Below are 54,010 nucleotides of genomic sequence, written 5' to 3' on the forward strand. Positions count from 1 at the left end.
TTAATAGCATTTTACTATCAACTAAAGACGCCTGCGAATTGTTAATTGCAGGCGTTTTATGTATTTAAGATATTTCTGGATAAATGCATAGGTATTATTCAACGTTGTTTCCTATGATTGCTAATAAAAGTAAATAATAACCTTTTTCTAGTCCTAATTCTGCTGCTTTTTGTTCAATTGTTTTCATAATCTGATGTATTTATGTTTATAGTTCGATTATGTTTATTCAATTGATGTGCCAAAAAAATATTTGAATTGGGATAAATCTGAAAAATTATTAATCTTACGTATTAAATCCGATGATTAAGGTTTTTGAGACGAGATGAATGTAATAAATACTTATATCTTGAGTATTTTTCCTTCTGTTATTCCCCAAATAATAGATAACCATCTCTCGCACCTTGAATGACTTTTTGAAGTTCGAATTCTTCTAATCCATTAATCAGTGCCTGAAATTCTTTCCATATTGCAGAAAGCTCTTCTTGATGTTGGGATAGGTATGCAAAAGGAAAACCCTCAAATGTATCATATTCATGTAGCTTTTTTAGTATCATCTTATTTCCTAACATAGCACCCAATACAATATAGATCAAACCCAACTTGTAGTGGCGATTCGTATTATTAATAACTACAGGTGATAAATTGTTTTTGATAGTTGATAAATGCTTTACATCAGAATACAGCGCAGATAGTTTCTGTTCCAAAATGATTTCAAATTCTGGCCAATCTAAACTAACTTTTGGAAGAATTCCAGCTATATAATTGTATGATTTAAGAATAAAGTTATGGTAATGTGCTGTGGTAAACTGATTTGAAAATAACAGCTTTGAATGCATCACATCCTCTATTTTATCGTGTAAATCTTGAGTCTCCGTTTTTAGAAGCGTATTATTCATTTGGAAAAATTAATTTAAATGCAGTTCCTTCTCCGACAATACTTTCAAAGCTAATAGTCGCATGTAGTCTGTCTACAATTCGTTTTACAATAGCCATTCCAACCCCAGTTCCTTCAAACTGGCTTGCATTAGCTAAACGTTTAAAGATGCTATAGACATGTTGTTTTTCGGATTCATCGATGCCGATCCCATTATCTTTTATTATATATATCAGCTTATTATTTTCAATAACACTATATACTTCAATTGTAGTTATATTTTTTTTACTACTGAATTTTACAGCATTGTTAATTAAATTCATAAATAGCTGATACAACAATGTTTTTTCTCCATATATGGGGTTAAGATCACCTAATATGATTTCAAAATTTTGAACTTTATGCGTTTGGATAGCCTGGTGAATTATCTGATTAATGAAAGTCTCAGTTGAAACTGTCTCGAAAGGTAAGATGTGTATTGAAGTTTTTGTAGATTCAATAGTCTTATCAATAATTTCGTTTATCAAATGCGCTGCTGCGTGTATATTCTTCGCAAATTTATTGATGATTTCCTTGGACAACTGATCACGTGAATACATGAATTGTGCAGCTGTCATAATTGTTGACAGCGGATTTTTCAGATCGTGAGACAATTCATGTGTATAAGTTTCTAGCTTATTATTCGCTTCTATCAACTGCTCATTAAGGCGTTTGACCTCATTCATTTTGCGCAACATTGATTCTTGAATCAACTTTTGAATGCGCATCAGAAAATCGTGATCAAATTTTGACCATTTCTCAGATTGACCTTTGACATCTTTTTTCCAAAGCTGGAAAGAAGTTCTAGGAGAATAGAGATAAGCATTTTTTTCTTCTGAAAATATTTGATGTTTTTCAGGAACTCCAGCCCATTTTTCTTCAATAAGAATTTCTTTTCTGAACCAATAAATAACAAATTCGTGGTCTTTATCACAACTAAATCGTGCAATACCAGTCCATGAGCTATTATCAATTTTTTTATCATTAGATAAGGTGAAGTTATGCGCAGTATAAATGTTGTCGGCATTTATTTCCTCATTAATGTGCGTGTGAATATCTTCCAGAATATATTCATTTGGTGTTTCTCCAAACCTCAAAATATGGTCAGGAGATTTTATTATTAATCCTGTCGCCGAAAGCGTGCGCATAAATTGAAGCGCAAACTCACCTAAAGTCTTTTCGAAAGATTGATTATAAAACAGTTTTTCTTTTAATTCTAATTCGATTTCACTGATAATTTGATCTTGTTTTATTTGGATACGCTGTCTTTCTACCAAATATTTATTAGCTGCATAATGCGTTACAAAAAGTCCTAAACTCCGTTTATCGTAAGGAATGTATTTATGTGCAATGTTCTGGCAAGCGACTAATCCCCATAATTTATTATCAATAATAATGGAAAAACTTGCGCTCGCGCGTACTCCAAAATTATTTAAATACTGTAAATGTACGGGCGACAGTGCGCGGACTTGAGATTTTGATAGGTCTATATTATGAGCAGAGAGGCCGTAAAGTGGTATTGTCTCCGCCTGTACATCGGAAGTTTGTCTTGATAAATTTTTAAGGTATAGTTGCCTAGCTTGTTGCGGTATGTCAAATTCAGGATAGCGGTAGCCGAGAATAGAATCTTCTTTTAATTTTTTCTTCTCTGCCACTACAATTCCACTATTATCCTCTAAAAACTGATAGACCATTACACGATCAAAATCAATTATCTTTGAAATATTCTCGCACAGCGCCTGCCATACATTATCACTTCTTTCAAAATTCAGTTGAAAATCATTCAGCTGATTTAAAGCAATAACTATACTTTCATTTTTTTCCAGCTCCACGAATATATGTTCTTGAAAGACATATACTGTGAGATTGTAGCATTGGTCGTTTACAATTACTTGTTTTGTGTGAGGATTATCTTCTAAATATGGAATTTGCGTGCTATCAATTTTCGTATCGCTATCTATGTGTTTTAATAATTCATTAATATGAATATTTATTGCGCTAGTTATCCCAATTGGTAACCATTCGTTGCAATTTTCACTTATAGCAATGCACTCACCTAATAAATTAAAAACTACGAGGTAGCCAAAATTTTGGATTCTTCCACATAAATGAATCTGTTCCTCTTCACAGTCTAGTGTTTTTAAGTCTTTAATCATCAAGGTGTGAATAGATGGATTAAATATACTTAATTGTAGGTGATCTAGTCTGTCATATTGTTGATATGTAACTAAGGTGATATAATATTTTTATTGAGGTATAATTATTAATACTGTTGAAACTTACAAAATAATTGTTTATTGATATTTAATAAAAGTCAAACTTGGAAAATCATTTTCCAATAAAAGTAAGTTAATTATTTTAAGAGTATGTATGCTATATGATATCCGCTAATAGATTATTATTCCTTGTGCATATCAAATGAAAATCTTCTCGCAATGCTAAATCCCCATCTGAATTGACCTTTTGTCCAACTACTAGTCGTTTCAGTAATGTATTGCGATTCTTGTACAGCATTTGCATTGGTGAAATTTAGATGAAAAACGTGACCTCCTGTTTCTATCTCTAAGCCTACACCCAATGCATTGTAGAATTTATTTCCGCTGATATTTTCGATATAATCTTTCTTTTCTTTATTCCGAAAAGGAGCAATGTAGTCTGCTATGAGGGCCATAATTTTCGTGAATTTTAATCGTCCTCCGACAACGAGAGCAAAGGTTGTATTTTGTTCACCAAAAGCGGTGTAGTTTTGATGGATGTAGCTCGGAACCACCACTAATGAAAATGCTGAACTAAATTTCCGGGCTATGATCAATTGATTCGCATACGTCAATCTATCTCCAAATTTGGTGAAACTGCTCGCAGCAGTTGGGTGATCTGATTTGTCCATAGCGGAAGTGGTCGCACTTCCAAAAAAAGCTATACTTACAGGTATTTTATTATCGTTTGTTTGTTCTAAAAATTTGTATTTCACATTCGTTTCGAACAATTGTGTTAATTCTGAAGCTCCTTTTGCACGTGCAATTCCAATATTTGAATTATCACTAATTCCATAATCAAAACCAATACGGATATCTGAAGCATGATCCAAACCAAAAAATTGACTAGCACCTGCACCTTTGCCCGCTATATCACCAAATCGGTGATCAACCCAAAATCTAATTCTTTTTTGTGTATGGTTTCGATAGTTTGAATATTTATCAGCTTTCCGGATTTGAATGTTGCGGACACTTTCTCTGTCTCATCCGCTACTGTTACTAAATTTTCTAATGATTCCTGAGCAAAACTTGCTAGTGGTAAAACAAATAGTAAAAGAAGTATATAATTGGTTATTTTATTCATTTCTATTATTTTATAATGTTAATACACTTCTACTTTGTTAAATTGAGCTGCAATCTTAACTTGGATTACTTCGGCTATATTTTTACCAACAATGGATGGAACTTTGATATTATGGTCTACTAACTTTATATCAAAGTTTAAAATAGTAGAGAGCTGATTGTTATTAAGGACAATAGTAGCTTTGGTCGTATAGTCTTTGGTTATACCATGAATAAGTAATTTTCCTGAAATATCTACATTATACGTACCATTTCCTTTAATCTGTTGGGGATTTAAAATCTTTCCTTTGAATTCCGCAAACGGATATTTATCACTTTCCATATAATTCTCATTAAAATGCTCTTGCATAAGTTTCTTGGTAAATTCAAAAGTGTTAATCTTTACTTTGAAAATGATATCACCGTTGTCTAAATTAAAAGCTGCCGCCAGTTTTTGAGTTTTAGCTTGATTATTTTCTATGGGTGTACTACTAAAAAAGGTGATTTGTCCATTTTTAACATTAAAAATATTGGACTGAGCATGCGATGAAAAACTCCATCCCCCTACGATAAATAGGAGACAGCTTTAGATTTGACAGAGGTGAAAGGTGCTGGACAACAGAAATTGAGTGAAATATAGGATTATTGTATACTCAGCCGATTACTAACAGATTAAGTATGAGTACAGGTGCATTGTATTCACGAAAAAAATATGAATCGCCATATAGTTTTTATAAACCTAAAAATCCTTATAAAGGAAGCCATACTCCGAAGGATGTATCGGCGGTCTGTGATGTGTTATCAGTGCCTATTTTGGTTAATCATAAAATTTTTCAAGCTAAATCATATACGATAACAGCGAGTAGAGGTTTGTCAAGTTACATTATGCTGAAAGAAAAATACGATTTCACTTATACTGGTGAAGGGTATAAGTCTTACAATACCAGTTACACTTTGAATGGGAAGAATCAACATTATTTTGGTGTAGCAGATTTCTCCGTTTCTTTTGATTGAAAAATAAATAACAAATTTAGTATAGGAATACGACCGTTTATGCAAATACCATTGACCGGGATTGGATATGGTCGTACAAATTTACAGTCTAGAGGTGTGGCTGTAAGTTTTGGAATTGACCTTAGTAAATTGGATAGCTTTCTTTAACAGAAAGAGAGGTTTTATGACCTCTCTTTTATGTTATTAATTTCCAATTTCATTATCTGTTAAGACAATTTTTGTGATCATATTGTCAGGAGGAATAGGAGATCCTGCGCCTCGATATTCGGCATATATTCTCACTTTACCAATTGAATAATTTGCTGTAAATATATAATTGCCAATAGTGGCAGGTAATAGCTCATATGTTGTTTGATTGTTGTCGTATGAAATCGCCACGCTTACATGACCATCCTCAAAATATCTTTGGTCTAAATCTGCAACATTTTGTTCAAACCTATATGCCTTAGGCTCTGTCTGAACCCATTGATTAGATTTGATAGTGTACACATAACTTACTCCTGGTAGAGCATTAGTTATATATTCTTTTGTGCAGGAACTTAGTGTGGCTAGGGATGCGCTAGCAATAGCTAATGCAATTAGTATGCGTTTCATGTGTATTGAAGTTAAAATAATTAATACTAGTTTTTAAGTGTGACCTCGAATTTCAATAATAGTTTAATGTAGAACGTTATTATTTTAATCTTACATTATTTTATGAAATTACTTTTTCTCTCAATAGTAACATTATCCCCAGTCAAAGCCGACCCATCTTTATCTACTAATGTCAGTTGGATTGTTGTTTCACCATTAGGCAAATTTGTAATTTCGTAAGGAATCCATCTATCCAACATAAATTCTTGACCATTTATTACAGCCTTAACTTTGTTTCCTTCAGGCGAAATATCTGTGTTGACTACAAAAAAATCTAACAAAACAGAATTCGTATCGTCACCTTTGTAATCTCCTTTAGGTCGGCTGTAGAATAAAGATGGTTCTGTCGGTACATTTTGTTCTTCAACCTTGCCGTCCGAATTAACTTTAAATTTGATCAATTTAGATGCGTCAGTGGTCTTTATTGACTCGTGAAAGGAACGAGATAAAAATGATTGCAAATAATGCTCAGAGTTAATCGGCACATTAAACGTATGTTCAGGTTTATACAAAGCCACATATGGTGCATTGTTCAGAATGAAATGGATATGTTGTCCTTCAGCCGAATTTGCCATATGGTGGACATGGTCTGTTTGATCTGTTAAATTAAAGTTATTTACTGCATATTTGATCGTAACTTTAGCGGAATCATTTCCTAATTTTTCTGACGATAATGAAGAAACCGTTAATGTCGCACCTGGAAATTCTTTCGCATGTGGTAATGGTGTGACTTCAATCGCTATTGCGGTATCTGCATATGTTAAAGAGTCTTGTGTTGAATTCGTGTTTGAATTATTGGGTGAATTACACGAAAAAGTAAGGAATAATCCACAAGTAGCGGTTAAAATAAGATTTTTTGATATAATATTTTTCATGAGAAAATGGTTTATTGTAATCAATACTAATTACAACAAACCATCACCTCAAAAGTTTTATGCGAAAGCGACTAAAAGAGCTTCCTTAATAGCTGAAATTGCTGTTGACAAATCTTCTTGCGTATGAGCAGAAGAAATAAAACCTACTTCATAACCCGATGGACCAAAGTAAATTCCTCTATTCAACAATCCACGGTGCATGATTTTATATTTAATCATTGAATTAGGATCAATTTGATCAGCCGATTTAATAGCTTCTTGCGAAGTGAATGCAAACCAAAAAATAGAGCCAATTGTGAAAATCTTCACCTCAAGTTTCTTCTCTTCTATGAAAGCACGGATTTCTTCGACGAAAGCTGATGTTGTTTGCTCTTGTTTTTCGTAGAATCCAGGTTGTGCTAGGATACTTAATGCTGCAATACCTGCAGCCATTGCTACTGGATTACCAGACAAAGTCCCCGCTTGATAAACCCCACCATCTGGTGAAATATGCCCCATGATTTCTGCCGACGCACCATAAGCTCCAACAGGCATACCGCCACCTATGATTTTACCATACGTCAAAATATCAGGCTGAATATCGTAATATGCTGCAGCTCCTTCAAATCCTAAACGGAAACCTGTGATAACTTCATCAAAAATCAATAGAGACCCGTTAGCTTTTGTAATTTTTCGTAAGAACTGTACGTAATCTTTATCTTGAATCAACAAGCCATTATTCGCAGGTACACCTTCAATAATAACAGCTGCGATTTGATCTTTGAAATCCACGAAAACTTGTTCTAGAGCTGCTTTGTCATTTAAGCCGATTACGATAGTTTCATCTGCAAACGCTTTAGGAACACCTGCCGAAGATGTTTCTCCAAAAGTTACTAATCCCGAACCAGCTTTTACCAGTAAAGAATCCGAGTGTCCATGATAACAGCCTTCGAATTTGACGATCTTATCACGTCTTGTATAGCCTCTAGCTAAACGAATTGCTGACATAACCGCTTCTGTACCCGAACTTACAAAACGGATTTTCTCCACATATTTGTTGTTGGAAATAATCAATTCGGCTAACTCATTTTCTAATGCAGTAGGCGCACCAAAACTCAAACCTTTACCCAATTGCGCTTGTACAGCTTCACGGATTTCAGGATTGTTGTGACCCAATATAAGCGGCCCCCAAGAACAACAAAAATCTATAAACTCATTTCCATCGGCATCCCAAAGATGTGCTTTGTCGCCTCTTTCGATAAATAATGGCGTGCCATATACCGATTTGAATGCGCGAACGGGTGAATTTACCCCCCCCGGAAAATAGTTTTTTGCTTTTTCGAAAAGTTCAGCTGACTTTTCTCTAGATATATCTTGTGCTTTCATGTGCTTATTTCAATAGTCTTGCGAAGTTAGAGATTTATATGTAAATTATGTTCATGACCAAGTCAGGAAATGTTAATTATGAGTCGTAAACTGAGAACAGATGAAATTGCTCTTATATCCTTCCTGTTGGAAGGTGCTGAATTAAAAAACATTTTACTTCATATTTAGATAGCTTTTTTGTAGAAGATATGAATGATGGAGGAATGGGAAGTTTAAAATTTTTATATGATTGTGAACAGTCATATGGAGGAGTAATTGTTGAGGCTGAATATATTGATTTGGATGGGGTACTGGTATTAATATCCTTAATAATGACTAAAGAAAATCAATTGTATGAATTAAATGTATTTAAAGGAGACTTCTTATCGTTAAAAAAATTTCCTAAAGTTAGTCAAATTTTAAATAAAAGGATTTTTAATTAATAAAGACTCAAAAATTTCTTGAGCCTTTGTCTTATATTGTCATCTAGACCTCAGGAAGATATCATAAGATTCTTGAGGTCTAGATGAAGTGTTATATAAATTTTACTTTAACCAACCTTTTTCCAATACTTCTTTTGCGTGGTAGGTTAAGATAGAGGTAGCCCCTGCACGGCGGAAACTTAATAAAGTTTCCATAATTACTGCTTCAGACAACCAGCCATTTGCAATAGCCGCTTTTAGCATAGCGTATTCACCTGAAACGTTGTATGCTGCGATAGGTAAATCAAAATTATCGTGTAATAATTTAATCACATCCAAATAAGGAAGACCTGGTTTTACCATTAAGAAGTCAGCACCTTCTTCCATATCCAATTGTGCCTCGATTAATGCTTCTCTGCTGTTGGCAGGATTCATTTGGTAGGATTTTTTGTCACCTTTTTTAGGTGCTGAACCTAGAGCATCACGGAAAGGACCGTAATAAGCAGAAGCGTATTTAGCGGTATACGACATCAACGATACATTGGTAAAGCCATTATCATCCAGAACACTGCGTAAATAACCAATACGACCGTCCATCATATCCGATGGTGCAATAATATCCGCACCTGCTTTTGCATGAGCCAAAGCCATTTTTCCTAAAACCTCAAGCGTTTCATCGTTTAAAATTTCCTCATTCTCCACTATACCATCGTGACCATCTGAACTGTAAGGATCCATCGCTACGTCTGTGATAACGCAAGCTTCTGGGAAGTTTTTCTTTACAGCATCAATTGCACGCAAATACAACGTTCCTTCGCGGTAACTTTCTGTTGCGTATTTATCTTTTAATGACTCTTCGACAGCAGGGAACAAGTCAAACGCTTTCAGCCCTAAATTCATGCAACTTTCTACTTCACGTAGCAAGTTGTCGATTGAATAACGAAAAATGCCTGGCATGGATTTAACTTCCTCTTTTTGATTTTCGCCATCCACGATAAATAAAGGGAATATAAGATTGGCAGCGGACAAGTGTGTCTCTTGAATCATGTCACGAATGACTGCTGATTTTCTGTTTCTTCTAGGACGTTGTAACATGGTATATGTTTTATATGAAAGCCATTTCTAAGAAATGGCTTGTTATACTATTTTATTTGTATTCCAATCCAAAAATTGCTTCAGTTAAGCCCATTTCATCAGGAGAAAAAGGAAGTGAATATTTCAATCCCATTTCTTCGATTGCTTTAGCAGTAGAGTAGCCAATGCAGATGATTTGTTGATCTGGTTCAGCTAAATTTTCTGCAAAGTATGCTTGCACATTACTTGGGCTTGTGAAAATCAACACATCAGCATTTGATTTGTCCACATTTTCTTCCAAAACCGTTTCATAAATAGGCATATCAATGACTGTCGTGTTTTCTGTTAATGCTTTTTGAATACTCATTAACGAATCTTTCGCACGAGGAATAAACACCGTTTGTCCATCCACAACTTTAGCAAACTCTTTTGCAATTTCTTCGGTACTAATGCCCAAATCATCACCTGAGAAATCTGCTACACGACCAAATTTGCGTAATGTCGACTCTGAGCCTCTTCCCAAAACACCAATTTTTGTTTTCTTCAAAATAACTGGATTCAATTTGAAGAAATGCTCAATTGCATTTTTACTGTTAAAGAAAATCCAATCTGCCTTTTTTAGAATAAACGAATCTAGAGTATTGATCGTTGGAAATATTTTAATCAAAGATCTCGCGTCTACAGAAATATTGTGTTTCGCTAACCATTTTGCCAAATAGGAGTTTTCATCCAAATCTCTTGAGATAAAAACAGAAGAAGGCATTTTGCGATCTTTATTGAATTTTTCGAAAATTCGTTGTGCCATACCTTCAGTCGTATCTGACTCTAAGTACAATCTATCTGGAAAATCTTCATTATCCTCTGCGATAGAAGTCCACGATTCGAATTTGCCACTGCGCTCGCGACAGTAAGAGCCAAGAGGAGCGTGGCAACCCGCATCAAACATGTTTAAAACTTTACGCTCAACGGCAATAGTTTTGGCAACAGCTTCGCAGTTTATTTTTTGTAATAAATTAAATAAATCTTGATCTGTTTCACGAATTTGAATAGCTAATACACCTTGTGCTGGCGCAGGAATAATCTCAACTGGTGAAATTTCTTCAATATGAAAATCAGATAAATCCATTTCAATGCGCGTAACACCAGCTTTAGCTAATACAATCGCATCATATTGTTCGTCACGAAGTTTTTGAATACGTGTTTGTAAATTTCCACGTAAATCTGTGAATTCTAAATCTGGACGTACCGATAGCAGCTGCGCTTTACGTCTATTGGATGAAGTGCCTACACTTGCATTGTGTTTTAATGACAAGCGTTTGGTTACATCCACACAATCTTTGTGAATAATAATCACTTCAGAAGGGTCTTCACGCTCCGATACGGCAGCGATGATAAGTCCTGGAGGATTAACCGTAGGTAAGTCTTTGTGGGAGTGAACGGCAAGATCAATTTTAGCAGAAAGTAATTCTTCTTCCAATTCTTTGGTGAAAAATCCTTTGCCTTCTAATTTATCCAAACGAAGATGTTGGATAATATCGCCTTGCGTTTTAATGATTTTTAATTCGGCTTCTACACCGATTTCTGCTAATCTATCTTGTACGAAGTGGGCTTGCCAAAGCGCAAGTTTACTACCTCTAGTTCCGATAATTAATTTTCTATTCACTGACACAAATTTACGTTAACAATTAACGTTGCAAATTTAGCCAAATAGAACCACTTTATGACCCTTTTAGTGTCAGAATAAAGTATCTTTTGCTTGGAATAAGATAAGGAATTAGTTCTTTTCGAATTCGGTGTTTTTTACCAAAATTTCTTTTGCCATCACCATTGGAACTTTGATGTATTTCTTTTCCATATAGTTGATAACTTTTTCCAAAACCTCACGCGCTTGGGGATCAAGATTGTTTAAGTCTTGCGCAAAAACCTCATTCATTGCGATAGCACGAATCTCTTTAATTTTATCGGGAACCTGACGCATAGCGACTTCTACGCGACGTTGTTTAATAATAGGAAGAAATTCTTTAATATTCGCTTCAATGATCGTTTCAGCACTTTCTAATTCATTATAACGCTCTTGGATATTCTTCTCGGCAATAGCTTGCAATCCACGTACTTCGATGTAGTGAATAGAATTTTTAGCTAAAACATCAGCATCAATATCATTTGGAATTGCTAAATCAACAATGACTTTTTTGTCTGTGTCACCATTTAATAAGCTTTGGTACAAATCATTGTCAATTATTGAACCTGCAGCACCTGTACAGGTAATCATTACGTCGAAACCTTGTTTGTAATTCGCTAATTCAGTCAAAGGATAAGCTTCACAGTTTAACTCCTGAGCTAATTTTTTAGCATTTTCCAACGTGCGATTGAAAACGACGAAATTAGAAAGTTTATGTTTTTTAAGGTATTTAGCAAAGTTTTGGTTTGTTTCGCCAGAACCGATTACTAAAATTCTAGGATTTTCTGCTAATTTGATTTCTTTCAACTTGCGGTAAGCCAACGAAACTACAGAGATGGGATTGCGTGAAATGTTTGTATAAGTGTACACTTCTTTTGCTGTTTTTACCAGTCTATCCATCATTAATCGAAGGAAATCACCAGTAAAACCCGCTTCACGACATTTTTCGTATGCACGACGAACCTGTGCTAAAATTTCTTTTTCCCCAACAACCAAACTCTCTAAAGAGCAAGACATGCGGAACAGATGATTTAAAGCTTCTAGTCCAGTGTAACGTGTTACTTGACCTAAATAACAATGAAGACGATCTGCAGGAACACAGAAATTCATTTTTTGCATAAATTCTGCAATGAACTCATCTGTCAATTCATGGGCACCATAAAAGACAAACTCCACACGATTACACGTTGCTATGTAGAATACTTCTGGAATATCTAAGGTATTTTTAAGATTGATTAATCTAGCATCTAACTCTTCGTTACAGATAACTAAATTGCCCAAATCTTTCAGGTCAACGTGTTTGTGTGTGAATGCTATAACTTTTAAATTCTTCAACGCTTTAACTTTCTAGCTCAAATAACTGTTGCAAATGTAGACTAAAACCTTGGTTCTTCTGTCAAAAATCTGTCAAACCAATTAATTTAGAAAGACTCTAAATAATCGGTTTTTTATTTTCAAATAATTGATTATCAGTTTGTTTTAGATTAAACTTAATGTCATTATGACCTATGTCATATAATTAAAATCTATTTTGTAATATCAATCATAATTTGGGGTGAGGTAAGTACATTAATTTGCTTTCAAATACCTTGTTCAAATATAGGAATTAAAATATTTGGGCATATAAAATTGTAAATTTACCTTTACCATTATGTACATACTAAGAAAACCTATCGCACTATTGGGTATCGCCGTGAGCGCTTTATCAACTGTATTCTGTCCATTCCTAAAAGTGCCTCTCAAAGGTAACTGGAATCTTTATGAAACAGATACCAGCTTATTTTTAATCACATTAGGGATACTCGGATTGAATGTTTTATTTTTCGTGTCACGAAAAATAGCATTGTTTCGTTTCACATCTATAGTTTATTTGATTTGGAGTATTCTAGGTTTGATTGCTGTTTATTTCAAGATCAACAATTATTTCGGAATGAAACTCGTTGATGGTTTACTAGCAAAAACATTACATATACAATGGGGATGGGCTGTACTTATATTAAGTGCATTGGTGATGGTATGGAGTGTGAAAAAAGTAAAAGAGATTAATTAATGAGACATAAACAAATCAATAATACGCCTATTAATCAAATCATGCTGATTTTGATTATTCTGCTTATATGTATACTGATATTTAAAAATCTGCTGTATTATTTACCTGGTTTTCTAGGCGCAATTACTTTGTACATATTATATCGAAATTCGTATTTCAAACTCACCGAACAGCGGAAGTGGAATAAATCATTAGCGAGTGTGGTATACATATTAATATCTATTGTCTTCATTGTATTACCGATATGGGCTATTGTAGATTATTTAATTCCTCAGGTCAGAAGCTTTTTGAATAATACGGATCAGATCGTATTACAGTTTAATCAGGTTAAATCTTTTATGGCTGATAAACCTTTACTGCAAGATATAGATTTGTCCGATGAAGCACTTCTAAATTTTCTACAAAGATTGACACGGTATATCCCGAGTATCTTGAATTCTGTAATGGAAGTTGGAGTAAATTTATTAGTCGCTCTCTTCGTATTGTACTTTATGTTGGTGCATGGTCGTATAATGGAACAATATATTGATCGTGCTATACCATTTTCGAATACCAGTAAAAATGAAATATGGGCTGAAGTAGATTTGATGGTACGCTCAAATGCTATTGGCATTCCGATTTTAGGACTATGTCAAGGACTTGTTGCTATGCTTGGGTATTGGATTTTCGGTGTAGAGACTTTTATCCTCTTAGGTATATTGACCGGGGTATCATCCATTATTCCTGTCTTAGGTACAATGACAATTTACATTCCGGTATGCATCACCGTATTTGCTACTAGTTCTTTAGGTAATGGCATTGGGTTGACTTTATATTGCTTTTTGTTGGTAGGAGGAATAGATAATATTTTGCGTTTCACCATTTTAAAAACTTTAGGAAACGTACCTCCGTTGATTACTGTATTTGGGGTTTTGTTGGGGTTGAATATGTTTGGCATGTTGGGTTTAATTTTTGGACCGCTGATATTGTCGTCTGTAGGCGTTTTAATCAAGGTTTATTCGAATGAATATGGAAAAGGTAACGCAATCGATATACTAGATTTAAAATTTAAATAAGTAAGCACTTACTTTTTTTTAAATTTTTCTTTTGTAATCCATTTGAACTCATTATGTTTGTAAGACTAAGGGAGATGAAAGAATGAAACTTTGTGAGTATTTACTCACGAGTGAATAACCAAAAAACAAGATTAATGATAGACCAGGATGTCTTAAAACTTCAAAGATATTTTCTATCCAATTATAAAACTATTTTAGACTAATTGTAGACTTGTCCGTTCCTGTGACAAGTCTTTTTTTATGTGGATAAGCGAGGGTAAATTCTTATATTTGTAGACATGTGTGTAAACACTTTAAACCATTAGGAGAAACATATGGGAACGGAAAGTAAGAGACAACAAAGATTTGCAGGAGTTTTACAACAAGATTTAGCTGAATTATTTCAACGTGAAGGTGGGGCATGGGCGCCAGGAGCATTTATTACCGTCACGAAAGTACGTGTAACTCCCGATCTTGCTATTGCACGTGTTTTTTTAAGTTTCTTGAATACCAATACTGCTAAAGAATCAATTGCGTCTATTAAAACAAAAACGAACGAAATTCGCTATAAATTGGGTGCACGTATAAAAAATCAAGCGAGAATTGTTCCGCATCTGGAATTTTTCTTGGATGATACGAATGAATACGTCGAGCATATGGATAAGATATTCGAAGAAATTAGCAAAGAAACTAGACAGCCAGATTAAACAATCTGGCTTTTTTGATTATGATATTTCGATTAGACGATCAACAAATTTTATTTCCAGATCCCAATTTGGCTGAAGTGGATGGACTTTTGGCTGTAGGGGGAGATTTGCGCACGGAGCGTTTACTTCTTGGCTATGCAAATGGTATATTTCCGTGGTATTCGGAAGATACGCCTATATTGTGGTATGCGCCGCATGAGCGTTTTGTACTATACCCAGAAGAAATCAAGATTAGCAAATCTATGGCTAAAGTCATGGAAAGGGGAAATTTTAAAATAACCTTTAATCAATCATTTGCACAAGTTATTCACAATTGTGCATCCATAGATCGAAAGGATCAAGACGGGACGTGGATAGTCGATGATATGCAGGAGGCTTATATTAATTTGCATCATCAAGGGTTTGTACATAGTATTGAAGTTTGGCAAAATAATGAGTTGGTGGGGGGATTGTATGGTGTATTAGTAGGAAAAATCTTTTGTGGAGAAAGTATGTTTTCAAAAGTTTCGAATGCATCTAAAGCAGCTTTAATATTTTTATGTCAACAATTCGATTTGGAGCTTGTAGATTGTCAGATTCATTCCGAACATTTAGAATATATGGGTGCGAAGCTTATCGATTCCAAAATATTTTATAATTTGCTACGTAAACAAGAATATTCTGCGCATGGATTACAAAAGCTTCTTCGACATTTCGAGTGAAATCACTTATCTCAATACACCTGGTAATGGGCTGATGCCGCGTTCGCATTATGCTTGGCGCGGTCGAAGAGAACAAGAATTTTTTGCTGTCGGGGGAGATTTGCGAGACCAGCAAGGGGCATTTATCACAAACATAAAATCAGAATTTGCTGCGTTATTTAATTGTTCTGTTTCGAATGTTTTTGCTTTACCGAACTTTTCATTTGGATTACATACATTGATTAATGGGTTGCCCAAAGGTTTGAAATATGCCATCCTCGATGAGGATTATCCATCATTGAATTATCCGGTGATAAGTCGTCAATTGGATTATTTCAAGATCACTGTAAAAGCTCAACTGGAAGTAAATATTGAAGATTGTATTCAAAAACATAAGGCGGATGTGTTGCTCTTAAGTGTTGTGCAATATATCAATGGATTAAAAATTGATTTGAGCTTCATTCAATATTTGAAATCAAAATACCCAAATCTAATTATCATCGGTGATGCTACACAATACTTAGGCACAGAGCCCTTTGATTTTGAAAATTCAGGATTTGACGCAATTGGAGGTTCGGGCTACAAATGGATGATGGCGGGCTTTGGAAATGGTTATTTGATACTTTCAAATCAATTGAAAGAGCTTCTTTATGCTGACGCACAGCAAGGGGAAAGACCAAAAGAAGCGATGTGGTTGAGTAAAAGCATATTGGATACGTTTTTAGAGCCAGGGCATCAAGATACCTTGAGTCATGGTACATTAGGACAGTCGATACAGTTTTTGAAGCTTTTAGGTTTAGATAATATTCAACAACATTTGCAAGAAATCAGTGCGTATGCGTATGAAAAACTAGGTGAAAGAGATTTACTTTTGCCTGAGATAAAAAACAGAAAGATAAAATCTTCGTTGATAAATATACAACTTGATCCAAAATATTATGATTTGTTGATGGCGAGTGGCATTAAATGTTTTCCACGTGGCAAAGGCATTCGAATAGGATTACATTTATACAATACATTAGAAGATGTAGATAAGTTAATGGAAGTGATTGATAAAATAGAGAAATAAGATGAATTTGAAAATAGGAGATTTAGTACGTTTTATAGATGAACCCATTGAAGGACATATAACGTCTATACAAGCGAAAGATATAATTGGTGTAACGGACGATACGGGTTTCGAAATCCCCGTATTGCGTACAAAGGTAACTTTAGTGCATGGCAATATGCGCACAATCGAAGATGAATTGGATGATTTGCCAGCACAAACGAATTTACCTTTTGTGTCGAAAGGTATTTTTATTGGTGTAGCAGGAGAGCAAAAGGATGGTTTGGCTAAGTTTTATATTATCAATGAGACTTCATTCGAATTGTTAGTTTCTGTATCTGAAGTTACAGGATCAAAAACTACGGGCGTTTTTGCTAATTCTGTACCCAAACATGATTATGCACAAATCTATACTGGAAACTTTTCATCAGTGGGAAAATGGCCAACTTTTCAGTTGCAAATTATCCGTCACTCCCGTTTGTCACAAACTCAAACGCAACCAATAAGCAAAGAGTTTCGTGTGAAACCGTTGGATTTGATTAACTCCAAGGAACGCGTGGAAATGTTGAATGAGAAAGTTTGGCTGTATGAAATTGATAAGCCTGAAGAAGATATTGGCTTGGATAAACTGAAATCTCATTTTATCTCGCACAGACCGAAGGGAAGATAAAATTAAGTCTTAGCAATTTGCTAGGACTTTTTATGGCAATTTGGCTTTATATCTTCTATTATATTCAACAATTTATTTTTCAAAGTTCTTTTTTCGGTTTTTATCGGCAGTAAATTTTATTACTAAATCGGGAGCTTCGGCACGTGACTTTTCATCTGTATTGCTGATAACAGTTCTATCTAGTTTGTTTTAAGATTAACGATAAATCAGAGCTTTTATCAGAAACAGATATTGAGGGAGTTAGTACCGGCACCTTAATATGAGTGATAATGACCTTTATCATTTGTTTATCAAAGGGGATTCGTATGCTTTTGATGAGATATACATATGATATAATTCGTTGCTGTAAATTTTTGTTCTAAAAAAAGTGGATAATCATGAAGATGCTTAAAATATAGTACATGATGTATTTTCGTGGTTCTGGGAGCAAGGGAGAAGGCATATCATTTCGGTTTCTCTAAAAAGTTTTCTCTATAAGGCTTCACTGAATAAAGTCTTGGATTATTTTAGAAAGAAAAAAGTATTCGATCGATATATCAATTCGAAAGATGAATTTTTCAACATCGTTTCTAATGGAACTGATTTTCTTATTCGTGAAAAGATATTCAGCAGTTAATCGCTAGTGAGTTTGAAAAGATGCCGCCTAAGATGAAGGAAGTGTTCAAACTTAGGTCAGAATTTTATCTCGATAATACAGAAATAGGTCAAAATCTAGGTATGAGTATCCAGAAAATGGAGTTCAAGTCGCTATTGTATGGGAGATTGGAAAGGAGTACGTGTGAATGTGCGTAAAGATATAAACAGTCCATGGCTGCTCTTCAAACTTAAAGACGATAGATCCGAAACGAAAGATTTGGCAAACTTGCATCCTGATATAATCGAAAAGTTTAAAGAAATTCAATTAAAAGAACATCATAATTCTCAAATCCATGAATGGGAATTCTTGAACAGCAAGAAGCCTAAAAATTAACTGTAATCATGAGTGATTAATAGTGTGTGTGGAAGGTAGCTAGAAGGCTACCTTCTTTTTTTATGCTTCTGGAATTTTTTCAGAAGTTTGAAGAACGTATTAAATGAAAATTAATAACTATCGTCTGAAAACCTTATCTTTCTGATAATTTAGCTATTGAGACGTGTAACGCTCAATTATTGGATTTACAATATCTACCTTTTTATGAAAACATTCTTTGCTATTATATTTGCATTGATCTATCAACAAAGTTTACTTGCAAGTAATCGAATTCCAAACGGTAAGCCAATTGACCTTAAATGCGAACATTTGATAAATCCTGTAGGTATTGATAATACTCATCCTCGATTTTCATGGAAGATAAATGATAATAGAATAGGGGCGATACAGAAGGCTTATCAAGTTCTTGTTAGTACTGATTCGATTTCTTTAACTCAAAATGAAAAGCTGTATTGGGATTCGGAGAAAGTGTATCAATCTGACATTTTGGTAAAGTATAATGGTAAAAGCTTAGCACCACAATCGCGATACTTTTGGAAAGTAGTTTCTTGGGATAAGGATGGAAAGCAGCATTCTTCCTCAATTGCATCTTTCGAAATGGGAATGCTGTCGACAAAAAGTTGGAAGGGAGCTTGGATTAGTGATCATCATGACATTCATTTCAAACCAGCACCTTATTTCCGCAAGCAATTCACAGTTAATAAAAAGATTAAATCTGCGCGAGCTTATATTGCGGTTGCAGGATTGTATGAACTATCGGTTAATGGTCAGCGAGTTGGTGATCATTTTTTAGACCCCATGTATACCAGATTCGATAAAAGAACATTATATGTCACGCATGATGTGACATCGGATTTACAAAAGGGTAATAATGCTATTGGTGTAATTTTGGGAAATGGTTGGTATAATCATCAATCTTTGGCTGTGTGGGATTTTCATAATGCACCATGGCGTGGAAGACCTACTTTTTGTTTGGATCTACGAATCGTATACGAAGACGATTCTGAAGAAATAATTAAAACAGAGCGCGATTGGAAAACTTCTTTTGGTCCAATTATAGCTAATAGTATTTATACGGGTGAACATTATGATGCACGATTAGAACAATCTGGGTGGGATAAGCCGGGTTTTGATGATTCGAAATGGCAAGGTGTCCGTTACCGCAGTGTTCCTTCTGGTAATATTGTAGCACAACAGATTGCTCCAATTCGATTAATACGAGAATATAAACCAATTTCTGTGAAGAAATTTGACGAGAAAACTTACCTTTTTGACCTTGGACAAAATATGGCGGGAATTTCTAAAATTAAGATTAAAGGAAAAGAAGGAGTCATTTTGAAAATTGCGCATGGAGAACGCCTACATGAAAATGGTAGATTGGATCTTTCGAATATTGATGTGTATTATTTGGGCGATAAAGACAAAGATCCTTTTCAAACTGATATTTTAATTCTAAGCGGTAAGAAAGTAGATACATTTATGCCTAAGTTTAATTACAAGGGATTTCGCTATGTGGAAGTTATAAGTTCTGAACCTATTGAAATGAATGAATCAAATCTTGTAGCTTATTTTGTCCATAGCGACGTGAATAAAAAGGGAATTGTTCATACATCATCTCAACTTGTTAATGATCTTTGGAGGATTACCAATAATGCGTACTTATCGAATCTTATGGGCTATCCGACGGATTGTCCACAGCGTGAAAAGAATGGCTGGACTGGAGATGGACATTTGGCTATTGAGACGGCATTGTACAATTACGATGGTATTACAGTGTACGAGAAGTGGTTGGCGGACCACCGTGATGAGCAACAACCAAATGGTGTATTGCCTGATATTATTCCGACAGGTGGATGGGGGTATGGTACAGCAAACGGTTTGGATTGGACGAGTACTATCGCGATTATTCCTTGGGAAATTTACCAGTTTTATGGGGACAGTGAGTTGTTGAAAGATTGCTATGAAAATATAAAACGCTATGTAGATTATGTGAATGGAATTAGTGTAAATGGATTGACGACTTTTGGTCGTGGAGATTGGGTGCCTGTGAAATCTACTTCTGATTTGGAGTTGACTTCTTCAGTTTATTTTTACTTGGATGCAAAGATTTTAGCCGATGCAGCTAAACTTTTTGGAAAGGAAGATGACTTCCAAAAATATAAATCACTCAGCGAGAAAATAAAGAATGCAATCAATGCTAAATTCTTAAATATTGAGACTGGTATTTACGCTTCTGGTACGCAAACAGAATTAAGCGTGCCTTTGCATTGGGGTGTTGTGCCCGAGGAAATGATTGCTAAAGTGGCTGCCAATCTCAATCAAAAAGTTAAAGAGACGAACTACCATTTGGATGTCGGAGTTCTTGGTGCAAAAGCGTTGTTAAATGCGTTAAACAATAATGGCTATGCGGAATCTGCTTACAAAGTTGCGGTGCAAGACACATATCCTTCTTGGGGTTGGTGGGCTGCGAATGGTGCGACCACTTTATTGGAAAATTGGGATTTAGAAGCTGAAAGAGATATTTCGGATAACCACATGATGTTTGGGGAAATAGGAGGTTGGTTTTTTAAATCCTTAGGTGGGATAATTCCGGATCCAACAAAACCAGGATTTAAACATATAATATTGAAGCCAATTTTTCCAGAAGGTTTAGAACATTCGGAAGTTTCGCATGAATCACCATACGGGAAAATTGTTTCTAAATGGAAGAAAGGTAATAAATCAATTGTTTATGATATTGTTATTCCTCCGAATTCATCTGCAACTTTCTTTGCGCCAGCAAATATTTCAGGCGAAAGAGAGATCAAGTTAGATGCGGGAATACATCAGTTGAAGCTTAAATTCAGATAGTTTGAATACCATTAAGATGGAATCTGAAGAATAATAAAATCATATGTTCTTTCAGTTTCATTTCGTGAAAAATTAATTCTAAAAAAACAACGCCATGCTTAAATCTAAGCATGGCGTTGTTATATCTAAATTTAGTTCTTAATACTAAACTTATGCTCCTAATTGTACGCGTTTGAAAGCAGTTACAGTTAATCCTTTAGATACTGAATCTAAGAATTGAGCGATGTTTTTAGAAGAATCTTTAACGAACTCTTGGTTCAATAAAGTAGTTTCTTTGAAGAATTTGTTCAATTTACCTTGAGCAATTTTCTCAGCCATTTCAGCTGGTTTGCCTTCAGCGATGATTTGTTCTTTCGCGATAGCGATTTCACGCTCGATAGTATTAGCATCTACACCATCTTTATCGATAGCGATAGGGTTCATTGCAGCGATTTGCATAGCTACATCTTTACCAGCTTCGTCAGCACCTTCTGCGTCAGCAGAAAGACCAACTAATACACCTAAACGGTAGTTACCGTGGATGTAAGCTACTACTTTGTCTCCTGTTACGATTTCGAATTTAGAAACGTCGATTTTCTCACCGATAACACCAGTTTGCTCGATTAAAGCTTCTGAAATTACTTTACCATCAACAGTTAAAGCTTTCAATTCCTCTAAAGAAGCAGGAGTGTTAGCTAAAGCTGCTTCAGCGATTTTGTCAGCGAAAGCTACGAAATCAGAGTTTTTCGCTACGAAGTCAGTCTCACAGTTTACTTCAACTACGATACCAGTTTTACCATCAGCTGATGATTTAGCGATTACAACACCTTCGTTAGAATCACGGTCTTGACGGCTAGCAGCTACTTTAGCGCCTTTTTTGCGTAAGTAGTCTACAGCAGCTTCGAAGTCACCGTTAGCTTCTACTAAAGCTTTTTTACAATCCATCATACCTGCGCCTGTTTGTTGACGCAATTTGTTTACATCTGATGCAGAAATTTGTACTGACATGATATTTTCTTTTTTAATAAAATTACAATGTTGTCATTAACAAAGCGATGAGCTCTTGTTAAGTTTTTGGTTCTTTTAACAAAAAAACCGGAAAGACGTGCGTGGGTAAGGAAGTGAAACTCCCAGAAACCTACACTTGTCTATCCGGCTTTAAATATAGAATATTATTCTACGTCTTTTGCTTTACGAGTGCGTTTTCCTGAAGCATCAGCGTCACCATTGTCTACAGCAGCTTTAGCAGCAGCAGCTTCTTTTTCAGCATCTTCTTCTTTGTCGCGTTTACGCTCGTCCAAACCTTCTACGATCGCTTGACCAATGATACTAGCGATAAGGCTAATAGATTTAGTAGCGTCATCGTTAGCTGGGATAGGGAAGTCGATGTTTGTAGGATCAGAGTTTGTATCTACCATTGCAAAAGTAGGGATGTTCAACTTGATAGCTTCAGCTACAGCGATGTGTTCTTTTTTCACATCGATGATGAATAAAGCTGCAGGTAAACGGTTTAAGTCAGCGATACCACCCAAAAGTGCTTCTAACTTAATACGCTCACGTTGAATCATCAACTTCTCTTTTTTAGACAATACATCGTATGTACCATCTTTTTGCATTTTGTCAATAGTAGTCATTTTCTTGATAGACTTACGAACTGTTGCGAAGTTTGTAAGCATACCACCTAACCAACGTTCAGTAACATAAGGCATGTTTACAGCCTTAGCTTGTTGAGCGATGATTTCTTTTGCTTGTTTTTTCGTTGCTACGAATAAAACTTTACGACCTGATTTTACGATTTGTTTGATAGCTGAAGCAGCTTCCTCTAATTTCGTAAGAGTTTTGTTCAAGTCAATGATGTGGATACCGTTGCGTTCCATGAAAATGTACTTAGCCATTTTCGGGTCCCATTTACGAGTAAGGTGACCAAAGTGAACACCTGCATCCAATAAATCCTGATAAGTAGTTCTTGCCATTTTTTGATCCTCCTTTGATTAACGTTTACTGAATTGGAATCTTCTACGAGCTTTCTTGCGTCCTGGTTTTTTACGCTCAACCATACGGTCATCACGTGTTACTAAACCTTTAGCACGTAAAGCTGGTTTTACTTCTGGATCAAGTTCTACTAATGCTTTAGCGATTGCTAAACGCACAGCTTCTGCTTGACCTTTAACTCCACCACCTTGAACGTTAACTTTCACATCAAAATTTGCTAATGACTCCGCTACCAATAAAGATTGAGTAACGATGTATTGCAATGGCAATGTTGGGAAATATTCTTTGTAGTCTTTACCGTTTACGGTAATGTTTCCGCTACCTGCTCCTAAGTAGATACGAGCAACAGCAGTTTTTCTTCTTCCTGAAGTGTTAGTTGTTGACATGTTTGTTCTCCTTAAAATTTAACTGGTTTTGGATTTTGCGCTTCATGCTTGTGCTCTGTTCCAGCATAAACAAAAAGGTTTTTGAATAACTGACGACCTAAACGATTTTTAGGTAACATACCACGTACCGCTTTCTCGATGATGCGCTCAGGGTGTTTAGCCAATAATTCTTTCGGAGAAACAAAACGTTGACCACCTGGGTAGCCAGTGTAGCGAACATATACTTTGTCGCCTAATTTGTTTCCAGTCAATTTGATTTTGTCTGCATTAATAACGATCACGTTATCACCGCAGTCTACGTGTGGGGTGAAAGATGGTTTGTGCTTACCACGAATTACTTTCGCAATTTCACTAGCCAATCGTCCCAAGATCTCTCCTTCAGCGTCAACAACAATCCATTCTTTGTTAACGGTGTTCTTGTTGGCAGAGACAGTTTTGTAACTTAACGTATTCACTTGCTTCTATTTAATTAATTAATACTTTTTTAAACCGCTTGTAATCGCTACAATCGGATTGCAAAGGTAATGATTTTATTTTCAATAATAAAGCATATCCCCACTAAAATTTTATTTAACTTTTTTAAGTTTTTAAATATTAAACTTCTAGTTTAGAATTTACTCTTTTGTAAGTCTATATTACTACCTTAGTGAGTCTGAAAGAGAGAAAGTGAAAATATTTAATCATTAAGATGAGTATACAATTAATATATAGATTTCGTAAGTATTTTTTGGTTTTAATTTGTTTGGTTGCTTCAATTGTTGCTTACGGGCAAACAGATGAAAATTATAAGGAAGAGCTGAAAGCTGTTGAGAGCAAATTACGAGAGGGGAAGTTTCAAGAAGGGCTACAGCTTTTGGATGAGATTTCTGTCAAATATCCAGAAGTAGCTGATATTTATTACGCCAAATCATTGATTTTGGTACAAATGCGTGATTACGATGGGGCTGTTGAAAGTGCAACGCTAGCATTTGAAAAACATAAAAATATGTTTTATGCGAATCACCTATTGGAGCTTTATAAAGCGAGAAAAGATTTGCCAAATGGTATTGCCTTATTACTAGATCTACAAAAACAATTCCCTTCTCACGAGGGATTGAGTCGAGAATTGTTAATTCTATATGCGGAGAATAAGCAATTGGATGAAGCTAAAAAGTTGCATGCCAAATTGATTACTACAAGCCATTCGGACACATTGAATCTTGTGATGGCCGAGGTGTATATGAATGCAGAGGATCTACCGGCTGCAAAAAAGTTGCTAGCCAAAATGGATGGCAAATCGATGATTCCAGATGTTTATGGTTATTTGGGGTATATCAATGGGCAAGAGGGGAAGCAAAAAGAAGCTTTGGCTGCGATAGAACGTGGAATCAAACGCACAAGTGATAAGGGTTTATATTTAGATCTTGCAGATACATATAAAAGCATGGAAAGATATGAGCCGATGTTTAACGCCTTGAAAATAGCTTTTAATACTTCAGAAGTTCAGGTTTGGGATAAATATAAGTTTTTGGTAGGGTTGATGAACGAGCAGGGAACATTGTCAGATGATAAATTACAACTTCTAGCGAATTTATTAGAAACCTACCATCCAGATGTACTAGAAGCCCAGATATTGAAAGGAGAATTGCTATGGAAGCGTGGTAATGTAGAGGAAGCGCGTTCTGTATTTTTGAAAGTTGCCTCTTCAAATCCGAGATACATCTCTGCATGGAGATTAGCAATTAATACAGATTTGGCATTAAATCAACCTGATGAAGCAATTAAACACGGTGCAGAAGGATTAAAACACAATCCAAATAATACGGAGCTGCTTTATTTTACGAGCATGGCGTATGCTGCAAAATTGGATTACAATACAAGTAAAGAGTTTTTAGAAACTGCGCTGAATTATTCAGAGAATGATACTAATTTCTTGCGTTCCTTAATTTATAGCTCATTAGGGGATCTTTATCATGAATTGAAAATGGAAAGTATGTCCGATGTCGCTTATGAGGAAGCAATTTCACTTGATAGCACGAATGTGACTGCATTAAATAATTATGCCTATTATTTGGCGGTGCGTAAAAAGGAATTGGATAAGGCAGCCACCTTTTCAAAGCTTTCTAATGAGCTTGAGCCCAATTCCGCTACCTTTAAAGATACGTATGCTTGGGTATTATTTCAACAAGAAAAATATAGTGAAGCACTCACTTGGATAGAAGAGGCAGTGAAGTTGGATAAGAAATCCGCTGTAATGTTAGAGCATTATGGCGATATCCTCAGTAAACTAAACAGAGAAAAAGACGCTGTTGCTCAATGGCAGAAAGCGTTGAGTTTAGAGCTGGAAAAAAAATCAAATCAGAATCTTGCAAAGATTCAGCAAAAAATTAAAGAAGGAAAATATGTGGAATAAAATATGTGCGATAGGAATAGGAGTTGCTATATTGACATCGTGTGGTACGCGTAAGCAAGTTGCGATTACAACTTCGGGGGCAGAAAGTACGATTATTAAACCCAATGAGAATGCTGATTATTTAATTAATAACCTTGATTTTCATAGTTTTTCGGGTAGAGCCAAAGCAAAAGTTGAATTAGGTAACGAGAATCAAGACGTCACTATGCATGTACGTATCCAGCGCAATAAAGCGATTTGGATTTCTCTGACAGGGACATTTTTAAATGTTGAAGGCGCTCGATTACTAATTACGCCAGATAGTGTCAAGATAATGAATAAATTGCAGGGAGAATACACAGCAAAGCCTTTCAATTTTATACATAAGTACACAGGTGAGGGCGTGAGCTTTAGCGTATTGCAGGATTTATTAATAGCGAATGTATCCTCTGATTTATTGCGTACGGATCAAATGACTGTAGCCAAAGCTACCGATGATGTGCAATTAGTAGGTGTAAAAAATAATTTGTCTTTTCAATATAGTCTAAATGGCAAATTTAGACCAAAAGTTATTCGTCTGACGCCAGTAGGAAAGAACCAGAGCCTAGAAGCTTTTTACAGTTCATTTAATGATGTGACGGGTTATAATTTTCCTCAAAATCAAAACATCAAGTTGAGTGCTTCAGGGATTCAAGTAAACGCAGTATTAAATTACAATAAAATTGAATTTAATCAAGAGGTGGAAATGCCTTTTACAGTGCCGTCTAAATATAAAGTTTTGAATTAATTGCATGTTAAAATAATCTTTTTATTAGGCAAGTCAGTTAGATATCACTATTTTTGAAAGTTGTACAAAAACGAGTAAGCTGGGGCTCCATTCATGAATTTTAGACATATATTATTAAGCATATTTTTTGTTCTCTTTTGTAGCCAATTGTCATTTGGGCAGAGTAGTGCGCAGCTAAAGAAGCAGTTGGAGAAAATTAATTCCGAAATTGCGAATCTTAATAAAGAGCTTTTGGCGAAGACAAAGGAAAAGCTTCTTTCTCAAAAAGAAGTTTCTGCATTGAGCAGACAGCTGAATCTTCGTGAAGAAAAAATTTCGGTTATCAGTAAAGAAGTAAATAACCTTACATCTCAGATTAATAAGAATACGAAATCAGTTAATGAGCTTAAAGCGGAATTAGAAAAGATGCGTAAGGACTACGAAAAGATGATCATGTTTGCTTTTCGTAACAAAAATGGATACAACAAAATGATGTTCATTTTTGCTTCTAAAGATTTCAACCAGGCTTTCAAGCGTATAAAGTATTTACAGCAATTTTCGGATGCACGTAAAACAAAGGCAGCTGAAATTGAAGCTGTAAAAAAGGATATTGAATTGAAAATCGCGCAGATGGAAGCCGATCGCAATACACAACGTGGATTATTGGCGGATCAGCAAAAGGAGCGTGAAATTATCAGAAAAGATAGAGCTCAACATCAATCGCAATTAAATTCTATTGTCAAAGAAGAGCGTACTTTCAAAGGGCAGTTATCGAAAAAACAACAGGAAAAGAAAAAAATGGAGGCATTGATTCGTGCGGCCATTAATAGAGAAATAGCTGAAGAAAGACGTAGGGCAGAGGCAGAACGCAAGCGCTTGGCGGAGGCTGAAGCAAAACGTACCGGTAAAACTGTAGCAGAAGTAGAAAAGGCAACTCCTAAGAAAACAGATAGCGAGATTCTTCGTTCTACGCCAGAAGCAGCAAGACTTTCGGCAGATTTTAAATCAAATCGTGGTCGTTTGCCGTGGCCTGTGGCGCAAGGAAATATTGTCCGCAATTATGGATCTTATACGGTAGACGGTATTACAAGTTCTGCTCCAGATGTGGGTATTCGTACGACTGATGGTGCTGGCGTAAAGGCTGTATTTGAAGGTGAAGTTGTACAAGCTGTAGCTGGTGTGGTGGTCATAAAACATGGTGAATATTTTAGTTTTTATTCGAACATGTCATCTGTTTCAGTCAGAAGAGGACAGAAAGTAAGTCGCGGACAGCAAATAGGTATAGCAGATAAAGATCCAGAATTGGGTTATACAGTGGTTTACTTCGGGTTATCACAAGGTCAAAATGATTTTAATCCATCACCTTGGTTAGCAAGATAGTTACACGAGAATAACAATTAATTCTTTATATTTGTAAATAGTCATATTGAGAAAGAATTTTAAAGAAATAGCATAACTAAAATGTATACATCTAATTTATTATTTATAGGAACACAAGAGATTATCATTATCGTGGTATTAGTTCTTTTGTTATTTGGGGGTAAAAAGATTCCAGAATTAATGCGCGGTCTTGGTAGAGGCGTGAAGGAATTTAAAGATGGTCAGCGTGAAGACACGACTGAGAAGCCAGAAGAAAAACAAAAATCAAATAATTTATAAAAATATTTGCAAAGATTACATGTATTAATCCACATGTAATCTTTGTTTTTTTGCCTTATTGGCTAAATATTGCCAACTAGTATCCAAAAAACTAGCACAATATGAAGAACAAATTATACACCGTATTATTAACCACTATAATCAGTGTACACACATCTACCGCTCAAACCTATTCGGTAAATCCTATTGACGACGATTACTACAATCAAATGTCTTTTGCGACTTCAATGGATGAGCATCGTGAATTATTAGTAGAATTAGACTCCATACGCAAGCACATAGACGAAAAAGTTGATGTATCTATTGCTGATGCACATATATTGCGTCGGATGAAAGCATCTACGAAGACGATTCCTTTGGATTACAATTCCCAAGTCAAGTATTTTATCGACAAATATATATCGGCGAATTATAAGCCTTATATGAGTCGTATGCATGGGCTTAGTAATCATTATTTCAGAATGTACGATAAGGTATTTCAAGAGATGGGAATTCCTGAGGAAATAAAGTACTTGTCTCTCGTAGAGTCCTCTTTAAATCCGCATTTGGTTTCTTCCGCCGGAGCTGTGGGGCCTTGGCAATTTATCTACACGACAGCACGTGGTTATGATTTAGATATGAACACGCATATCGATGAGCGCAAAGATATTTATGCTGCGACATATGCTGTTTCTGCTTATTTAAAGGAGTCTTATGATCAATTTAACGATTGGCTATTAGCTCTAGCATCCTATAACTGTGGGCGAGGCTGTGTCAAACGCGCAATCCAACGTTCGGGAATGAATAACCCTACATTCTGGGAATTGTCGCCATTTCTTCCAAAGGAAACACAAAATTATATCCCTAAGTATGTAGCTATGACTTATGTCTTGAGCAATGCTAGCGCCTATGGCATAGAACCTGCTGCTACAGAATTGGATTACGAAACCAAAGTGGTGATGGTAAACAATACTGTGGATCTACGACATGTTGCTCAAGCTGTTAATTTGGATGTCGAAAATCTAAAGCATTTTAATCCAGCGTACAAAAAGACCTATGTCAATGGAACACCTGAAAAACCTAAACGCTTGTATATTCCAGTGACTCCTTCATTGAATGATAGCTTGTTGTATGTAGCATTACACGCGCCTTCTTCAATTAATGTGATAGTAAAAGATGAACCTGAAGCTCAATATGCTGGTGTATCTTCGCAAAAACATAAAGTGCGCAAAGGTGAAAGCTTATCTAGTATTTCCAAAAAATTCGGTGTTACTGTTCAAGATTTAAAAGCGTGGAACGGTCTTCGAAATAATAGTCTCTTGGTAGGTCGTGATTTGATTGTTTCTCAATCTGTTAATTCTACATTAGCTAAAAATATTTCCAAAAGCACAAGTAATAAATCGGATGAAAGTCGTACAGCTTATTATGTAGTACGAAAAGGAGATTCATTGGATCGTATTGCAAAACAGTTTCAAGGTAGTACTGTCTCCAAAATAAAAGAAGATAATGGCTTAAAAAATTCAGTCATAAAGCCAGGTATGAAATTAAAAATAAGGAAGGGTTAATCGTCGTTTAACCCTTCCTTATTTATGCTAACCAAGCTGCATCTTCTTGGTTATCGACTTCTTCCAGATACACTTCTACATTTTCTTTTAGTATGGTAGAAAGTTTTTGTCCATAAAAATCACTGTTTACAGGAAATTGATGGTGACTACGGTCAATAAGTACAGCTGTGCGCATTTTCTTTAACGGTACGTTGATAAAAGCACCCAACGCATAAGCTAAAGTTCGGCCACTATTAAGTACATCATCTACTACCACCACAGCTTTATTATTTGCCGTCTCCACAGGTAAGTCTGTCGAAGCTTCTAGGGAGCGCTTTTCTTTATTTATAGTAACTTTGATTAATTCGATTTCTTTATCAGGAGCAAATCCTTGCAAGATTTTTTGCAATCGCTGCGCGAATACATACCCTCTATCTGCAATACCAACGAGTACAATATGACTCTCGTCAAAATTATCTTCTAAGATTTGATAAGCAATACGCTTAGACTTTTGAAGTATTTGTTCTTTATTTAATATTAAGGTTCTCTTTGCTGACATAAATTCAAATCTATTGCGACAAAAATAAATAAAAAAGTCCGAATGCATGATATCATTCGGACTTTCTACTATTGATAATTTCTTCTATTAATTCTCTTCTTTTAGCATAGAAGCATCCGCTGTCATTACACGGGAGTCTTCAGTTTTTGGACGTCCGCCATTGTAGTAATAACGTTTCCAATATGCTTCGTTTAGATTACTGACCATTACACCTTTACTAGATGAGGCATGTGCAAATTTGTCGTCTCCCAGATATACACCTACATGTGTGATATTTCTGCTTCTAATTTTGAAGAAAACCAAATCTCCAGCTTGTAAATCTTTTTTGCTTATCGGTGTGACATTTGCATATTGATTTCTACTGTTAAATCCGATTGTGGTATTGAATACGTTTTCGTAAACTGCAAGTGAGAATTTAGAACAATCGATTCCTCTTTTGGTATCACCACCTAATCTATAGGGCGTGCCCAACCAATCATAAACAAACTGATAAAGTTTAGTGTTAGTAGTAGCATTTACAGCTACACCCATGATTTGTGAGAAATACTCTTTAGCAAGATTATCTTGCTCATTGTTCTTTTTGGTAGTTTGTGCTTGCGACACTAGACAAAAGCCTATAAATAGCACTGACGCTATTAGTTTTTTTGTGTTCATTAAATCGCTTTATTTTAATTACAACTTTCCTAAGATCTACTCTTTTCCAGGGAGCAGATAATACGAAGATAATAGATACATCTCTACAATCCAAATAATTTTAGGTTCTTTTAACATTTTCTTAACAACCTGAGATTGATAAGTGATTGAAAAATAGTAATTTGCGCAACCGTTTGCTTGTTTGGTGGTATTGTAACAATGGTTTTTGCTATTTTTTTAAAATAAATTTGAATTTAATATTAAAATTATTCTATCTTAGTCGCAGAATTAAAAAATATGAAAATTAATAACTCAATTATTTCAACAATTATTATTACTACGGGGGCATATTCTCGGAGGAAGTAACTTGTGTGTACAATTGAGTGTAAATATTAAGAAGCCTTCCTCCTAACAGAGGAAGGCTTTTTTTGTAGGTAGTAGATTAAAACAAACTAAACATATTTAAACCAATGAAAGTTCTAAAATTCGGAGGAACATCTGTAGGAACAGTACAAAGTATCAAATCTGTATTGGAGATTGTAAAATCTTCTTTTGAAAAAGGAGAGAAGCCATTAGTCGTTCTGTCGGCAATGTCTGGAGTGACAAATTTGTTGACACAAATGGCTGAGAATGCTGCTGAACGCAAATCTTTCACCGAAGACATTAAATTATTAGAAGAAAAACACTTTGACGTAGTCAAACAACTTATTGCAATTAAGTATCAAAATCCAGTTTTCACCAAATTGAAATTGATGCTTAATGAATTGGAAGAAATTTTGCAAGGTGTATACGCGCTGAAAGAATTGAGTTTACAAAGTAAAGATTTGATTGTTTCATTTGGCGAGCGTTTCTCAAATTATATGGTTTCCAAAATAATGGAGCAATATATTTCAGATGCCATTTATGTGGATGCTTCACATTATATCAAGACCAATTCAAACTTTGGTAATGCTCAGGTGAATGAGGAACTAACTACATCATTAATCAATTCATTGAATCATTCTCATGAAGGCAAATTAATGTTTGTAACAGGTTTCATTGGTTCAAATGAGGCAGGTCGTGTGACTACATTAGGTCGCGGTGGTTCGGATTACACAGCTGCTATATTTGGTTCTGTATTGAATGCTTCGGTAATCGAAATTTGGACTGACGTGAATGGCATGTTGACCGCAGATCCACGCATTGTGAAAAAAGCTTTTTCGTTGCCTGTTTTGTCTTATACAGAAGCAATGGAATTATCGTATTTCGGAGCAAAGGTGATTTACCCACCGACTATGATTCCTGCATTTTTGAAGCGTATTCCAATTGCTATTCGCAATACGTTCGAACCTGAATTTCCAGGCACTATTATTCAATTTGAGTCAGATTGTACGCAATATCCAATTAAAGGTATCTCATCGATATCGGATATTTCGATCATAAATATTTCAGGTTCTGGAATGATTGGCAAATCAGGTTTCTCTGGTCGTCTTTTTACTTTGTTGGCGCGTGAGCAAATCAACGTCGTGTTGATAACACAATCTTCATCTGAGCATAGTATCACATTTGCGGTAAATCCAAGCGATGCTGAAAGAGCATTGAAGTTAATTTCTAATGAATTTGAGTTGGAATTAGAAGCCAATAAATTGGTGATGCCAGAGGTAGAACAAAATCTTTCGGTCTTGGCAATCGTTGGTGAAAATATGAAACGTACACCAGGGATGTCAGGTCGTCTTTTTGCGGCATTAGGGCGTAATGGTATCAATGTTCGCGCTATCGCTCAAGGGTCTTCAGAATTTAATATTTCTGTTATTATCTCAAAAGATGATTTGGCTAAAGCATTGAATGCGGTTCATGATGCTTTCTTCGCAGAATTGAAAAAAACACTTCACGTTTTTAATTTAGGAACAGGAAATATTGGTGCTACTTTATTTAAGCAATTGGCTGAGCAGCACGATTTCTTATCAGAGAAAAATGATTTGGAGATTAAAGTTGTCGGTATTGCCAATTCTCGCAAAATGCTTTTTGATGCCAATGGCATTGATTTAGCTTCATGGAACGAGAATTTGAACGAAAACGGTCAAGTAGCTGATTTGTCTAGTTTTGTAGAAATCATGAAAAACATGAATTTGCCGAATGCAGTTTTTATTGACAACACAGCAAGTAAATTGCCTGCAACGTATTACGTCGATATATTTAAGTCTAATATTTCTATTGTTACATGTAATAAAATCGCAAACTCTGGAGAGTATGCTAACTATAAATTGTTGCGTGATACAGCGCGTAAACATGGTGTAGACTTTTTCTATGAAACAAACGTAGGTGCTGGTTTGCCAATCGTTCGTGTGTTGAAAGATTTGATGTTGAGTGGTGATAGAATCTTAAAAATAGAAGCTATCCTTTCAGGAACGATTTCGTATATCTTTAACAATTTTGTAGGCGATGCATCATTCTACGATGTGGTAAAAAATGCGCAGGCATTGGGTTACACCGAGCCAGATCCGCGTGACGATTTAGGCGGAGTAGATTTCATGCGTAAGATGCTTATTTTAGCTCGTGACGCAGGACATGTGATAGAAGCTTCGGATGTTGATTTAGGTGCTATCTTACCCGAATCATGTTTGAAAGCTGATTCAGTGGATGAATTCTATACAGAATTATTGAAAGCTGACCAATATTTCAATGATTTGAAGGAAAAAGCAGCTTCAGAAAATAAAGTAATTCGTTACATCGGAAAACTGGAAGATGGAAAAGTTGCTATTTCGATGCAAATGGTAGATGAAACACATCCATTCTACGCATTATCTGGAAGTGATAATATTATTTCATTCACAACAGAGCGTTACAAAGAACGTCCATTAGTCGTAAAAGGTCCTGGTGCGGGTGCGGAAGTAACTGCGGGTGGCGTATTTGCTGATCTAGTAAACGTAGGTGCTAAATAATTACAAAGAACTAAAACAGATTATATGCCTGTTTATCAAAATAATTTAAAGGATAAAAAGATAGATTTTGATTCTATCAAAGACAAAGTTCGTGTATTTGCGCCTGCTACAGTTGCCAATATGATTTGCGGATTCGATATTCTGGGCTTTGCAGTAGATGAGCCGGGCGACGAAGTCAAAATGTATCGGGTATCCGAACCAGGAGTGCGCATTCGTTCGATTGTAGGTGACGGTGGAAGATTACCATTGGATGCTGATCGTAATACGGTAAGCGCTTGTGTAAAGATGCTACTGATCGACTTGGGGATTTTGCAAGATATCGGTGTTGAGATTGAATTAATCAAACATATGCCTATTGGATCGGGCTTAGGCTCAAGTTCGGCGAGTACGGTAGCAGGTTTGTTTGCTATAAATGCGTTGCTTGGCAATCCATTGACTAAAGATGAATTGATGCCGTACTGTGTGGAAGGGGAGCGTTTGGCATGTGGGCATGGGCATGCAGACAATGTTGCGCCAGCTTTGATTGGAGGCATTACGCTAGTTCGTGGTGGTTCTGATTTGGATATTGTGAAAATTCCTGTTCCGAACGAATTGTACGCCGGGATAGTATTTCCTCAAGTAGATGTTCCGACGCGTGATGCACGACAATTGATTAAGGATAAAGTTCATTTGAAAGATGCCGTGACCCAATGGGGTAATATCGCGGGCTTAGTAGCTGGACTATTTAAATCTGATTATGAACTAATAAGTAGAAGTATGCACGATGTGATTATTGAACCATCGCGTGCTATTTTGATTCCGGAATTCTATGCAATGAAAGAAATTGCCTTATCAAATGGAGCGCTGAGCTTTGGAATCTCTGGTTCAGGACCTTCTGTTGTTGCGGTTTCCAAAGGTAAAGAAGTAGCTGAAATCGTTACTACAAAGATTCAAGAACACCTTTCTGCAAATGGCATTGAAAGCTTTAAATATGTTTCGGCAGTGAATGTAGAAGGTCCGAAAGTATTACCATTTAACGACTAACAAATTATGAAACTATACAGTACAAATAATAAAGATTTACGCGTGTCCTTTCAGGATGCGGTATTCAATTCCTTGCCTCAGGACAAAGGCTTGTATATGCCAGAGGTGATACCGACTTTAGATCCTTTATTTATCAAAAATATCCAGCAATATTCATTGCAAGAGATAGCATTGACAGTAGCTTCTGCTTTGATTGGTGATGATATTCCTAAAGAAGATCTAAAGAAAATTGTCGAAGATGCGATTAATTTTGATGCACCTGTGAAATTTTTAGATGCTGAAACAGGCGTTTTGGAATTATTTCATGGTCCATCATATGCATTTAAAGATTTTGGAGCACGCTTTATGAGTCGCGTGATGGGGTACTTTTCTAAAGACGGCGATAAATTATTGGATGTGTTAGTAGCAACGTCAGGTGATACGGGTGGTGCTGTTGCTTCTGGTTTTTTGGGTGTAGAAGGCACACGCGTGACGATTTTATATCCAAAAGGAAAAGTTTCCAAAGTACAAGAAGAGCAATTGACAACTAATGGTCAAAATATTCGTGCTTTAGAAGTAGATGGTACTTTTGATGATTGCCAAGCATTGGTGAAACAAGCGTTCAATGATGACGAATTAAATGCTGAACTGCGATTGACATCAGCTAACTCCATCAATATTGCACGACTTATCCCACAAACTTTTTATTATTTCTGGGCATATGCGCAATTGAAATCACAAGGTATCAATGAAGTTGTATTTACTGTCCCTAGCGGAAACTTTGGTAATATCGGTGCAGGGTTATTGGCATATAAAATGGGGTTGCCCGTGAAACATTTTGTAGCAGGTACAAATGTCAACGATACTGTTCCACGTTTCTTAGTATCTGGTGCTTACGAACCAAAACCTTCTGTTCAGACTTTAGCGAATGCAATGGACGTAGGAAATCCAAGCAATTGGGTACGTATTCAGGATTTATTTGATAATGTATTAGACAAATTGCGTAGCATCATTTCTTCATATACCTATGATGACACTGCAACACAAGCAGCGATGCGTGAATTGTTTGAGAAATACAATTATGTAGCCTGTCCACATACAGCAATTGCTTACTTGGCGGCGAAAGCATATAAAGCTGAAAATCCAGGAGAGTATGCTTCTATTTTCTTATCAACAGCACATCCGTGCAAATTTCCAGAGGGAATCGATGCTGATATTTTCGAAAAAGTAATTTATCCAGCAGGAGCTGAAGAGTTAGCAGTAAAGCCAAAATTAGCAGAGCCTTTAGCAGTAAGCTTTGACGATTTTAAAGCTTATTTATTGAAGAATAAGTAAAATTTAAAATAAATAATTTATATATGCCGCTTTTGATTTCAAAAGGGGCATTTTTATTATAGAGTAAGATTTAATTTATAATATTTTTAATAAAAATACTAGATTAGCAAAGTAAACGCTACCAAATTAATCTTATGAAGAGTATTTTTTTTATTAGGAGTGGGTTTAAACCCATTCTGGAAGAAGTTCCATTAGGACTTTCATTGTGTGGACTGTTTTTGATGTCTTCATTGAATGTTCATGCTTACCAAACCAATTCATCTATATCACACTTGTCTACATATCATATTTCTCAACAACAATTAGTAGTAAAGGGGATTGTGTTAGATGCTCAAGGTAATACAATTCCTGGTGTTTCTATAGAAGTGAAAGGTAAAAATGGTAAGACTTTAACATCTATATTGGGAGAATTTACTATAAACGCAGCAATTGGTGACGAACTTATTATATCACATTTATCTTACGAGCCTAGGACAATAAATGTGACATCCAATACCAATGTTCGAATTATACTACAATCTATAGATAATTTAATTGATGAAGTTACAATAACAGGATACACCGACTATTCAAAGGGTAAAAGCCCAAGTGCAACATCACTCGTTAAGGCTGATGATATTAACCAAGTTCCAATGAGCTCTTTAGATCAGATACTTCAGGGTAAAGTAGCAGGAATGAGTGTTATATCAAGTTCAGGTCAACCAGGTCAAAGTGCTGCTGTAGTTATTCGTGGAATAGGTTCTATTAGTGGTTCTACGACACCATTATATATTATGGATGGCGTTCCTATTGAGGGGGGGTACTTTCAAACCATTAATCCACAGGATATTGAATCGGTCAATGTGTTAAAGGATGCATCTGCTAAAGCCTTATATGGTTCTAGAGGATCAAATGGTGTAATTATTATTACTACAAAAAAAGGAAAGCAAGGTCGTCTAGCAATAAATTATAGCTCTCAATACGGTACATCAAAGCTTACACGTCCTAATTTTGAGATGATGGATGGTCGTGAACGTCTTAGATTCGAAGAAGAGGTAGGTTTGGAAACAGGAAAAGATATAGGTCCCGGATGGAGATTTTCTTCACGTAATCCATATTACAATACGCAATCATCGAGTTGGCAACAAAATGCAGATAGGACGTTGGATAGTTTACGAAATGTGAATACAGATTGGCGTGATTTATTTTTTCAAAATGCCAATTTCATGGAGCAACAAGTAAACTTAAGTGGTGGAAATGAAAATGTGCAAACCTACAATGCATTGAGTTATTGGAAAGAGGAGGGGATTGTTCGTGAAACGGGCATGGATCGTTATACTTTGCGTAGCAATACGAATATGAATTACGGAAAGTTCTCAGCGGCATTCAACTTGAACTTGGGATATTCTAACTCTAGATTTACATATAATGAGGGAGGAACAAGCGTTGGAACGCCAATGGCTTCTGTCTATTATGGTTTACCTTATGAGTATCCTTATACTGCAGATGGGGCATTTCATGCGACTAATGAAGAAATTACTTTCTTGGATTCGCGTGAAGGAAGTAGAGGATTGGACGTTTTGTTTGGTACTTCTGATAAAACTCAACAAATTAAAGCCATTATAGGTTTTAATATGGCTTATGCTATTACACCGAGTTTGAAAATAAGTACTCGTGCTGGTCTTGATTTGAGAAATTCTGAAGATCAGGTATATATTAATCCATCATCTTATATAGGTAGTCGTCAATCTGGACAGAAGGGAGCATTTGGAGAAGGATATAGACGTAATTTTAATTTTGTATCTACATCTGGATTGACTTACAAAAAAGAAATCGAAGATCATGATTTTGAACTTTCGGGTTTCTTCGAATACCTTTTTGACAACTATAGAGCATTTAGCTACCGGGGTTTTGGACTGGATGATAGACTCCCAGAAACACCAGCAGCTATCACCGTAAGTACAACATTCCTACCAACATTAAGTGGGAGTCGTAGCGCAAGTGCCTTGATGTCTTACATTGGTGCTGCGCGTTATACCTATGCCAATAAATATACTTTTACAGGTAGTTACCGCTATGACGGAGCTTCGCTATCATCTGTTCCAGACAAAAATCGCTGGCATGGTTTCTATTCATTGGGAGCAATGTGGGATGTAAAGCGTGAAGAATTCCTTCAATCGTCAAGCCTATTTTCAGATTTAAGAATCAGAGCAAGTTTCGGACAAACAGCAAGTCCATTTGGAAGTAGTTTTGCCTATCTGCCTACTTACGGAGTCACAACAAGTTATGGAGGTCAACAAGGTATTCGTCCGAATAATATTGGTAATCCAGACTTCGATTGGGAATATGTGGATGAATTCAATACAGGATTTGATTTGTCATTATTCGAAAGTAAACGAGTGAATATTGAATTCGATTGGTATAACCGTATTACCAAAAATATGTTTATTGACCAGCCTTTGTCTGCCACATCAGGTGCTGCTTCAGCCTTATTGAGTACGGGTAAAATGAGAAATCGTGGTGTTGAATTAAAAATCTCTGCTGACATTATCAAAAAAGAGGAATTCACATGGACTGTAGGGGTTAATGGTGGATATAATAACAATCAAATTTTACGCGTAACTGATATTACGGATGAATTGCCTGATGGTGATACGCGTATTATAAAAGTCGGGATACCTTATGGAACGTATTATGCTCCACAATGGGCTGGAGTAAATCCTGAAACTGGAGAAGCGCAATATTACAATCGAGATGGCTCTATTTCAACAGTATATAATGAGGAAGAGCAGGCGGTGCCATTAAACGCGAGCCTCTATCCTAAACTTACTGGAGGTATAACAACATCTTTCAATTGGAAAAATTTAACACTTAGTGGTTTGCTATCATTCGTGTCTGATGTGCAACGATGGAATAATATTGATTTTTACAATGAAAATCAGGCCTATATGACCAGTAATCAGAGCAAACGAATGCTTTATGATAGATGGAAGAAGCCAGGAGATATAGCCACACTACAGGGAATAGATATTCCAAGGAATTTTACTTCAAAGGATATTCAGGATGCAGCATTTATGCGTTTACGTAATTTGAAATTGAATTACACTATACCAGGGACACTATTTAAACAAACTGTATTTAGATCAGCAGCCATATTTGCACAAGGAGAGAATTTATTCACATGGACTAATTGGCGCGGTTTGGATCCTGAAAACAATCGTCAGTATGGACGTTTTGAATATCCAAATGCACGTAAGTATACAATTGGTATTAATGTTAACTTCTAAGCTAGGCACACTCTAATAAAATTAAACGTATGATAAGTATCAGAAAAAATATATGTATTGTTTTATCATTAATTGGACTAGGTCTCCAATCATGTGATAAATTAGATATGGCGCCAACAGATAGTATTGATCCAAGCAAAGCATTCCGAAATTTGGACGACGTGAATATGGGCGTTCTAGGAGCTTACGCTCCACTTTCAACGACTTTGTTGGAAGCAGGTGCAATTGTGTCAGATGAAGTCTTATTGCCAACAGAAAATACAGTTTCAAACACTGCTTTACACCGTTGGATGTATAACTCTAGCTATGGATCTGTAACTTCTGCATGGAATGAATATTATGTTGTAATTGATCGTGTTAACCATGTCCTTGAAGCATTAACAAATATTACGGTAACAGGAAATAATCAAATTTTAAAAAATCAATATGAGGCAGAACTGTTGGCTTTGCGCGCATACAGTCATTTTGAACTTTTGAGAGGATATGCTTCTTCGTATGATACAGAGGGAATGGGGGTTCCGTATATGAAGGCAAGAGCATTAGGTTATCCTGCTCGACCAACTGTCAAATCCAATTATGAGGATATCAATGCAGATCTACAAGTTGCAAAAGATTTAATGCCAACATCTTTTACAGAGAATATACGAATTACTAAAACAGCTATATCTGCAATCCAGGCACGAGTTGCATTATATGCCAAGAATTGGTCAGATGCAATTAAGTATGCGTCTGAAGTAATCTCAGCAGAGCCCCTAGCACCTAAAAATGATTTTCAAAAAATTTGGGAAGACAAAAGTAATTCAGAGGTTGTTTGGAAATTGGCTAGAGTGATCGGAGATTCTCGTCTGGGAGCAGCGTTTTATAGAGAAGCTGGTGGAATAGTTTTATATGCGCCATCTTCTAAATTAATTAATACATTTAATAAGATAGATGATATTCGTTACGCTGCATATATTAAAGATGATCCTTCACGTGTTGGTCCTCCTCCAAGTATAAAATCACAATATTTGGTGAATAAATATATCGGTGGAAATACCACAAATCCAGGTTTGACAGATGTTAAAATTTTCCGTACAGGAGAAATGGTTTTGATCAGGGCAGAAGCTGAGGCCGAAAGTAATGGTGTTACAGGATTAACGAATGCTGCAAATGATCTTAATACATTACGTAGAGAGCGTATTCATAACTATGTGAATCAGACTTTCTCATCGAAGCAGATTTTATTAGAAAATATTTATAACGAGAGATTTAAAGAACTGGCTTTTGAGGGACATCGTTTTTATGATTTAAAACGCTTAAAGCTTCCGGTGGAGCGATTAAACCAAGATGCGACTAATACTTCTGGTGCTGTAAAATTAGAACCTACGGCGGCACAATACTGTTTCCCAATTCCAAATGACGAGATGGCGGTAAACAAAAACATGGTTCAAAATCCAAAATACGGAAAGGATTAACATGATAAAATTAGTATGGATTATAGCGTTTTTGTATGGATTTACTAGTTGTGGTAATAAGGAGTTGCCGAATCCATTTGACCCCAATGCACCCAAACCAACTTCACCTTTAGCACGACCGTCATCGTTGGGTATATTAGGAGACACAACTGATGTAAAGACAATTACTAAAGGAGGTTTGGTCATAATGGGAGGCAGTACAGATGTCGATGTGGCTTTCAAGTGGATGATCGACCGTAGTGGAGGTGGTGACGTAGTTATTATCCGTACAACTGGAACAAATGCATACAACGATTATGTAAATCGTCTAGGTAAAGTGAATTCAGTGGAGACGCTAAAAATTGATTCGCGTAAATTGGCCGATGATGATCGTGTTGCTGCTATCATTAGAAACGCAGAGATGCTCTTTATTGCAGGAGGCGATCAGGCTGATTACGTGGGCTACTGGAAAGGTACAAAAGTTATGCAAGCGATTAATTATCTACTTGTTGACAAAAAAGTACCTGTTGGAGGAACAAGTGCGGGGGCGGCCATTTTGGGTAATTATTATTTCGGAGCTGATCGTGGTGGAGTAGATTCTGAGGAAGCGCTAGGTAATCCTTATAATACAAAGGTGTCTTTGGGAAGAGATGATTTTCTTAAAGCACCATTTATGAGTAACATTATTACAGATCAACATTTCGCACAGCGAAATAGAGAAGGTAGATTGACCGTATTTCTTTCAAGAATAATGAAAGATTGGGGAAAGGCAGCGAATGCGATTGCGGTAGATGAACGCACTGCAGTATGTATTGATGAAACAGGAGTCGCTGAAGTTTTTGGGTCTAACAATGCTTTTTTTGTTAAAACAGATATTACGAAACAGCCGGAATCGGTTGCTAGCGGTGTTCCACTAACATGGGATCATTCCGGAAAGGCATTACAAGTTTTTTCTGTTTCAGGTACAGAAAGCAACAATAAATTTAATATGAATACATTCCAACCTCAAAGTACATCTTTATATAAAAGTGCTTGGTGGTCAGTGGTTGCAGGTGGTTGGAAAGTGGTTCAATAAACGATTATATATGAAAGGTTTATTAAAATATGTTATAATAGGTTTTATAATTCAATCATTTTACGGTTGTAATTCTAAAACTAACGAGAGTGAAAATGATACTAAAATCGTTTTGGTAATTCATGGTGGTGCAGGAACCATTGAAAAAAAGCATATGACTCCTGAAAAAGAGAGATTGTATAATGAAGCATTGACAAGGGCACTGCAAAAAGGCTATGATGAGATAAAATCAGGGAAAGATGCATTGGATGCGATTCAAGCAGCAGTTAATGTCTTAGAAGATTCTCCATTATTTAATGCGGGTAAGGGAGCTGTATTCACAAATGAAGGTAAAAATGAATTGGATGCTTCAATAATGGATGGTGCTACTTTGAAGGCAGGTGCTGTTGCTGGTGTATCAACACTAAAAAATCCAATTAATGCAGCACGTGCTGTGATGGAGAAATCTGAGCATGTGATGATGGTAGGCAAAGGTGCAGAGCTATTTGCATTATCTCAGGGCTGTGATACGGTATCTCCTTCATATTTTTATACACAGGAACGTTGGGATCAATTACAAAGAGTTAAAAAAGAGGAAGAAGAAGGGAGAGCTGCTTACAACTTTGATCCTCGTGAAAGTATGATTGCAGGGGTAACTAGCGAAGATAAGAAATTCGGAACTGTAGGAGCTGTCGCTTTAGATCAGAAAGGGAATTTAGCTGCGGGAACATCAACGGGAGGTATGACCAATAAGCGATATGGCCGTGTAGGCGATTCTCCAATTATTGGTGCAGGTACCTATTGTAATAATGCTACGGCTGGAATTTCATGTACAGGTTGGGGTGAATTTTATATACGGGAAGTAGCTGCACACCGTGTTTCTAACCTAATTGAATTAAAAGGGTTATCAGTGGTTGATGCTACCAAGCAAGTAATTGAAGAAATTGGGAAACTTGGTGGAGACGGAGGTATAATCTCTTTAGATAAAAATGGAAAAGTAGCGATGGAGTTCAATACTTCGGGAATGTACCGCGGGACTGTGGATGAAAAGGGTAATATATCAATTTACATTTATAAATAATCGAATGACAAGAGTTAGTATAATTGGATTTTTATTGCCTCTCCTGATAATGTGTGTGTCTTTAGCTCATGCGCAGAAGGGTAAATTATTCATTATAGGCGGTGGAGAAAGATCATCAGCTTTGATAGCAGATTTAGTGAAAACATCAGAATTAAGTTCGACGGATTATATAGTAATATTGCCAATGGCTACAAGTGTACCTGAAGAATCTATTGCATATATCAGTGAACAGATTTCCGAATTCTCTAACAATAAGATTGTAAGTTTCAATTTTTCAAAAGAACAAGTCAATAACAATACAAATTGGATCGATTCCGTGAAAAATGCCCGATTGATTTATGTAACGGGTGGCGATCAGAATAAATTTATGGAGATAGTTCGCGATTCTAAATTATACGATGCTATGCATCAGGCCTATCGTGATGGGGCGACCATTTCTGGTACAAGTGCTGGTGCTGCAATCATGTCAGAAGTCATGATTACTGGTTCACAAAAGCAAGACTCAAAAAGTGATTCATTCCGTGAAATAAAAGCAGATTATGTAGATGTTTCCTCTGGAATGGGATTTTTGAAAAATGTAATTATTGATCAACATTTTATAATGCGTAGCCGATATAATAGATTGCTAAGTGTATTGTACGATCATTCTGATAAAACAGTTGTTGGGATTGATGAGGGTACAGCATTAGTGGTTTCTAAAAATAAGGCTCGCGTTAGTGGTGATAGCCAAGTATTCGTGGTGAACAATCCTAAAAACAAAAAAATCACGAGTAATGGAAAAGTCTCTTTTCAGCAAGCAAACTTATCACTTTACGTCCACGGACAAGAATTTAAATTAAAAAACTAATTATTTATCATATAACTATGAAAAGGTTTATACTATTAGCTGGATGTATTATCAACATAATGTTGATAGGTTCGTGTTCCAGTGAAAAATATAATTTCGATGACCTGCCTAGAGCAGTGAAAAGTTACTTCACAGTATCGAACGTTGAACTAAATATAAATGAGGCTATTGCATTTAAGAATGAATCTGAAGATGCGACAACCTATCTGTGGGATTTTGGTGACGGTACTACTTCATCTGAAGCAAATCCGTCCAAAATTTATACAGTACCAGGCATGTATACGGTAAAGCTTAAGGCTATTGGAGATGGAGGAACAGGTAATTATTCACAAGATATAGCTGTCGTTGATCCTAATGCAGTCATAGAAACGGATAATGAGTTATATTTTATAGAATATAATTCTGATCTTATCAGAAAACTATCCTTAATTCCTGGTTCTAATGTTGAGACCGTTGCTAATATGTCAGGAAAAGGTGGTCATGGAATGACTTATGATCCTATAAATAATAAGATATATTTTTGTGATTTTGAAAATACCAACAACGGTAAGATTTTGCGTATGAATCTTGATGGAACTAACATTGAAGAGGTATTAACTGGTTTAGGATCTCCTTATGGGGTAGCTATCAATCATGCAGAAGGTAAAATGTATATTGCAGATGGTGCAAATGTTTCAAGAGCTAATCTAGATGGAACTGGCTTTGAAAAGCAATTTGTAAATATCTCAGGTGGTGCTATGCGGGCTATTGGATTCAGTACAAAAACTAACCTAATATATTTTTACGAAGTAAATGACGAATACATGTATGTAGCAAAACCTAATGGTACAGGCGTCGAGCAGTTAATTGAAGGAGCGTACGGATATGGTTTGTACATTGATGATGTGAATGAAAAAATCTATTATGATGATCGTAATAATGCGGGATTAATGCGCGCTAATTTGGATGGTACTAATCCCGTGAAAATTGCTTCCTTTTCTGGCAATCGAGGTGGATCTGGGATGGCAGTTGATCATGATGAAAATAAAATTTATTGGTCAGAGACAAATTTGGGCAATATCAAAAGAGCGAATTTGGATGGTACAGAACCTGAAACTGTTCGCTCAGGACTTAGTAATCCTCGAGGAATGTTTATTAAACATTAGAATTTAGCTAATGAAAATAAAGAGACAATCAATTGATTGTCTCTTTTAGTTTATAAGGTTTTGCAATAATAATATTGAAAGTGAATTGGTAATCCTTTTGTATTCTGTATTTTTGCATCGATGAATAAAATAATCCTTAATAAAGGCAAAGATAAAGCCGCTTGGCAATTGCATCCTTGGGTGTTTTCGGGCGCTATCAACAAAAAAGAAGGTAAAATCCAAAACGGCGATATCGTTTCAGTATACAATTGTGATGATGAATTTATCGCTTATGGGGTATACAACAATACTTCTCGTGTGGCTGTTCGTTTATTAGAATGGAATCCAGCTAATGAAATTGATGAAAATTGGTGGAGGGTTCGTGTGCAAAAAGCAGTTCAAAATAGAAGACATTTATTGACAGAAAACAACGATTCTGTGCGTTTGATTTTTGCGGAAGCAGATTTTTTGCCGGGATTGATAGCAGATAAATACGCTGATTTTATTTCAATCCAAGTACATGCTGCGGGTGTTGAGAATGTAAAAAACATCATCGTTGATGAACTGGTAAAGTTGCTTTCACCTAAAGGAATTTACGAACGTAGTGATTTGAAATCTCGCGAACATGAAGGTCTTGCTGATGCAAACGGTTTATTGTGGGGTGAAACACCACCAGAATTTGTTGATATGGTAGAAAATGGAATTCATTACAAAGTGAATATCATTGATGGGCAAAAATCAGGCTTCTATTGTGATCAACGTGAAAACCGCTACTTGACTGCGCAATATGCCAAAGGAAAACGTATGTTGGACTGTTTTTGTTACTCAGGTGGATTTACCTTGAATGCATTACGCGAAAATGTGCGCGAGGTCGTTGCGGTGGATAGTTCGGCTTTGGCGATTGAAACATTAAAGAATAACATTATTCACAATGGTTTTGACGCCACAAAATATACAGCAGTTCAATCTGATGTAAATAAATACTTGCGAACGCTGGGAGAGCAAGGGGAGAAGTTTGATGTAATTGTGTTGGATCCACCAAAATATGCGCCTTCTCGTTCTACATTAGAAAAGGCTTCACGTGCGTACAAAGATCTGAACCGTAGAGGTTTAATGTTGTTAGAGTCTGGAGGACTATTGGCGACATTCTCTTGTTCAGGTGCTATGGATATTGACACATTCAAACAAGTTATAGCTTGGGCAGCGTTAGATGCGGGGAAGGAAATACAATTTATTCGTCAATTTTCGCAGCCAGAAGATCATCCTGTACGAGCGTCTTTCTCCGAAGGAGAATATCTGAAAGGTTTACTCGTTCGCGTTTTATAAAAATTTTGGCTTTCTTCACAGAAAGCCTTTTTATTGTTTAATTATTTATGCTACAGACATCTACATCAAAGCCAATATATTCCATTTTAGTTGCCGTTAGCTTTGCGCACTTGCTCAATGATTTAATTCAAGGTGTATTACCCGCGGTTTATCCGCTGCTAAAGGATGTTCACAATTTGGACTATGGGCAAATTGGTCTGATTACCTTTGTTTATCAGATGTCAGCTTCTATTTTTCAGCCGCTTGTAGGCGCGTATACGGATAAGCATTCGCATCCTTATTCGCAGATAGTGTCCATGAGTATTTTGATTGTGGGTATGTTGATGTTTGCTAATGCAGGTAGTTATCCGCTTTTATTATTTTCTGTTTTCTTGGTTGGCGTTGCTTCATCTATTTTTCATCCCGAATCATCCCGGATAGCTTATCTTGCGTCATCCGGACAACGAAGTTTAGCGCAATCAATTTTTCAAATTGGGGGAAATGCTGGTATGGCTTTAGCGCCTATTGCCGTAGCTTATATCGTATTGCCTAGAGGGCAATGGGCCTTAATGTGGTTAATTGTAATTCCAATTATTGGTCAATTTGTTGCTTATTATATTGGCAATTGGTACAAAAAGCGTTTAATTAGTCAAGCCAAAAAAGAAATTAAGCCGATTAAAATTCCAGATATCTCTAAAGCAAAAGTCACTATATCCGTAGTTGTTTTACTGTTACTGATTATGTCCAAATACTTTTATGTTTCAAGCATAACAAATTTCCTGCAATTCTACACGATGGAGAAATTTGGCATAACAGATATACAAGCGCAGGTTTATTTGTTCTATTTCTTATTAGCTATTGCTGTTGGAACTATGCTGGGTGGTATTTTTGGTGACCGTATTGGACGCAAATATGTGATTTGGTTTTCGGTATTGGGAGCTGCACCGTTTACATTGGCTTTGCCTTATGTTGATTTGACAATGACCGGGGTTTTTATAGTGATCATTGGAATTATTCTATCTTCTGCTTTTCCAGCAATTATAGTGTATGCACAAGAATTGTTGCCAAAGAAATTAGGGATGGTTTCGGGACTTTTTTACGGTTTTGCCTTTGGAATGGCGGGTATTGGTTCTGCATTATTAGGCTATTTAGCTGATAAAACATCGATAGAACATATTTACCATATATGTTCATATTTGCCTTTAATCGGTGTGATTGCCGCGTTGTTGCCGAATTTGCAGCGAATAAATTATGTAGAAGAATCATAAAAAAAATAGCGCTTTCTTTTTTGAAAGCGCTATTTTATTTTACCATCTAATCAAAGCTGATCCCCATGTAAATCCAGCACCAAAAGCTGCTAAGCATACAATATCGCCATCTTTGATTTTGCCTTCTTCCCATGCCTCGCATAAAGCTATCGGAACAGAAGCTGCGGTCGTATTGCCATATTTTTGAATATTGTTAAAGACTTTGTCGTCGGGTATACCCAATGTTTTCTGCACAAATTGAGAGATACGCAAATTTGCTTGATGCGGTATCAACAAATCGATGTCCGAGGGTGTGAGGTTATTTCTGGTTAAAGCCTCAACGATGACTTCTGGAAATTTCGCAACAGCTTTTTTGAAAACTGCTTGCCCATCCATTACCGGAAAAGCCGATCCATCTTCCAACATTTGGGGTGTCATCAACAAGCCGCCCAATTCTTGTTCCGGCCATTCAGGTTTATTGTCCACCCATATTCCACTAGATGCTCCTGGGTAATACATTGCTAGTTTTTCGGCATCTGCACCATCTGAATGTAAATGTGTACTCAAAATACCCTTATTCGGGTCTGTAGTTGGTTGCACCACTACTGCGCCAGCGCCATCACCAAAAATTACAGAAACGGAACGTCCGCGTGTAGAAAAATCCAAGGCAAAAGATTGTTTTTCAGATCCGACTACCAATACATTTTTGTACATACCTGTTTTTACAAATTGATCTGCAATGGATAGTGCGTATACAAAACCCGAACATTGATTTCGGATATCTAGTGCACCAATTTCGCCCATACCCATTTCGCGTTGTAATAATACGGCACATCCCGGGAAATAGTAGTCTGGAGATAATGTAGCAAATACGATAAAATCAATATCTTGAGCAGTCACGCCAGCACGTTCAATAGCAATTTTGGATGCTTCAATAGCCATTGTAGTCGTGGTTTCACCCATTCGATCCGCGTATCTTCTTTCTTTGATTCCAGTACGTTCTTGGATCCATTCGTCAGTTGTATCCATGAATCGGGTTAAATCGTTATTTGTATATATATTTTTGGGTACATAGTAACCTATACCAGCAATTTTCGACTGAAACATAGTGACTTTTATTTTTATAATTAGTTATCGCAAAAGCAATTTAAAATTACAGTTTTTTTTGAAAAATAAGCTACTTTTGTAGTATGAGTGTTGAGACCACGCAAGAAACCTATACCCTAGAAGAAATTTTGGCTTCTGTCAAAGAAAGCCACCGTCTGATCCTTTGGAATGATGATACGAATACTTTTGATCATGTCATTTACTGCTTGATGCATCATCTGCAATACACCGAAGGCGAAGCTGAAAGAATTGCATGGACCGTACATAACGATGGCAAATGTGCGATATTGGAAGGCTCGTATACCGAAATGGAAATTTACCGTAAAATTTTAAAAGCTGAAGGGCTTACTGTTTCGGTAGATTGATTACACATTGGTAATATTGCAGTTACGTATATGGATGTTGTGCGAATAATCTACATTTTTGCACAAACACACATTCATAAACAATCATGTATCTGAAAAGAATCTATCTAATATTGCTGTTACTACCATTTTACGCGATAGCTCAACAGGGAAACCTCAAAGTAAAGATTATACAACAAGAAAATAAACAACCTATCTTAGGTGCATCTGTAACAATTGTTACTCCCACATCAAAAGCACCAATTAAAGGACGTCAAACAGACAACTCAGGTGTAGCTCTTATAGATGCAATACCAACAGGAACATATAGTCTACAAGTTACTTATGTAGGCATGATCAACCACGATGCTGACAATATTCAAATCACTTCAAATAAAACTTTAGATCTCGGCACAATTGAATTAGTTGAAGCAGGCAAAGAACTTGAAGAAGTTGTGGTACAAGGTCGCGTAGCGGATTTGCAATTGGGCATTGATAAGAAGGTGTTTGACGTTTCGCAAAGTCTTGTTTCTGTAGGTGGAACGGCACAAGATTTACTTGGAAATGTGCCTACATTGCAAGTTGATGCGGATGGTGCCGTAAGTCTACGAGGCTCATCAAGTGTGAAAATTTTAATTGATGGTAAGGAGTCAGCTATGGCGGGTTCTGACGTAAATAAACTTTTGCAGTCACTGCCAGCGGATGCAGTATCTAAAGTTGAAATTATTACTAATCCTTCTGCGAAATACGATGCTGAAGGACAATCTGGCATTATTAACATTGTTTTAAAGAAAAATATTCGCACTGGTTTAAATGGTAACGTAACTGCTTCGGCTGGAAATTACGACAACTATAACGCGGGACTTACCTTAAATTATAGAGACAATAAATTTAATTATTTCGGAAGTTATAATTTCAGGCATGGTCGCAACCTTGGAGAAGGTTTTACAAAAACAATAGGTCTTATCAATGGCGTTCAAGATCCCAACAGTTTAGTAACTGAAACCGAGAACGAATCTTTCCGTAAGGGAATTAACAATTCGTTGCGATTGGGAATGGATTATTATGCGAATGATAAGACGACATTGAGTTTAGGTGGAAATCTAAGTATTCGTGACAACGATCGAGGAGAGGACCTATTTTATAAATCGTACCGCGGACAACAAACACCAGTAATTACACCACGTACCTCGCGCCAATTTGAAAAAGATTTGGGTTACGATTTATCTTTTGATTTTAAGCGTGAGCTAAAAAGAGAAGGCGAAGAATTGACTGCAAATGTAACATACGGTAACGATAAGGAAGACGGCACAAACGATTACGAACAGACGAATCCAAGTTTTGTTAGTAAGCGTTTTAATGAGACTGGAGAAAAAGGTCAAAACTGGAATTTCCAATTAGACTATTTATTGCCTTTGGGTGAGAACCACAAGTTTGAAGCTGGATACCGTACAACTTTACGTAATTCCAATGATTTTCAATATTCTGATACGTTAGCGAATGAATTGTGGATTCCAGATTATACAGTATCCAATGAATTTGAGATGAAGAGTGGAGTCCATGCTTTATATGCAAATTACCAACGCATGCTTGGTGAGAGAATTGGTTTGCAAGTTGGACTTCGTGCGGAAGACGCTTATTTAAATACAGAAAATAAAAGTGTAGATCCCGACAGAATTGCAACGGGAAATTATAGCGATAAAGGTAATTTGGATTATTTCCGTCTGTATCCAAGTGCATTCTTGACTTACGATGTGAATGGAGAAGGTGATAAAGTGCAGTTATCATATTCCAGACGGGTGCAACGTCCGCGTGGATGGCAAGTAAATCCTTTTGTGAGTTTATCCGATCCATTGAATATCCGTCAAGGAAATCCGAATTTGATGCCTGAAGATATTCATGCTATGGAAATGAGTTTTGCGAAATTTTATGACAAATGGAATTTCATTACAACAGCATATTACCGTCGTGTTAATGATATGACGCAACCACTTCAGTACGATACTAACGATCCTATTGCTGCAATTTATTTAGAGGGTAAAGAGAATGCTACTTTTATGCGTTGGGAAAATGTAGGCTCACGTGATAATGCAGGTTTAGAATTAATTTCTAAGGTTAATATTATCAATTGGTGGGATGCTACAGCGAATGCGAACGTTTATTACCAAAGAGTGAATCCTGTAGAAATTTATAATATCAATAAAGTAGAAAATGTCGCATGGGATGCTAATTTGACTACGAATGTAAAATTTACTTCTACAACTTCATTGCAAGTGAAAGGAGATTACCGTGCACCGATGAAAACACTTCAGGGTAGAATGAAGTCTATGCATGGCGTGGATTTGGCATTACGTCAAGATATTTTGAAAGGGAAAGGTTCGTTGTTATTCAATGTACGTGATGTGTTTGATAAGCGTAGATTTGGTGGTGACACTAATTTGCCGACACGTTATTCTGATTTCTATCACCGCTGGTCTAGAAGAACTTTTAACTTGACTTTCTCCTACCGTTTCGGTCTACAAGATTTGACAAAATCAAAACGTAATGACGATCGACCAATGGATGATATGGAAGGTGGGTATTAAGACTTTTATTTACGACGATATTAATATTTTTACTATTTTTAATCATATTATAAATTTTAAACTATGATAAAACGATTAATCCAATCTGCATTTATTCTTACAATTCTGATATCTACATCTTGTGCACAGAATAAAAAAGCGACAGAAACGATGACTGCAAAACCAAACGTTGAAGAATTGAAACTTCCTAGAGTAGATGTCAAATCACTTAAGAAAGATAAAAATGGTGCCTATATTATTTTTGACGGTAGTTCCTTGACTGGCTGGCGCGGATACAATAAAGAACATGTGCCAAATAAATGGAGTATTGAAGACGGTGCATTGAAATTTTCTAAAAACCCGAAAGTTGATAAGGCTGAGGGTGGGGACATCGTTTTTGGCTATGACTTCAAAAACTTCGAATTGTCTTTTGAATGGAAAATCTCTGAAGCAGGAAACTCAGGCGTGTTCTTTTTAGCAAAAGAAATCAAAGGTCAACCAATCTATATTTCAAGTCCAGAATATCAAATTTTGGACAATGAAAAACATCCAGATGCCAAAATGGGGGTGGATGGTAACCGAAAATCAGCATCTTTGTACGATATGATTCCTGCTAAGCCACAAAATGCGAAGGCAGTAGGAGAGTGGAATACTTCTAAAATCTTAGTAAAAGGAAATACCGTGCAGCATTTCCAAAATGGGGTGAAAGTCGTGGAATATACTATCCGTACAAAAGAATGGACGGACTTATTACAAGTAAGTAAATTCAGTCAAGAAAAATGGCCTGTAGCTTTTGAACTATTAAATAATGTAGGAGGAGCTTCAAAATCAGGTTTGATAGGTTTTCAAGATCATGGTGATGATGTGTGGTATCGTAATATAACTGTGAAAGTATTATAAAAATGATTTTAAAAAATATTCTATTAAGAGAGAGCTTGTTGTGCTCTCTCTTTTGTTTAGTGGGGCTGTCTGTAGCTATAGCTCAAAGTAAAAAATATTTCAATCCTTTAACTGATAATGCAGTGCAAGGACGCTTAGAGGTTTTGAATTCTGCATCTGATTATGGCAGGTTGCCGCATGCAATACAGAGTTCAGTGCGCGAACCTGTATGGTATTTGGGGACAAATTCTGCGGGGTTATATGTAGAGTTTCAAACGGAAGCTGATAGCATACAAGTCCGCTATAAAGTCAAGCATGGGTTGAATATGCCGCACATGCCCTCCACTGGAGTAAGTGGTGTTGACCTGTACTCGTTTGATAAATCAAATAAAAGATGGGAATGGGCTTTTGGTCAGTATCAGTTTAAGGATACAGTGACGTATAATTTCAATAATATTGGGGTCAATAAAAATCATGTCTATAGATTATACTTACCGCTTTATAATACTGTAGATTGGCTTGAAATTGGAGTCGCTGAGAATAAGGAATTTAAGTTTATAAAAACACATAGTAAACCTATTGTTGTTTATGGAACTTCAATAGCCCATGGTGCCTGTGCTACGCGTCCAGGTTTAGCATGGACAAATATTTTAGGGAGATCATTCCCTAATGAAATTATAAACCTTGGGTTTTCAGGTAATGGTCGTTTGGAGCAACCGTTGCTCGATTTAATAAATGCCGAAGGAGCAGAAGTTTTTATACTGGATTGTATCCCTAATTTAGCAATCACTAAATCTCGTTCAGAAGCACAGTTAGACTCATTGATAACTAATGCTGTGAAGACATTGAGGATTAAACATCCAAATACCCCAATTATTTTAGCGGAACACAGTTCGGCTGAAACTCCAGGATTTCAGAATAGACATACGATGGAGGAATATGGTCGTTCTTCAAAAGTCACAAATGCCACTTATCAAAAGTTGAAGAAAGCAGGAATCAAAAAACTATATTTTATTTCTGCTAATGATTTCGGGTTGGACATCGAATCAACTGTCGATTACGCACATCCTAATGATATTGGCATGATGAAAATATCCCACGCGTATAGTGAAGTTTTGCGAACTTTATTGAAATGATGCGTTAAATAATTAGGTTTTAATCTTTTTTTGAAAAGATTAAAACCTAATTATCAGTTTTCTATTATTCTTGAACTCTAATACCATACACTCTACCTTCCACATCAGTAATTGTCCAACGCGTAGAAGAGAATATTAAACCCAGATTACGCAGTAGATATTTTCATTTGAAGATCTATCGGGTAATCCCAAAGTCCCCTGAACCATTTTCTACG

The 54,010-nt window shown here is 36.1% G+C and carries 48 protein-coding genes; 30 read left to right on the top strand and 18 right to left on the bottom strand.

Annotated elements, in window-relative coordinates; all coding sequences use genetic code 11:
* Positions 1-365: 365 nt before the first annotated feature.
* The 5 genes from GOQ16_RS12910 to GOQ16_RS12925 form a co-directional block, all read right to left on the bottom strand.
* Positions 366-896 (bottom strand): biliverdin-producing heme oxygenase, encoded by a 531-nt coding sequence (locus tag GOQ16_RS12910; protein WP_160069660.1) that lies wholly within the window; start codon positions 894-896, stop codon positions 366-368.
* Positions 889-3,069 (bottom strand): ATP-binding protein, encoded by a 2,181-nt coding sequence (locus GOQ16_RS12915; protein WP_160069661.1) that lies wholly within the window; start codon positions 3,067-3,069, stop codon positions 889-891. Before GOQ16_RS12915 ends, GOQ16_RS12910 begins: the two co-directional genes overlap by 8 nt.
* Positions 3,070-3,311: 242 nt before the next feature.
* A complete protein-coding gene (locus GOQ16_RS12920; protein WP_317163815.1) occupies positions 3,312-4,130 on the bottom strand; it encodes a DUF5777 family beta-barrel protein in 819 nt (272 codons plus the stop codon).
* Positions 4,037-4,252, bottom strand: a complete 216-nt coding sequence (locus GOQ16_RS17685; RefSeq protein WP_204987485.1) for a hypothetical protein — start codon at positions 4,250-4,252, stop codon at positions 4,037-4,039. The genes GOQ16_RS12920 and GOQ16_RS17685 overlap by 94 nt, the downstream gene beginning before the upstream one ends.
* 18 nt (positions 4,253-4,270) lie before the next feature.
* Positions 4,271-4,801 carry a YceI family protein gene (locus GOQ16_RS12925; RefSeq protein ID WP_160069697.1) on the bottom strand — a complete coding sequence of 177 codons (531 nt, stop codon included), beginning with the start codon at positions 4,799-4,801 and terminating at the stop codon, positions 4,271-4,273.
* Between the two features lie 107 nt (positions 4,802-4,908).
* Between GOQ16_RS12925 and GOQ16_RS12930 the strand changes: the two genes are divergently transcribed.
* Positions 4,909-5,244, top strand: a complete 336-nt coding sequence (locus tag GOQ16_RS12930; protein ID WP_160069662.1) for a hypothetical protein — start codon at positions 4,909-4,911, stop codon at positions 5,242-5,244.
* A gap of 183 nt (positions 5,245-5,427) precedes the next feature.
* Here the strand turns inward: GOQ16_RS12930 and GOQ16_RS12935 are convergent, their stop codons facing one another.
* From GOQ16_RS12935 to hemL, 3 genes are all read right to left on the bottom strand, one after another.
* The gene (locus GOQ16_RS12935; protein ID WP_149915593.1) at positions 5,428-5,838 is read right to left on the bottom strand and encodes a hypothetical protein; all 411 of its coding nucleotides are present in this window, start codon (positions 5,836-5,838) and stop codon (positions 5,428-5,430) included.
* Positions 5,839-5,933: 95 nt separating this feature from the next.
* Positions 5,934-6,752 (bottom strand): hypothetical protein, encoded by an 819-nt coding sequence (locus GOQ16_RS12940; protein ID WP_223225407.1) that lies wholly within the window; start codon positions 6,750-6,752, stop codon positions 5,934-5,936.
* 57 nt (positions 6,753-6,809) lie between these two features.
* Positions 6,810-8,117 (bottom strand): glutamate-1-semialdehyde 2,1-aminomutase, encoded by a 1,308-nt coding sequence (gene hemL / locus GOQ16_RS12945; RefSeq protein WP_160069663.1) that lies wholly within the window; start codon positions 8,115-8,117, stop codon positions 6,810-6,812.
* Between the two features lie 140 nt (positions 8,118-8,257).
* On the opposite strand from hemL, the gene GOQ16_RS12950 reads away from it, so the two are divergent.
* Positions 8,258-8,539 carry a DUF6984 family protein gene (locus GOQ16_RS12950; RefSeq protein ID WP_438865731.1) on the top strand — a complete coding sequence of 94 codons (282 nt, stop codon included), beginning with the start codon at positions 8,258-8,260 and terminating at the stop codon, positions 8,537-8,539.
* 102 nt (positions 8,540-8,641) lie between these two features.
* On the opposite strand, the gene hemB is transcribed toward GOQ16_RS12950, so the two are convergent.
* From hemB to hemA, 3 genes are all read right to left on the bottom strand, one after another.
* Positions 8,642-9,613, bottom strand: coding sequence for a porphobilinogen synthase (hemB, locus tag GOQ16_RS12955; RefSeq protein ID WP_160069665.1), 972 nt, complete (start codon positions 9,611-9,613; stop codon positions 8,642-8,644).
* A gap of 52 nt (positions 9,614-9,665) precedes the next feature.
* Positions 9,666-11,255: a hydroxymethylbilane synthase gene (gene hemC / locus GOQ16_RS12960; protein ID WP_160069666.1), complete on the bottom strand. Its 1,590-nt coding sequence runs from the start codon at positions 11,253-11,255 to the stop codon at positions 9,666-9,668.
* Between the two features lie 111 nt (positions 11,256-11,366).
* Entirely contained in the window at positions 11,367-12,608 is a 1,242-nt protein-coding gene (hemA, locus tag GOQ16_RS12965; RefSeq protein WP_160069667.1) for a glutamyl-tRNA reductase, read from the bottom strand.
* A gap of 316 nt (positions 12,609-12,924) precedes the next feature.
* On the opposite strand from hemA, the gene GOQ16_RS12970 reads away from it, so the two are divergent.
* The 8 genes from GOQ16_RS12970 (at position 12,925) to GOQ16_RS13005 (ending at position 21,282) form a co-directional block, all read left to right on the top strand.
* Complete coding sequence (locus GOQ16_RS12970) at positions 12,925-13,323, top strand: hypothetical protein (RefSeq protein ID WP_160069668.1); 399 nt, start codon at positions 12,925-12,927, stop codon at positions 13,321-13,323.
* Positions 13,323-14,378 (top strand): AI-2E family transporter, encoded by a 1,056-nt coding sequence (locus GOQ16_RS12975; RefSeq protein ID WP_160069669.1) that lies wholly within the window; start codon positions 13,323-13,325, stop codon positions 14,376-14,378. Before GOQ16_RS12970 ends, GOQ16_RS12975 begins: the two co-directional genes overlap by 1 nt.
* 314 nt (positions 14,379-14,692) lie before the next feature.
* On the top strand, positions 14,693-15,064 hold the full coding sequence (gene rbfA / locus GOQ16_RS12980; RefSeq protein WP_149915601.1) for a 30S ribosome-binding factor RbfA: 372 nt from the start codon (positions 14,693-14,695) through the stop codon (positions 15,062-15,064).
* Between the two features lie 20 nt (positions 15,065-15,084).
* Positions 15,085-15,765, top strand: a complete 681-nt coding sequence (aat, locus tag GOQ16_RS12985) for a leucyl/phenylalanyl-tRNA--protein transferase (RefSeq protein ID WP_160069670.1) — start codon at positions 15,085-15,087, stop codon at positions 15,763-15,765.
* On the top strand, positions 15,731-16,813 hold the full coding sequence (locus GOQ16_RS12990) for an aminotransferase class V-fold PLP-dependent enzyme (RefSeq protein WP_160069671.1): 1,083 nt from the start codon (positions 15,731-15,733) through the stop codon (positions 16,811-16,813). The genes aat and GOQ16_RS12990 overlap by 35 nt, the downstream gene beginning before the upstream one ends.
* A 1-nt stretch (position 16,814) precedes the next feature.
* Entirely contained in the window at positions 16,815-17,462 is a 648-nt protein-coding gene (locus GOQ16_RS12995) for a DUF8465 domain-containing protein (protein WP_160069672.1), read from the top strand.
* A gap of 754 nt (positions 17,463-18,216) precedes the next feature.
* The gene (locus GOQ16_RS13000) at positions 18,217-18,432 is read left to right on the top strand and encodes a hypothetical protein (RefSeq protein WP_160069673.1); all 216 of its coding nucleotides are present in this window, start codon (positions 18,217-18,219) and stop codon (positions 18,430-18,432) included.
* A gap of 204 nt (positions 18,433-18,636) precedes the next feature.
* Positions 18,637-21,282, top strand: coding sequence for an alpha-L-rhamnosidase (locus GOQ16_RS13005; RefSeq protein WP_160069674.1), 2,646 nt, complete (start codon positions 18,637-18,639; stop codon positions 21,280-21,282).
* 150 nt (positions 21,283-21,432) lie between these two features.
* Here GOQ16_RS13005 and tsf read toward each other — a convergent pair whose 3' ends face one another.
* The 4 genes from tsf to rplM form a co-directional block, all read right to left on the bottom strand.
* Positions 21,433-22,269, bottom strand: coding sequence for a translation elongation factor Ts (gene tsf / locus GOQ16_RS13010; RefSeq protein WP_149915606.1), 837 nt, complete (start codon positions 22,267-22,269; stop codon positions 21,433-21,435).
* A gap of 164 nt (positions 22,270-22,433) precedes the next feature.
* Positions 22,434-23,234, bottom strand: a complete 801-nt coding sequence (gene rpsB / locus GOQ16_RS13015; protein ID WP_160069675.1) for a 30S ribosomal protein S2 — start codon at positions 23,232-23,234, stop codon at positions 22,434-22,436.
* A gap of 18 nt (positions 23,235-23,252) precedes the next feature.
* Entirely contained in the window at positions 23,253-23,639 is a 387-nt protein-coding gene (gene rpsI, locus GOQ16_RS13020) for a 30S ribosomal protein S9 (protein WP_149915608.1), read from the bottom strand.
* A gap of 11 nt (positions 23,640-23,650) precedes the next feature.
* Positions 23,651-24,094, bottom strand: a complete 444-nt coding sequence (gene rplM / locus GOQ16_RS13025) for a 50S ribosomal protein L13 (protein WP_149915609.1) — start codon at positions 24,092-24,094, stop codon at positions 23,651-23,653.
* A 233-nt stretch (positions 24,095-24,327) separates the two neighbouring features.
* Here rplM and GOQ16_RS13030 point away from each other — a divergent pair, with 233 nt between their 5' ends.
* The 5 genes from GOQ16_RS13030 to GOQ16_RS13050 all read left to right on the top strand — a co-directional run bounded on the left by GOQ16_RS13030 (position 24,328) and on the right by GOQ16_RS13050 (position 29,979).
* Entirely contained in the window at positions 24,328-26,031 is a 1,704-nt protein-coding gene (locus tag GOQ16_RS13030) for a tetratricopeptide repeat protein (RefSeq protein ID WP_160069676.1), read from the top strand.
* Positions 26,021-26,797 carry a lipoprotein insertase outer membrane protein LolB1 gene (lolB1, locus tag GOQ16_RS13035; RefSeq protein ID WP_160069677.1) on the top strand — a complete coding sequence of 259 codons (777 nt, stop codon included), beginning with the start codon at positions 26,021-26,023 and terminating at the stop codon, positions 26,795-26,797. The genes GOQ16_RS13030 and lolB1 overlap by 11 nt, the downstream gene beginning before the upstream one ends.
* Before the next feature lie 186 nt (positions 26,798-26,983).
* Positions 26,984-28,156 (top strand): murein hydrolase activator EnvC family protein, encoded by a 1,173-nt coding sequence (locus GOQ16_RS13040; protein WP_240141041.1) that lies wholly within the window; start codon positions 26,984-26,986, stop codon positions 28,154-28,156.
* 81 nt (positions 28,157-28,237) lie between these two features.
* Positions 28,238-28,435: a twin-arginine translocase TatA/TatE family subunit gene (locus GOQ16_RS13045; RefSeq protein ID WP_149915613.1), complete on the top strand. Its 198-nt coding sequence runs from the start codon at positions 28,238-28,240 to the stop codon at positions 28,433-28,435.
* A gap of 101 nt (positions 28,436-28,536) precedes the next feature.
* Complete coding sequence (locus tag GOQ16_RS13050) at positions 28,537-29,979, top strand: LysM peptidoglycan-binding domain-containing protein (protein WP_160069679.1); 1,443 nt, start codon at positions 28,537-28,539, stop codon at positions 29,977-29,979.
* Positions 29,980-30,001: 22 nt separating this feature from the next.
* On the opposite strand, the gene GOQ16_RS13055 is transcribed toward GOQ16_RS13050, so the two are convergent.
* Positions 30,002-30,517, bottom strand: a complete 516-nt coding sequence (locus tag GOQ16_RS13055; protein WP_160069680.1) for a phosphoribosyltransferase family protein — start codon at positions 30,515-30,517, stop codon at positions 30,002-30,004.
* Positions 30,518-30,604: 87 nt separating this feature from the next.
* Positions 30,605-31,171: a C40 family peptidase gene (locus GOQ16_RS13060; protein WP_160069681.1), complete on the bottom strand. Its 567-nt coding sequence runs from the start codon at positions 31,169-31,171 to the stop codon at positions 30,605-30,607.
* 449 nt (positions 31,172-31,620) lie between these two features.
* Here GOQ16_RS13060 and thrA point away from each other — a divergent pair, with 449 nt between their 5' ends.
* From thrA to GOQ16_RS13115, 11 genes are all read left to right on the top strand, one after another.
* Positions 31,621-34,071, top strand: coding sequence for a bifunctional aspartate kinase/homoserine dehydrogenase I (thrA, locus tag GOQ16_RS13065; RefSeq protein WP_160069682.1), 2,451 nt, complete (start codon positions 31,621-31,623; stop codon positions 34,069-34,071).
* A gap of 24 nt (positions 34,072-34,095) precedes the next feature.
* On the top strand, positions 34,096-35,094 hold the full coding sequence (locus GOQ16_RS13070) for a homoserine kinase (RefSeq protein WP_160069683.1): 999 nt from the start codon (positions 34,096-34,098) through the stop codon (positions 35,092-35,094).
* A gap of 6 nt (positions 35,095-35,100) precedes the next feature.
* Positions 35,101-36,408 carry a threonine synthase gene (gene thrC / locus GOQ16_RS13075; protein ID WP_160069684.1) on the top strand — a complete coding sequence of 436 codons (1,308 nt, stop codon included), beginning with the start codon at positions 35,101-35,103 and terminating at the stop codon, positions 36,406-36,408.
* A 134-nt stretch (positions 36,409-36,542) separates the two neighbouring features.
* Positions 36,543-39,674, top strand: coding sequence for a SusC/RagA family TonB-linked outer membrane protein (locus GOQ16_RS13080; RefSeq protein ID WP_160069685.1), 3,132 nt, complete (start codon positions 36,543-36,545; stop codon positions 39,672-39,674).
* Positions 39,675-39,703: 29 nt separating this feature from the next.
* Positions 39,704-41,128 carry a RagB/SusD family nutrient uptake outer membrane protein gene (locus tag GOQ16_RS13085; RefSeq protein ID WP_160069686.1) on the top strand — a complete coding sequence of 475 codons (1,425 nt, stop codon included), beginning with the start codon at positions 39,704-39,706 and terminating at the stop codon, positions 41,126-41,128.
* A 1-nt stretch (position 41,129) separates the two neighbouring features.
* On the top strand, positions 41,130-42,182 hold the full coding sequence (locus tag GOQ16_RS13090) for a cyanophycinase (protein ID WP_160069687.1): 1,053 nt from the start codon (positions 41,130-41,132) through the stop codon (positions 42,180-42,182).
* Between the two features lie 10 nt (positions 42,183-42,192).
* Positions 42,193-43,242 (top strand): isoaspartyl peptidase/L-asparaginase family protein, encoded by a 1,050-nt coding sequence (locus GOQ16_RS13095; protein ID WP_160069688.1) that lies wholly within the window; start codon positions 42,193-42,195, stop codon positions 43,240-43,242.
* 4 nt (positions 43,243-43,246) lie between these two features.
* Complete coding sequence (locus GOQ16_RS13100; protein WP_160069689.1) at positions 43,247-44,089, top strand: cyanophycinase; 843 nt, start codon at positions 43,247-43,249, stop codon at positions 44,087-44,089.
* A gap of 17 nt (positions 44,090-44,106) precedes the next feature.
* Positions 44,107-45,234, top strand: a complete 1,128-nt coding sequence (locus GOQ16_RS13105) for a PKD domain-containing protein (RefSeq protein ID WP_160069690.1) — start codon at positions 44,107-44,109, stop codon at positions 45,232-45,234.
* A gap of 120 nt (positions 45,235-45,354) precedes the next feature.
* Positions 45,355-46,539, top strand: coding sequence for a class I SAM-dependent rRNA methyltransferase (locus GOQ16_RS13110; protein WP_160069691.1), 1,185 nt, complete (start codon positions 45,355-45,357; stop codon positions 46,537-46,539).
* Positions 46,540-46,586: 47 nt separating this feature from the next.
* On the top strand, positions 46,587-47,786 hold the full coding sequence (locus GOQ16_RS13115; RefSeq protein WP_160069692.1) for an MFS transporter: 1,200 nt from the start codon (positions 46,587-46,589) through the stop codon (positions 47,784-47,786).
* 39 nt (positions 47,787-47,825) lie between these two features.
* Here GOQ16_RS13115 and GOQ16_RS13120 read toward each other — a convergent pair whose 3' ends face one another.
* Positions 47,826-48,872 (bottom strand): 3-oxoacyl-ACP synthase III family protein, encoded by a 1,047-nt coding sequence (locus tag GOQ16_RS13120; protein WP_160069693.1) that lies wholly within the window; start codon positions 48,870-48,872, stop codon positions 47,826-47,828.
* 83 nt (positions 48,873-48,955) lie between these two features.
* Between GOQ16_RS13120 and GOQ16_RS13125 the strand changes: the two genes are divergently transcribed.
* From GOQ16_RS13125 to GOQ16_RS13140, 4 genes are all read left to right on the top strand, one after another.
* Positions 48,956-49,237: an ATP-dependent Clp protease adaptor ClpS gene (locus GOQ16_RS13125; protein ID WP_149914205.1), complete on the top strand. Its 282-nt coding sequence runs from the start codon at positions 48,956-48,958 to the stop codon at positions 49,235-49,237.
* A gap of 86 nt (positions 49,238-49,323) precedes the next feature.
* Positions 49,324-51,801 carry a TonB-dependent receptor gene (locus GOQ16_RS13130; RefSeq protein ID WP_160069694.1) on the top strand — a complete coding sequence of 826 codons (2,478 nt, stop codon included), beginning with the start codon at positions 49,324-49,326 and terminating at the stop codon, positions 51,799-51,801.
* Positions 51,802-51,864: 63 nt separating this feature from the next.
* Positions 51,865-52,680, top strand: a complete 816-nt coding sequence (locus GOQ16_RS13135) for a 3-keto-disaccharide hydrolase (protein ID WP_160069695.1) — start codon at positions 51,865-51,867, stop codon at positions 52,678-52,680.
* A 2-nt stretch (positions 52,681-52,682) separates the two neighbouring features.
* Positions 52,683-53,795: an SGNH/GDSL hydrolase family protein gene (locus tag GOQ16_RS13140; protein WP_160069696.1), complete on the top strand. Its 1,113-nt coding sequence runs from the start codon at positions 52,683-52,685 to the stop codon at positions 53,793-53,795.
* Positions 53,796-54,010 lie beyond the last annotated feature (215 nt).

This window comes from Sphingobacterium bovisgrunnientis (assembly GCF_009829085.1).
Classification (GTDB): Bacteria; Bacteroidota; Bacteroidia; order Sphingobacteriales; family Sphingobacteriaceae; genus Sphingobacterium; species Sphingobacterium bovisgrunnientis.

Coding starts and splice junctions, on each gene's coding strand:
- GOQ16_RS12910 (WP_160069660.1), bottom strand. CDS start 896: ATGAATAATACGCTTCTAAAAACGGAGACTCAAGATTTACACGATAAA.
- GOQ16_RS12915 (WP_160069661.1), bottom strand. CDS start 3,069: ATGATTAAAGACTTAAAAACACTAGACTGTGAAGAGGAACAGATTCAT.
- GOQ16_RS17685 (WP_204987485.1), bottom strand. CDS start 4,252: ATGAATAAAATAACCAATTATATACTTCTTTTACTATTTGTTTTACCA.
- GOQ16_RS12930 (WP_160069662.1), top strand. CDS start 4,909: ATGAGTACAGGTGCATTGTATTCACGAAAAAAATATGAATCGCCATAT.
- GOQ16_RS12935 (WP_149915593.1), bottom strand. CDS start 5,838: ATGAAACGCATACTAATTGCATTAGCTATTGCTAGCGCATCCCTAGCC.
- GOQ16_RS12940 (WP_223225407.1), bottom strand. CDS start 6,752: ATGAAAAATATTATATCAAAAAATCTTATTTTAACCGCTACTTGTGGA.
- hemL (WP_160069663.1), bottom strand. CDS start 8,117: ATGAAAGCACAAGATATATCTAGAGAAAAGTCAGCTGAACTTTTCGAA.
- hemB (WP_160069665.1), bottom strand. CDS start 9,613: ATGTTACAACGTCCTAGAAGAAACAGAAAATCAGCAGTCATTCGTGAC.
- GOQ16_RS12970 (WP_160069668.1), top strand. CDS start 12,925: ATGTACATACTAAGAAAACCTATCGCACTATTGGGTATCGCCGTGAGC.
- GOQ16_RS12975 (WP_160069669.1), top strand. CDS start 13,323: ATGAGACATAAACAAATCAATAATACGCCTATTAATCAAATCATGCTG.
- rbfA (WP_149915601.1), top strand. CDS start 14,693: ATGGGAACGGAAAGTAAGAGACAACAAAGATTTGCAGGAGTTTTACAA.
- aat (WP_160069670.1), top strand. CDS start 15,085: ATGATATTTCGATTAGACGATCAACAAATTTTATTTCCAGATCCCAAT.
- GOQ16_RS12990 (WP_160069671.1), top strand. CDS start 15,731: ATGGATTACAAAAGCTTCTTCGACATTTCGAGTGAAATCACTTATCTC.
- GOQ16_RS12995 (WP_160069672.1), top strand. CDS start 16,815: ATGAATTTGAAAATAGGAGATTTAGTACGTTTTATAGATGAACCCATT.
- GOQ16_RS13000 (WP_160069673.1), top strand. CDS start 18,217: ATGGGAGATTGGAAAGGAGTACGTGTGAATGTGCGTAAAGATATAAAC.
- GOQ16_RS13005 (WP_160069674.1), top strand. CDS start 18,637: ATGAAAACATTCTTTGCTATTATATTTGCATTGATCTATCAACAAAGT.
- tsf (WP_149915606.1), bottom strand. CDS start 22,269: ATGTCAGTACAAATTTCTGCATCAGATGTAAACAAATTGCGTCAACAA.
- rpsB (WP_160069675.1), bottom strand. CDS start 23,234: ATGGCAAGAACTACTTATCAGGATTTATTGGATGCAGGTGTTCACTTT.
- rpsI (WP_149915608.1), bottom strand. CDS start 23,639: ATGTCAACAACTAACACTTCAGGAAGAAGAAAAACTGCTGTTGCTCGT.
- GOQ16_RS13030 (WP_160069676.1), top strand. CDS start 24,328: ATGAGTATACAATTAATATATAGATTTCGTAAGTATTTTTTGGTTTTA.
- lolB1 (WP_160069677.1), top strand. CDS start 26,021: ATGTGGAATAAAATATGTGCGATAGGAATAGGAGTTGCTATATTGACA.
- GOQ16_RS13045 (WP_149915613.1), top strand. CDS start 28,238: ATGTATACATCTAATTTATTATTTATAGGAACACAAGAGATTATCATT.
- GOQ16_RS13050 (WP_160069679.1), top strand. CDS start 28,537: ATGAAGAACAAATTATACACCGTATTATTAACCACTATAATCAGTGTA.
- GOQ16_RS13055 (WP_160069680.1), bottom strand. CDS start 30,517: ATGTCAGCAAAGAGAACCTTAATATTAAATAAAGAACAAATACTTCAA.
- GOQ16_RS13060 (WP_160069681.1), bottom strand. CDS start 31,171: ATGAACACAAAAAAACTAATAGCGTCAGTGCTATTTATAGGCTTTTGT.
- thrA (WP_160069682.1), top strand. CDS start 31,621: ATGAAAGTTCTAAAATTCGGAGGAACATCTGTAGGAACAGTACAAAGT.
- GOQ16_RS13070 (WP_160069683.1), top strand. CDS start 34,096: ATGCCTGTTTATCAAAATAATTTAAAGGATAAAAAGATAGATTTTGAT.
- thrC (WP_160069684.1), top strand. CDS start 35,101: ATGAAACTATACAGTACAAATAATAAAGATTTACGCGTGTCCTTTCAG.
- GOQ16_RS13080 (WP_160069685.1), top strand. CDS start 36,543: ATGAAGAGTATTTTTTTTATTAGGAGTGGGTTTAAACCCATTCTGGAA.
- GOQ16_RS13085 (WP_160069686.1), top strand. CDS start 39,704: ATGATAAGTATCAGAAAAAATATATGTATTGTTTTATCATTAATTGGA.
- GOQ16_RS13090 (WP_160069687.1), top strand. CDS start 41,130: ATGATAAAATTAGTATGGATTATAGCGTTTTTGTATGGATTTACTAGT.
- GOQ16_RS13095 (WP_160069688.1), top strand. CDS start 42,193: ATGAAAGGTTTATTAAAATATGTTATAATAGGTTTTATAATTCAATCA.
- GOQ16_RS13100 (WP_160069689.1), top strand. CDS start 43,247: ATGACAAGAGTTAGTATAATTGGATTTTTATTGCCTCTCCTGATAATG.
- GOQ16_RS13105 (WP_160069690.1), top strand. CDS start 44,107: ATGAAAAGGTTTATACTATTAGCTGGATGTATTATCAACATAATGTTG.
- GOQ16_RS13110 (WP_160069691.1), top strand. CDS start 45,355: ATGAATAAAATAATCCTTAATAAAGGCAAAGATAAAGCCGCTTGGCAA.
- GOQ16_RS13115 (WP_160069692.1), top strand. CDS start 46,587: ATGCTACAGACATCTACATCAAAGCCAATATATTCCATTTTAGTTGCC.
- GOQ16_RS13120 (WP_160069693.1), bottom strand. CDS start 48,872: ATGTTTCAGTCGAAAATTGCTGGTATAGGTTACTATGTACCCAAAAAT.
- GOQ16_RS13125 (WP_149914205.1), top strand. CDS start 48,956: ATGAGTGTTGAGACCACGCAAGAAACCTATACCCTAGAAGAAATTTTG.
- GOQ16_RS13130 (WP_160069694.1), top strand. CDS start 49,324: ATGTATCTGAAAAGAATCTATCTAATATTGCTGTTACTACCATTTTAC.
- GOQ16_RS13135 (WP_160069695.1), top strand. CDS start 51,865: ATGATAAAACGATTAATCCAATCTGCATTTATTCTTACAATTCTGATA.
- GOQ16_RS13140 (WP_160069696.1), top strand. CDS start 52,683: ATGATTTTAAAAAATATTCTATTAAGAGAGAGCTTGTTGTGCTCTCTC.